This is a genomic window from Aeromonas sp. S11(2024), from assembly GCF_041402345.1.
Lineage (GTDB): Bacteria > Pseudomonadota > Gammaproteobacteria > Enterobacterales > Aeromonadaceae > Aeromonas > Aeromonas veronii.
Genome location: NZ_JBGLRC010000009.1, coordinates 56,029 through 111,911 on the forward strand (window position 1 = coordinate 56,029; position 55,883 = coordinate 111,911).

Annotated in this window: 55 protein-coding genes (2 of these 55 only partly in view); 25 read left to right on the plus strand and 30 right to left on the minus strand. The window is 59.5% G+C overall.

Features of this window, described 5'->3' with window-relative positions; all coding sequences use genetic code 11:
* The 6 genes from gluQRS to ACB040_RS09870 form a co-directional block, all read left to right on the plus strand.
* A protein-coding gene (gene gluQRS, locus ACB040_RS09845; RefSeq protein ID WP_338772491.1) for a tRNA glutamyl-Q(34) synthetase GluQRS crosses the window boundary here: on the plus strand, positions 1-868 show its 3' portion. It extends 41 nt beyond the left edge of the window; 868 of the gene's 909 nt are visible here — the last part of the coding sequence; its start codon lies beyond the left edge, outside the window; its stop codon occupies positions 866-868.
* 433 nt (positions 869-1,301) lie between these two features.
* A complete protein-coding gene (pcnB, locus tag ACB040_RS09850; RefSeq protein ID WP_179902528.1) occupies positions 1,302-2,768 on the plus strand; it encodes a polynucleotide adenylyltransferase PcnB in 1,467 nt (488 codons plus the stop codon).
* A gap of 11 nt (positions 2,769-2,779) precedes the next feature.
* Positions 2,780-3,289, plus strand: coding sequence for a 2-amino-4-hydroxy-6-hydroxymethyldihydropteridine diphosphokinase (gene folK / locus ACB040_RS09855; protein ID WP_005354659.1), 510 nt, complete (start codon positions 2,780-2,782; stop codon positions 3,287-3,289).
* Positions 3,286-4,080: a 3-methyl-2-oxobutanoate hydroxymethyltransferase gene (gene panB, locus ACB040_RS09860; protein ID WP_042063124.1), complete on the plus strand. Its 795-nt coding sequence runs from the start codon at positions 3,286-3,288 to the stop codon at positions 4,078-4,080. Before folK ends, panB begins: the two co-directional genes overlap by 4 nt.
* Before the next feature lie 188 nt (positions 4,081-4,268).
* Positions 4,269-5,123 (plus strand): pantoate--beta-alanine ligase, encoded by an 855-nt coding sequence (gene panC, locus ACB040_RS09865; protein WP_019445357.1) that lies wholly within the window; start codon positions 4,269-4,271, stop codon positions 5,121-5,123.
* Positions 5,124-5,267: 144 nt separating this feature from the next.
* The gene (locus ACB040_RS09870) at positions 5,268-6,635 is read left to right on the plus strand and encodes a cation:dicarboxylate symporter family transporter (protein WP_338772490.1); all 1,368 of its coding nucleotides are present in this window, start codon (positions 5,268-5,270) and stop codon (positions 6,633-6,635) included.
* 64 nt (positions 6,636-6,699) lie between these two features.
* Here ACB040_RS09870 and ACB040_RS09875 read toward each other — a convergent pair whose 3' ends face one another.
* The 8 genes from ACB040_RS09875 to hpt all read right to left on the minus strand — a co-directional run bounded on the left by ACB040_RS09875 (position 6,700) and on the right by hpt (position 12,470).
* Positions 6,700-7,227, minus strand: coding sequence for a rhodanese-like domain-containing protein (locus ACB040_RS09875; RefSeq protein ID WP_338772488.1), 528 nt, complete (start codon positions 7,225-7,227; stop codon positions 6,700-6,702).
* Positions 7,228-7,231: 4 nt separating this feature from the next.
* A complete protein-coding gene (locus tag ACB040_RS09880) occupies positions 7,232-7,669 on the minus strand; it encodes a MauE/DoxX family redox-associated membrane protein (RefSeq protein WP_338772486.1) in 438 nt (145 codons plus the stop codon).
* Complete coding sequence (locus ACB040_RS09885) at positions 7,666-7,974, minus strand: DUF3343 domain-containing protein (RefSeq protein ID WP_270819098.1); 309 nt, start codon at positions 7,972-7,974, stop codon at positions 7,666-7,668. Before ACB040_RS09885 ends, ACB040_RS09880 begins: the two co-directional genes overlap by 4 nt.
* Entirely contained in the window at positions 7,971-8,753 is a 783-nt protein-coding gene (locus tag ACB040_RS09890) for an acyl-CoA dehydratase activase (RefSeq protein WP_159164277.1), read from the minus strand. The genes ACB040_RS09885 and ACB040_RS09890 overlap by 4 nt, the downstream gene beginning before the upstream one ends.
* Before the next feature lie 9 nt (positions 8,754-8,762).
* A complete protein-coding gene (locus tag ACB040_RS09895) occupies positions 8,763-9,914 on the minus strand; it encodes a double-cubane-cluster-containing anaerobic reductase (protein ID WP_338772481.1) in 1,152 nt (383 codons plus the stop codon).
* A gap of 226 nt (positions 9,915-10,140) precedes the next feature.
* Positions 10,141-10,914: an ABC transporter permease gene (locus tag ACB040_RS09900; RefSeq protein ID WP_019445351.1), complete on the minus strand. Its 774-nt coding sequence runs from the start codon at positions 10,912-10,914 to the stop codon at positions 10,141-10,143.
* Positions 10,911-11,828 carry an ABC transporter ATP-binding protein gene (locus tag ACB040_RS09905; RefSeq protein WP_202005818.1) on the minus strand — a complete coding sequence of 306 codons (918 nt, stop codon included), beginning with the start codon at positions 11,826-11,828 and terminating at the stop codon, positions 10,911-10,913. Before ACB040_RS09905 ends, ACB040_RS09900 begins: the two co-directional genes overlap by 4 nt.
* A 111-nt stretch (positions 11,829-11,939) precedes the next feature.
* Positions 11,940-12,470: a hypoxanthine phosphoribosyltransferase gene (hpt, locus tag ACB040_RS09910; protein ID WP_338772479.1), complete on the minus strand. Its 531-nt coding sequence runs from the start codon at positions 12,468-12,470 to the stop codon at positions 11,940-11,942.
* Between the two features lie 201 nt (positions 12,471-12,671).
* Here hpt and ACB040_RS09915 point away from each other — a divergent pair, with 201 nt between their 5' ends.
* Entirely contained in the window at positions 12,672-13,286 is a 615-nt protein-coding gene (locus ACB040_RS09915) for a TetR/AcrR family transcriptional regulator (RefSeq protein WP_338772477.1), read from the plus strand.
* A gap of 72 nt (positions 13,287-13,358) precedes the next feature.
* Here the strand turns inward: ACB040_RS09915 and ACB040_RS09920 are convergent, their stop codons facing one another.
* Both ACB040_RS09920 and mpl read right to left on the minus strand, forming a co-directional pair.
* Entirely contained in the window at positions 13,359-13,970 is a 612-nt protein-coding gene (locus tag ACB040_RS09920; protein ID WP_069529846.1) for a flavin prenyltransferase UbiX, read from the minus strand.
* Positions 13,967-15,337 carry a UDP-N-acetylmuramate:L-alanyl-gamma-D-glutamyl-meso-diaminopimelate ligase gene (mpl, locus tag ACB040_RS09925; RefSeq protein WP_005362853.1) on the minus strand — a complete coding sequence of 457 codons (1,371 nt, stop codon included), beginning with the start codon at positions 15,335-15,337 and terminating at the stop codon, positions 13,967-13,969. Before mpl ends, ACB040_RS09920 begins: the two co-directional genes overlap by 4 nt.
* 258 nt (positions 15,338-15,595) lie before the next feature.
* Here mpl and ACB040_RS09930 point away from each other — a divergent pair, with 258 nt between their 5' ends.
* On the plus strand, positions 15,596-16,297 hold the full coding sequence (locus ACB040_RS09930) for a phosphatase PAP2 family protein (protein WP_201939127.1): 702 nt from the start codon (positions 15,596-15,598) through the stop codon (positions 16,295-16,297).
* A gap of 69 nt (positions 16,298-16,366) precedes the next feature.
* On the opposite strand, the gene galE is transcribed toward ACB040_RS09930, so the two are convergent.
* The 7 genes from galE to barA form a co-directional block, all read right to left on the minus strand.
* The gene (gene galE, locus ACB040_RS09935; RefSeq protein WP_005335608.1) at positions 16,367-17,380 is read right to left on the minus strand and encodes a UDP-glucose 4-epimerase GalE; all 1,014 of its coding nucleotides are present in this window, start codon (positions 17,378-17,380) and stop codon (positions 16,367-16,369) included.
* A gap of 116 nt (positions 17,381-17,496) precedes the next feature.
* Entirely contained in the window at positions 17,497-18,486 is a 990-nt protein-coding gene (locus tag ACB040_RS09940) for a hybrid-cluster NAD(P)-dependent oxidoreductase (RefSeq protein ID WP_338772474.1), read from the minus strand.
* Positions 18,487-18,597: 111 nt separating this feature from the next.
* A complete protein-coding gene (gene hcp / locus ACB040_RS09945; protein ID WP_338775018.1) occupies positions 18,598-20,247 on the minus strand; it encodes a hydroxylamine reductase in 1,650 nt (549 codons plus the stop codon).
* 289 nt (positions 20,248-20,536) lie between these two features.
* Positions 20,537-21,004, minus strand: a complete 468-nt coding sequence (locus ACB040_RS09950) for a Dps family protein (protein ID WP_236320208.1) — start codon at positions 21,002-21,004, stop codon at positions 20,537-20,539.
* A gap of 155 nt (positions 21,005-21,159) precedes the next feature.
* Complete coding sequence (locus tag ACB040_RS09955) at positions 21,160-22,047, minus strand: N-acetylmuramoyl-L-alanine amidase (RefSeq protein WP_338772473.1); 888 nt, start codon at positions 22,045-22,047, stop codon at positions 21,160-21,162.
* Between the two features lie 34 nt (positions 22,048-22,081).
* A complete protein-coding gene (locus ACB040_RS09960; protein ID WP_005335594.1) occupies positions 22,082-22,561 on the minus strand; it encodes a DUF1456 family protein in 480 nt (159 codons plus the stop codon).
* A gap of 89 nt (positions 22,562-22,650) precedes the next feature.
* Positions 22,651-25,368 carry a two-component sensor histidine kinase BarA gene (gene barA / locus ACB040_RS09965; protein ID WP_371154592.1) on the minus strand — a complete coding sequence of 906 codons (2,718 nt, stop codon included), beginning with the start codon at positions 25,366-25,368 and terminating at the stop codon, positions 22,651-22,653.
* A gap of 153 nt (positions 25,369-25,521) precedes the next feature.
* On the opposite strand from barA, the gene rlmD reads away from it, so the two are divergent.
* The 5 genes from rlmD (at position 25,522) to eno (ending at position 33,435) form a co-directional block, all read left to right on the plus strand.
* Positions 25,522-26,844: a 23S rRNA (uracil(1939)-C(5))-methyltransferase RlmD gene (gene rlmD / locus ACB040_RS09970; RefSeq protein WP_139432289.1), complete on the plus strand. Its 1,323-nt coding sequence runs from the start codon at positions 25,522-25,524 to the stop codon at positions 26,842-26,844.
* 231 nt (positions 26,845-27,075) lie between these two features.
* A complete protein-coding gene (relA, locus tag ACB040_RS09975; protein WP_005335588.1) occupies positions 27,076-29,289 on the plus strand; it encodes a GTP diphosphokinase in 2,214 nt (737 codons plus the stop codon).
* Between the two features lie 178 nt (positions 29,290-29,467).
* Positions 29,468-30,265 (plus strand): nucleoside triphosphate pyrophosphohydrolase, encoded by a 798-nt coding sequence (gene mazG, locus ACB040_RS09980; protein WP_043821669.1) that lies wholly within the window; start codon positions 29,468-29,470, stop codon positions 30,263-30,265.
* 141 nt (positions 30,266-30,406) lie between these two features.
* Positions 30,407-32,044: a glutamine hydrolyzing CTP synthase gene (gene pyrG / locus ACB040_RS09985; RefSeq protein WP_005335584.1), complete on the plus strand. Its 1,638-nt coding sequence runs from the start codon at positions 30,407-30,409 to the stop codon at positions 32,042-32,044.
* Positions 32,045-32,133: 89 nt separating this feature from the next.
* Positions 32,134-33,435, plus strand: coding sequence for a phosphopyruvate hydratase (eno, locus tag ACB040_RS09990; RefSeq protein ID WP_005335583.1), 1,302 nt, complete (start codon positions 32,134-32,136; stop codon positions 33,433-33,435).
* Here the strand turns inward: eno and ACB040_RS09995 are convergent.
* From ACB040_RS09995 to ACB040_RS10005, 3 genes are all read right to left on the minus strand, one after another.
* Positions 33,419-34,309, minus strand: coding sequence for an alpha/beta fold hydrolase (locus ACB040_RS09995; protein WP_371154596.1), 891 nt, complete (start codon positions 34,307-34,309; stop codon positions 33,419-33,421). The genes eno and ACB040_RS09995 overlap by 17 nt on opposite strands.
* A gap of 320 nt (positions 34,310-34,629) precedes the next feature.
* Positions 34,630-34,920, minus strand: coding sequence for a hypothetical protein (locus tag ACB040_RS10000; protein ID WP_371154598.1), 291 nt, complete (start codon positions 34,918-34,920; stop codon positions 34,630-34,632).
* On the minus strand, positions 34,913-35,236 hold the full coding sequence (locus ACB040_RS10005; RefSeq protein WP_371154600.1) for a hypothetical protein: 324 nt from the start codon (positions 35,234-35,236) through the stop codon (positions 34,913-34,915). The genes ACB040_RS10000 and ACB040_RS10005 overlap by 8 nt, the downstream gene beginning before the upstream one ends.
* Positions 35,237-35,784: 548 nt before the next feature.
* Here ACB040_RS10005 and ACB040_RS10010 point away from each other — a divergent pair.
* Positions 35,785-36,960, plus strand: a complete 1,176-nt coding sequence (locus ACB040_RS10010) for an aspartyl protease family protein (protein ID WP_371154602.1) — start codon at positions 35,785-35,787, stop codon at positions 36,958-36,960.
* A 40-nt stretch (positions 36,961-37,000) separates the two neighbouring features.
* On the opposite strand, the gene ACB040_RS10015 is transcribed toward ACB040_RS10010, so the two are convergent.
* On the minus strand, positions 37,001-37,597 hold the full coding sequence (locus tag ACB040_RS10015; RefSeq protein ID WP_368151401.1) for an MliC family protein: 597 nt from the start codon (positions 37,595-37,597) through the stop codon (positions 37,001-37,003).
* Between the two features lie 148 nt (positions 37,598-37,745).
* On the opposite strand from ACB040_RS10015, the gene ACB040_RS10020 reads away from it, so the two are divergent.
* On the plus strand, positions 37,746-38,126 hold the full coding sequence (locus tag ACB040_RS10020; protein WP_005335561.1) for a hypothetical protein: 381 nt from the start codon (positions 37,746-37,748) through the stop codon (positions 38,124-38,126).
* A 131-nt stretch (positions 38,127-38,257) separates the two neighbouring features.
* Here ACB040_RS10020 and ACB040_RS10025 read toward each other — a convergent pair whose 3' ends face one another.
* A complete protein-coding gene (locus tag ACB040_RS10025) occupies positions 38,258-38,623 on the minus strand; it encodes a DUF2061 domain-containing protein (RefSeq protein WP_371154604.1) in 366 nt (121 codons plus the stop codon).
* 192 nt (positions 38,624-38,815) lie between these two features.
* Between ACB040_RS10025 and ACB040_RS10030 the strand changes: the two genes are divergently transcribed.
* On the plus strand, positions 38,816-39,022 hold the full coding sequence (locus ACB040_RS10030) for a hypothetical protein (RefSeq protein ID WP_139443350.1): 207 nt from the start codon (positions 38,816-38,818) through the stop codon (positions 39,020-39,022).
* 334 nt (positions 39,023-39,356) lie between these two features.
* Here the strand turns inward: ACB040_RS10030 and ACB040_RS10035 are convergent, their stop codons facing one another.
* Entirely contained in the window at positions 39,357-39,785 is a 429-nt protein-coding gene (locus ACB040_RS10035) for a DMT family transporter (protein ID WP_371154606.1), read from the minus strand.
* Positions 39,786-39,794: 9 nt separating this feature from the next.
* The gene (locus tag ACB040_RS10040) at positions 39,795-40,262 is read right to left on the minus strand and encodes a DMT family transporter (RefSeq protein WP_005335549.1); all 468 of its coding nucleotides are present in this window, start codon (positions 40,260-40,262) and stop codon (positions 39,795-39,797) included.
* 100 nt (positions 40,263-40,362) lie between these two features.
* Between ACB040_RS10040 and ACB040_RS10045 the strand changes: the two genes are divergently transcribed.
* Positions 40,363-41,256 carry a LysR family transcriptional regulator gene (locus tag ACB040_RS10045; protein ID WP_371154609.1) on the plus strand — a complete coding sequence of 298 codons (894 nt, stop codon included), beginning with the start codon at positions 40,363-40,365 and terminating at the stop codon, positions 41,254-41,256.
* Positions 41,257-41,545: 289 nt separating this feature from the next.
* Here ACB040_RS10045 and ACB040_RS10050 read toward each other — a convergent pair whose 3' ends face one another.
* The 3 genes from ACB040_RS10050 to ACB040_RS10060 are packed head-to-tail and all read right to left on the minus strand — an operon-like array spanning position 41,546 to position 44,758.
* On the minus strand, positions 41,546-42,400 hold the full coding sequence (locus ACB040_RS10050; protein WP_371154611.1) for a 23S rRNA (adenine(2030)-N(6))-methyltransferase RlmJ: 855 nt from the start codon (positions 42,398-42,400) through the stop codon (positions 41,546-41,548).
* The gene (locus ACB040_RS10055) at positions 42,394-42,855 is read right to left on the minus strand and encodes a DUF2390 domain-containing protein (protein WP_005343337.1); all 462 of its coding nucleotides are present in this window, start codon (positions 42,853-42,855) and stop codon (positions 42,394-42,396) included. The genes ACB040_RS10050 and ACB040_RS10055 overlap by 7 nt, the downstream gene beginning before the upstream one ends.
* On the minus strand, positions 42,848-44,758 hold the full coding sequence (locus tag ACB040_RS10060) for an ABC transporter ATP-binding protein (RefSeq protein WP_371154613.1): 1,911 nt from the start codon (positions 44,756-44,758) through the stop codon (positions 42,848-42,850). Before ACB040_RS10060 ends, ACB040_RS10055 begins: the two co-directional genes overlap by 8 nt.
* Positions 44,759-44,966: 208 nt before the next feature.
* Between ACB040_RS10060 and ACB040_RS10065 the strand changes: the two genes are divergently transcribed.
* The 4 genes from ACB040_RS10065 (at position 44,967) to ACB040_RS10080 (ending at position 48,608) form a co-directional block, all read left to right on the plus strand.
* On the plus strand, positions 44,967-46,367 hold the full coding sequence (locus ACB040_RS10065) for a tyrosine-type recombinase/integrase (RefSeq protein ID WP_371154615.1): 1,401 nt from the start codon (positions 44,967-44,969) through the stop codon (positions 46,365-46,367).
* Between the two features lie 451 nt (positions 46,368-46,818).
* On the plus strand, positions 46,819-47,142 hold the full coding sequence (locus ACB040_RS10070; protein WP_371154617.1) for a hypothetical protein: 324 nt from the start codon (positions 46,819-46,821) through the stop codon (positions 47,140-47,142).
* Positions 47,143-47,489: 347 nt separating this feature from the next.
* Positions 47,490-47,879: a hypothetical protein gene (locus ACB040_RS10075; protein ID WP_371154619.1), complete on the plus strand. Its 390-nt coding sequence runs from the start codon at positions 47,490-47,492 to the stop codon at positions 47,877-47,879.
* 315 nt (positions 47,880-48,194) lie between these two features.
* Positions 48,195-48,608: a CBS domain-containing protein gene (locus ACB040_RS10080; RefSeq protein ID WP_021229522.1), complete on the plus strand. Its 414-nt coding sequence runs from the start codon at positions 48,195-48,197 to the stop codon at positions 48,606-48,608.
* A gap of 116 nt (positions 48,609-48,724) precedes the next feature.
* Here ACB040_RS10080 and ACB040_RS10085 read toward each other — a convergent pair whose 3' ends face one another.
* The 3 genes from ACB040_RS10085 to ACB040_RS10095 all read right to left on the minus strand — a co-directional run bounded on the left by ACB040_RS10085 (position 48,725) and on the right by ACB040_RS10095 (position 52,453).
* Positions 48,725-50,386 (minus strand): hypothetical protein, encoded by a 1,662-nt coding sequence (locus ACB040_RS10085; RefSeq protein WP_338772469.1) that lies wholly within the window; start codon positions 50,384-50,386, stop codon positions 48,725-48,727.
* 168 nt (positions 50,387-50,554) lie between these two features.
* Positions 50,555-51,022, minus strand: coding sequence for a hypothetical protein (locus tag ACB040_RS10090; protein ID WP_167574128.1), 468 nt, complete (start codon positions 51,020-51,022; stop codon positions 50,555-50,557).
* A 54-nt stretch (positions 51,023-51,076) separates the two neighbouring features.
* Positions 51,077-52,453, minus strand: coding sequence for a PLP-dependent aminotransferase family protein (locus tag ACB040_RS10095; RefSeq protein ID WP_139739831.1), 1,377 nt, complete (start codon positions 52,451-52,453; stop codon positions 51,077-51,079).
* 116 nt (positions 52,454-52,569) lie between these two features.
* On the opposite strand from ACB040_RS10095, the gene ACB040_RS10100 reads away from it, so the two are divergent.
* The 4 genes from ACB040_RS10100 to ACB040_RS10115 all read left to right on the plus strand — a co-directional run.
* The gene (locus ACB040_RS10100) at positions 52,570-53,166 is read left to right on the plus strand and encodes a LysE family translocator (RefSeq protein WP_005335536.1); all 597 of its coding nucleotides are present in this window, start codon (positions 52,570-52,572) and stop codon (positions 53,164-53,166) included.
* Positions 53,167-53,291: 125 nt separating this feature from the next.
* Entirely contained in the window at positions 53,292-53,882 is a 591-nt protein-coding gene (locus ACB040_RS10105) for a LysE family translocator (RefSeq protein WP_005335534.1), read from the plus strand.
* Between the two features lie 126 nt (positions 53,883-54,008).
* A complete protein-coding gene (locus ACB040_RS10110; RefSeq protein WP_371154624.1) occupies positions 54,009-54,707 on the plus strand; it encodes an aspartate/glutamate racemase family protein in 699 nt (232 codons plus the stop codon).
* 130 nt (positions 54,708-54,837) lie between these two features.
* Positions 54,838-55,883 carry the 5' portion of a 1-acyl-sn-glycerol-3-phosphate acyltransferase gene (locus ACB040_RS10115; protein WP_005362790.1) on the plus strand. 61 nt of this gene lie beyond the right edge of the window, so 1,046 of the gene's 1,107 nt are visible here — the first part of the coding sequence; its start codon is at positions 54,838-54,840; its stop codon lies off the right edge, out of view.

A 55,883-nucleotide genomic window follows, 5' to 3' on the forward strand; every position in this document is an offset into this window, starting at 1 on the left:
TGTCGGCCGCTTTGCCCCCTCACCCTCAGGCCCGCTTCATTTCGGTTCGCTGATCGCCGCCCTCGGCAGCTTTTTGCAGGCCAGAGCGCAGCAGGGACGCTGGTTGGTTCGCATCGAAGATATCGATCCGCCGCGGGAAATGGCGGGGGCTGCGACCCTGATCCTCAAGACCCTTGAGGCATACGGTCTTGAGTGGGATGGGGAGGTGATGTTCCAGAGCGCGCGCCACCGCCGTTATGACGAGATCATCGACCAGCTCTATCGGGCGGGGGCTCTCTACTGGTGCCGCTGCACCCGGCGCGAAATCATGGCCGCGGGCGGTCTTTACAGCGGCCACTGCCGCACCCTCGGGCTTGCGGCCGAAGGTTGCGCCGCCCGGCTGCGCCAGCACCATCCGGTCTACCACTTCGACGATCGCTTGCAGGGCCATATCGCGGTCCCGGCGGCGCTCGCCGAGGAGGATTTCATTATCCGCCGCCGCGACGGGCTCTATGCCTACAACCTGGCGGTGGTGGTGGATGATATGGACAGCGGCATCACCGAGATAGTGCGCGGTGCCGATCTGCTGGAGCCCACGGTGCGCCAGATTGCCCTCTACCAGACCCTGGGGGCGCCGGTGCCCGACTGGGTGCATTTGCCGCTGGCAGTGCTGGCAGATGGCAACAAGCTCTCCAAGCAGAACCATGCGCCGGCCCTGGCGCTCGATGAGGTGCGACCGGCCCTGTGGCAGGCGCTGCACTTCCTCGGCCAGTGCCCGCCGCCCGAGCTGATGGCAAGCCGGATCGACGAGATCATCCGGTGGGGCATCGCCAACTGGCAGCTAGAACGGGTGCCCGCCAGCGAGAAAATCCCGCTGGACCTTGAGTAAAAAGAGCCGATTTTCGTGTAACAGTACGTGAGCTATGTGCAGATAGACCGCTATTTTTTGGCTCGGTTTGATTCAAATGAGCTGAAGTAGCCACATGGTTTTTCATTTGTGCAGGCCTGAGCTATGCGCAGATTGACCGCTATTTTCGCTGGCAGACGGTTTCATGCGGGATCAATTGTCAGCACGGTTTTTCATTTGGTCAGGTGTGAGCTATGCGCAGGTAGACCGCTATTTTTTGGCCCGGTTTGATTCAAATGAGCTGAAGTAGCCACATGGTTTTTCATTTGTGCAGGCGTGAGCTATGTGCAGATAGACCGCTATTTTCGCTGGCAGACGGTTTCATGCGGGATCAATTGTCAGCACGGTTTTTCATTTGGTTAGGCGTGAGCTATGATAGGCCGCTATTTTTTGGCCTCCCGTCAATTTAGAAGTCATGAAGAGGTGTACCATTTTTTCCCAGATCGCAAACTTTTGCCGCAAGGTGCTCGGCAAGGAAGACGGCGAGCAGTCGGTGGAATCCCCCATTCCAGCCCGTGTCGCCGGTCAACGTCGTACCTTAAGCCGTGATCAGCACCCTATTTCGCGCAAAGAGATCAGCGAGAATGCACTCAAGGTGCTCTATCGCCTGAACAAAGGGGGCTATGAGGCCTACCTGGTCGGCGGCGGAGTCCGGGATCTGCTGCTCGGGAAGACGCCCAAGGATTTCGACATCGCAACCGATGCGACGCCGGAGCAGATCAAGGCGCTGTTCAGCAACTGCCGCCTGATTGGCCGTCGTTTCCGCCTGGCCCACATTGTCTTTGGTCGTGACGTGATCGAAGTGGCCACCTTCCGGGGTCACCACCATCAGGTCAATACCAGCAAACATGTGTCGGCCCAGTCTGATGAAGGAATGCTGCTGCGCGACAACGTCTACGGCACTATCGAAGAGGATGCTGAGCGCCGCGACTTTACCGTCAACGCCCTCTACTACAGCGCCAAAGATTTCACCCTGCACGATTTCGAAGGGGGTCTGGAAGATCTGGCCGAGCGCAAGCTTGAGCTGATCGGTGATCCCGAGACCCGTTATCGTGAAGATCCGGTGCGGATGCTGCGCGCCGTGCGCTTCGCCGCCAAGCTGGATATGACCATCAGTCCGCGTACCGCTGCCCCCATCAAGGAGCTGGCGCCACTGCTGCAAGACATCCCGGCTGCCCGCCTGTTTGAGGAGACCCTCAAGCTGTTCCTGGCTGGCGACGGTCTGGCGACCTACAAACTGCTGCGCGAGTATGGCCTGTTCCAACAGCTGTTCCCGCAAGTGGCTGCGCTGTTTAGCCCGCACGGCAACTCGCCTTACGAACAGTTTATCGAGCAGGCGCTGATCGATACCGACACCCGCGTTCGTGAAGATAAACGCGTCACTCCCGCCTTCCTCTACGCCACCCTGCTGTGGGGTTGCGTCGAGGCCCGTGGTCGGGTGCTGGAGAACGAGAGCGGCCTGCCCTGGTATGACGCCTTCATGCTGGCGATCAACGAGGTGCTGGACAACCAGGTGCGGATCATCGCCGTTCCCCGCCGTTTCACCACCGATGTCCGCGACATCTGGGCACTGCAACAGCGGCTGACCCGTCGTCAGGGCAAGCACCCCGAGCGCGCCATGGAGCACCCCAAGTTCCGCGCGGCGTTCGACTTCCTGTTGCTGCGCAACCGGGTCGAGCGCGGTCTCGGCGAGCTGGCCAGCTGGTGGGAGCGCTATGTCGCCTCCAATCCGGATGTGCGCCCGCAACTGCAACGGGAAGCGACCCGTCGCCCGGCCAGCGGTGAGCGCGGCGAGGCCCGCAGCCACGATGGCGAGAAGCGCAGCAGCAACAGCCGCAACCGTCGTCGTCCCCGTCGCCGCAAACCGAAAGTGGCCGAGTGACCACAGACGTGATGACCGAGGTCTTCATCGCCATTGGTTCCAACCTGTCTGATCCGCTGGGTCAGGCTCGTCGCGCCGTTGCCGCCTTGGCAAGGTTGCCGGAATCTGTGCTGGTGGAGGCCTCGTCGTTTTACAGCAGCCGCCCCATGGGGCCTGCTGACCAGCCGGACTACGTCAATGCCGTGGCCCGGCTCAATACCCGGCTCGCGCCCCTTGCGCTGCTGGATCAATTACAAAAAATCGAGCTGGAACAGGGACGTGTGCGCAAAGATGAGCGGTGGGGGCCGAGAACTCTGGATCTCGATCTGCTGCTCTATGGGGATCAGGTGATCAACCATGAGCGCCTGATCGTACCCCACTACGGCATGAAGGAGCGGGAGTTCGTGCTGCTGCCCCTTGCCGAAATTGCGCCTGCTCTGGTGCTGCCCTGCGGCACCCCGCTCGCCCGACTGGTTGCCCGCTGCCCGCACAATGATTTGGCCATCATTGCTCCGCGTGCAGACGTACAGGAGCCTCTATGAGCAAGATCACCACCGCCAGCCTGCTGAAGATGAAGCAGGACGGTCAAAAGTTCACCGCCATCACCGCCTATGATGCCACCTTTGCCAAGCTGTTCGACGACGAGGGGGCCCACGTGCTGCTCATCGGTGATTCGCTGGGCATGGTGCTGCAAGGGGGTCAGGATACCCTGGCGGTCAACATGGATGAGATGGTCTATCACACCCGCTGTGTGGCACGCGGTGCCAGCAAGGCACTGGTGGTCGCCGACATGCCGTTCATGAGCTACGCCACCCCCGAGCAGACTTACCAGAACGCTGCCCGCCTGATGGCGGCCGGTGCCCGCATGGTGAAGATGGAAGGGGGCGACTGGCTCTGTGACTCCATCCGCCACCTCACCCGCAACGGGGTGCCGGTGTGTGGTCACCTCGGCCTCACCCCGCAATCCGTTCATGTCTTTGGCGGCTTCAAGGTGCAGGGGCGCGATGAGTTTCAGGCACAGGAGATCTACCGTCAGGCCCTCGAACTGCAAGCGGCCGGTATCCAGCTGCTGGTGCTCGAGTGTGTGCCCACTGCGCTGGCCGAGCGCATCACCAAGGCGCTTCGCATCCCGGTGATCGGCATTGGTGCCGGCCCCGCGACCGACGGTCAGATTTTGGTGATGCACGATGCCTTTGGCGTCACTTCCGGCTATGTGCCCAAGTTCACCAAGAACTTCCTGGCCGAGACCGGCGATGTGCGTGCCGCCATCCGCCTCTATGTCCAGCAGGTGAGCGAGGGGAGCTTCCCCGGCCCGGAGCACTGCTTCAACTGATCCTGGCAGTTGCATGATGGGGGCTGCGGCCCCCGTCTCTGCTTGTCAGCCTTGCACAGTTAATCCGTATCTTATTGATTCATCTAAAGGTGAACTGCTGATAGCCATGTTCGTGCCCCATCCCGCCCGAGTGCTACCGGTAGATGCAACCCGTCTCTCTTTTTGATTTATCGGAAGGTGAACTGCTGATGTTGGTCGTAAATAATCCCGTCGTTCTGCGTGAGCAGATCAGCCAATGGCGCCGTGAAGGGCGTGCCATCGCATTCGTGCCCACCATGGGTAACCTGCATCAGGGCCACCTGACGCTGGTGAAAGAGGCGCACAGCCACGCCGAGAAGGTGGTGGTCAGCATCTTCGTCAACCCGATGCAGTTCGATAAGGCCGAGGATCTTGCCAACTATCCGCGCACTCTGGAGCAGGATTGCGCTGCGCTGGAAGCTGCCGGTGTCGATATGGTGTTCACCCCGACCCCGGAGATCATGTATCCGCAGGGGCTGGCGAGCCAGACCTTCGTCGAGGTGCCGGGTCTCTCCAATCTGCTGGAGGGGGCGCTGCGCCCGGGTCACTTCCGTGGTGTCAGTACCGTCGTCACCAAGCTGTTCAATCTGGTACAGCCGGATGTGGCCTGCTTTGGCCAGAAGGATTACCAGCAGTTGGCGCTTATTCGAAAGATGGTGGCCGACATGGCGATGCCCATCGAGATCGTCGGCGTGCCCACCGTGCGGGCCGAAGACGGGCTGGCACTCTCTTCCCGCAACGGCTACCTGACTGCCGCCGAGCGGGCCATTGCCCCCGAGCTGGCGCGCACCATGAACTGGATCGCCGAGCAGATTGAAGCGGGTGACCACCACCTGCCCTCCTTGGTCGCGCAGGCCAGCCAACGCCTCGACAACGCCGGTTTTCGTACCGATGCCATCGACATCGTCGATGCCGCCACCCTCGAATCTGCCACTGACGAGAGCGCGCAGCTGGTGATCCTGATGGCTGCCTATCTTGGCAAGGCCCGCCTTATCGACAACCGCGTCGTCACCGTAAAGAAGTAATTCCTCCGATTGTCAGCGGACGCCTTCCCGGGCGTCCGCTGCTTTTTCACGCCTGCCATTTGGCGTTTTCCCTCGCGACTCTGCTCGCACCCGCTGTTTTCTCTCTCCACAATCGGCCCTGATGGCCGTTACAGGTGTTTATTTATGTTTACCTTGTTTGCTTCGTTGCTCTTCTGTCTGCTCTGTTTTGCCCTGACCCGGCTACCCGCTTCGGTGCCGCTCTCGCGAAAGGTGCTTGCGGGTCTGTTGCTTGGTGCCCTGTTCGGACTGGCGCTGCAACTGGGCTGGGGCGCCGATGATGCCGGCGTCCAGCAGACCCTGGCGTGGGTCAATATCATCGGCGGTGGCTATGTCAGCCTGCTCAAGGTGGTGATGATGCCGCTGGTGTTCACCTCCATCCTCTCCGCCATCAACAAGCTGGAGCAGGCCCAGTCCCTCGGCAAGATCAGCGCCGTGCTGATCGGTTCCATGCTGACATTGGTGATGATCGCCGGTGTGGTGGGGATGACCATCACCCACCTGAGCGGTCTCACGGCAGCCGGGTTGTTGAGTCATGGCAGCGACACGGCAGCCCTGCAACAGAGCATGAGTACCATCGACAGTGCCCAGACCCTGCCTGCCTTGCTGCTCTCGCTGGTGCCCACCAACTTTGCCGCCGATATGGCGGGTAGTCGCGGTCTCTCGGTGATCGGCGTGGTGATCTTCACCGTGTTGGCCGGGGTTGCCCTGCTGCAGTTGAAGGCGGAGCATCCAGAGGCTGGTGCTCGCGCCGCCGTGGCCATCGACACCCTGCAACTGTGGGTGATGAAGATGGTGCGGGTGGTGATTGCACTCACCCCCTATGGCGTGATGGCGCTGATCGCCCGGGTGGTGGCCCACTATCCGCTGAGCGAGATCCTCAGCCTGCTCGGCTTTATCCTGGTCTGCTACGTCGCCATTCTGGCGATGTTTGCGGTGCACATGGTGATCCTGCTGCTGATCGGCCAGAACCCGTTGCACTACCTGCGGGAAGTGTGGGGCGTGCTTACCTTCGCTTTTGTCTCCCGCAGCAGCGCCGCCTCCATTCCGCTCAGCATCGAGACCCAGCAGCGTCTTGGGGTGCCCGCCAGCATCGCCAACTTTGCCGCCTCGTTCGGTGCCAACCTCGGCCAGAACGGCTGCGCCGGCATCTATCCGGCCATGATGGTGGCAATGATTGCTCCCATGCTCGGTATCAACCCGTTTGATCCCCTGTTCCTGCTGACTCTGCTGCCGGTGATTGCGCTGGGCTCCATCGGGGTGGCCGGCGTCGGCGGTGGCGGCACCTTCGCCGCGCTGATCGTGCTCTCCACCCTCAACTTCCCCATCGCGCTGGTGGGGGTGATGATCGCCATCGAGCCGCTGGTGGATATGGGTCGCACCGCCCTCAACGTCAACGGCTCCATCATGGCGGCGATGATCACCAAGCGGTTGCTGGGTGAACAGGCGCAGAGCGATGTCGCGCAAGGCGAAGCGTCCCGAGTCGCCAGCTGACAGCCAGCACCAAAATGAGAGAAGCCCGCAGTTGCGGGCTTCTTTTTTGGGGAGAAAGGTCGGGTTACTCGGCCGTGACGGGGTAGCCGGCTCCTTTCCAGGCGAAGATGCCGCCCGGCACCCGATAGACCTGCTGATAGCCCTGAGTCACCGCCCAAGCGGCGGCATTGTGGCTGCGACCGCACTTGACGAAGCCGCAGTAGATCACCACCGGGCGGGACTTGTCTTCACCCAACAGTGCCTGGAACTGTTCCGCCGTGCCGCTCCCCTCGACGATTTCGCTCCAGTTGTCGCCGGCCTTGGCCTCTTTCACGAAGACAAAGTTCTTGGCGCCCGGGATGTGCTCTTTCTTGTAGGAGTCCTCATAGGGCATGGTGTCGATGATCACCAACTCCTCGCCCTTGTCCATCCGGGTCTTCAGCTCGGCCACGGTCAGCAGCTGATAGCCCCCTTGCTGTGTCTCTTGCGCCAGCTGCACCGCCGACTGCTCCAGCTTCACCTCCTGCTCGAACTGGTTGTCGCCACAGCCCGTGAGGGCAAAGCTGGCGGCGATCAGCGAGGCCAGCAGGGTGCGGGATCGCAATGTCATCATGTCACTACTCCTTTAGAACGGGAAAAACGGGGCGGGAAGTTCGCAGCAGAGCGCCCGCAAGCGTCAGTAGCAGCAGATCCCGCACAATGGCCTCCGGCAACGAGCCGAGATCAGCCCTGCCCAGACAGCCGCAAGAGATGTCGAGCCCGATGGCAACGCCATAGCCCAACACCGGAATAAACAGGGCGAGCAGCCCGATCACCAGCCACAGTCCCCAGCGCCGGTTGGCGATGACCGCAAGCCCTGCGCAGAGCTCCAGCGCGATCAGCCCCCAGGCCACCGGCGGGATCAGTGACGGCCAGATCAGCCCGAAGGCCGCGATCTGTTCGACAAACAGGGCGGGGGATATCAGCTTGAACCCGGCGGAGGCGAGGAAAAATCCCCCGAGTGCCAGATTGGCCAGCATGCGCAGATAAACAGCCACGGGATAGCTCTTTATCATCCATGACTCCGACTGCCAACCACTGGAGTTTGCTTCGCCATGTCCGGGCTATCGGCCGGATAGCGGGCCAGCTCGTGATAGTCGCCGTCCGCTTCGCAGCGAAAGACGGCGGCGGTTTCACCGTTCTGACACCACTGTTGCCACTCGTCTGGCGGGCAGTGGAGGCGAATGGCGAGGCCACAGCCGTCGCTGAGCAGGCGCGGCACATCGCAGACCCGAAACGACTGACCGTGCTGCTCCAGCCGCTTGCGCATCCTGACCGTGCCGAGGGTAGAGTGGAACAGGTAGAGAAACTCCTGATTCATGATTTGCCTCCTGTGCTGGCGCGCGCGCCGAACAGGGCAGCCCCCAGCGCACCGGCAAACTGGGCATCCGGGTGGGTGGCCACTTCGCAGCCCAACCCTTCGGCCAGATAGTGGCGGAAGGTGGCGCAGTGGCTGACGCCGCCGGTAAAGAGTACGCTCGGTCGGGCGCCGAGGCGGCCGATAAAGTTGGCACTGCGCCGGGCCATGGAGCGGACGATACCGGCCAGGATTGACTCGGCCGGAATGCCCGCCGAGCGCAGGCTGATCGCCTCCGATTCGGCAAACACGGTACACATGCTGCTGATGTCGTGGGGCTCGGCCCCTTGCAGCAGTTCGTCAAGCTGCTCGACCCGAGCTCCCAGAGTGCGGGTGATCACCTCGAGAAAGCGACCGGTGCCGGCGGCGCACTTGTCGTTCATCAGAAAATCGGTGAGGTTGCCGTCGCTATCGAGCTGGATCACCTTGCTGTCCTGCCCGCCGATATCGATGACGGTGTGTACCGACGGGCAGAGCAGGCGAGCCCCCAGTCCATGGCAGGAGATCTCGGTAACCCGGCGATCGGCGAACGACGCCAGATCGCGGCCATAGCCGGTCAGGGTCAGGTGGGGGCGCTCTGGCAAATCGGCCGAGAGCTCCTCCCAGCCTTGCTCGATGGCAGCCAGCGGACGAAAGGGGGTCGGCACCAGAAAACGGCGGACGATACGCCCGCCATCCCGGCTGTCGAACAGGATCCCCTTGGTCGCGGTGGAGCCCGAGTCAATCCCGATGGAGAGTGACACTGCGCCTCCTTACAGCATCTCGATAAAGGCGGCCAGCCGGGTGGCCAGTTGTCCCTTGTCGGCGCTGGAGTAGTCGGTCTCGACTGCCATGAAGGGGATACCGTGGCGTTCGCGCACATGGCGCTTGATGGCGAGCGACTCCACCGCATAGGTGTGGCAAGCCTGCAGGATCACATCGATCACTCCGTCCGCCTGATACTCCTCCACCATCTGGCTCAGCAGATTCATGCGTTGGTGGTTGGGGGAGATGCAGGAGCAGCCGATGGCCAGATACTTGTCGGTCAGCGCATCGAACGGGTCGCCCTCTTCGCTGACGCACTGCTCGGTTGCCTTGGCGCCGGTGCAGTTCTCGTAACCCACCACCCAGCCGCCGTGCTCCTCGATAAGGCGCACTACCTTGTCGGCCGCGCCGCCGATGGGGCAGCCGGTGATGAGGATGCGCGGGCGGGCATCGAGTCGCTTGCCCTCGGCATACTCTACCTTGATGCGGCGGGTCATCTCCTGCAGCTCGCTGATGAGCTGCTCCTTGTCGAAGCGGAAGGTGGCACCATAGACCACCTTGAGCAGGTCGGTACCGCTGAGTGCCGGCGGATTGAGCTGGCCCAGCCGGTAGAAATCGGCCAGCGCGCGGCGCTCGCGGTTTTTCAGCACGATGGCGTCTCGCAATGCCTGCTCGCTGATGGGCTTGCCGAACTGCTGCTCCAGCAACTCCTTGAAGCGGACGATTTCGCTGCGCCACAGGTTGCGGGAGGCTTCGTCATCGGCGCGGTTGGGCAACTGCATCACATGCACCGGTTTGAACTCTGCCATGTACTCGTACATCTTCTTCTTGCCGTCGCAGGTGGTTTCCCCCACCACCAGATCGGAGAAGTAGAAGTAGGGGCACTTGTCGGTCTTGCCAAAACCGTAGCTGCTCTTGATCAGCGGGCAGAGGTTGCGGGGCAGATCTTTCTCGGCCTCCTCGATGGTCTCGTCGCTGGTGGAGCAGAGCGATACCACCACGGCGCCGGCGGCTATGGCCACCTCCTGCGGCATAAAGGTACAGTAGGTACCGACCAGGGGGATCTGTCGCTCCTTGAGTGCCATTACAGCCAGAAAGCCCTGACGACGGGCATCTGAAAAGCTATCGAATATGGCTGGCAACTCGGTGATAAGTGACATAGGCGATCCTGCCCTGATGAGAGAAATGAAGAGACGGACGAGCCATCCGTGACGGCACATCCAACCGCGAGAATTATACCTTTGGGGGTAATTCGAAAATTGCGGTGGATCACAAGGTGTCAGGTAAATCCTTAATGACAGGCAGGTTATTGAGAAGGGGGCTGGCAGGTTGAAGGGGCTACAGGGGGAATAAACAACGGGCACCGCGAGGTGCCCGTTTTGGTCATCAGTGGCGCAGGCCAGTGCCGCGGGAGATAAGCCACCAGGCGATACCGTAGAGGGCCACGATAAAGCCGATGATGATGAGGTAGGCGGTGCCGAGTGGCACGTCGGAGATACCGAGGAAGCCGTAACGGAACGCGTTCACCATGTAGATGATGGGATTCACCTGGGAGACCCCCTGCCAGAAGGGAGGCAGCAGGCTGATGGAGTAGAACACTCCGCCCAGATAGGTGAGGGGTGTCAGCACGAAGGTGGGGATGATGCTGATGTCGTCGAAGGTCTTGGCAAACACCGCGTTGATAAGGCCACCCAACGAGAAGAGGATAGCGGTGAGCAGCACGGTGAAGCAGACGCTGAACAGGTGGTGGATCTGCAGCGGCACGAAGAACAGCGACACCAGGGTGACGATAAGGCCGACGCAGAGGCCGCGTGCCACGCCTCCGCCCACATAACCGGCGATGATGACGTAGTTGGGCACCGGCGCGACCAGCATCTCCTCGATATTGCGCTGGAACTTGGCGCTGAAGAAGGAGGAGGCAACGTTGGAGTAGGAGTTGGTGATCACCGACATCATGATGAGGCCGGGCACGATGAACTCCATGTAGGTGAAACCGCCCATGTCACCGATGCGCGAACCGATCAGGTTGCCGAAGATGACGAAGTAGAGGCTCATGGTGATGGCCGGTGGCACCAGGGTCTGGATCCAGATCCGGGTGAAGCGGCTCACCTCCTTGGCCAGAATGCTCTTGAAGGCGATGTAGTAGATGGCCAGATTCATGCTTTTCTCCCCTCTTCGACCAGATTGACGAACAGCTCTTCCAGCCGGTTGGCCTTGTTGCGCATGCTCACGACCTGCACTTGCTGCTTCGACAGTTGCTCGAACAGGCTGTTGAGTGACTGGCTCTTGTCGAGATCCACCTCAAGGGTGCGTTCATCCGGCATACGGCCGTTGAACTCTGGCACCTCGGGTACGGCAGAACCTGGCGCAAGGTCGAGCAGGAAGGTCTCGCGACCCAGCTTGCCCAGCAGATTCTTCATGCTGGTGTTCTCGATCAGACGACCCTTGTCGATGATGCCGATGTTGCGGCAGAGCATCTCCGCCTCTTCCAGATAGTGGGTGGTGAGAATAATAGTGACGCCCTGCTCGTTGAGATCCTTGAGGAAGGTCCACATGGAGCGGCGGATCTCGATATCGACCCCGGCGGTCGGTTCATCGAGGATCAGCAGTTTGGGTTCGTGCATCAGGGCGCGGGCGATCATCAGACGGCGCTTCATGCCGCCTGAGAGGGTGCGGGCAGGCATGTCGCGCTTCTCCCACAGATCGAGCTGGCGCAGGTACTTCTCGGCGCGGATCTTGGCTTCCGCCTTGGGCACGCCGTAGAAACCGGCCTGATGGGTGACAATCTGGATCACCTTCTCGAACTGGCTGAAGTTGAACTCCTGCGGCACCAGTCCGAGCTGGGCCTTGGCCAGTTCGAGATCGCTGTCGATGTCGTAGCCAAACACCTTCACCTTGCCGGCGCTCTTGTTCACCAGCGAGCTGATGACGCCGATAGTGGTGGATTTGCCCGCGCCGTTCGGGCCGAGCAGGGCGAAGAAATCCCCCTGCCTGACGGTAAGATCGATGCCTTTAAGGGCTTCGACGCCCCCCTGATAGGTCTTTTTCAGGCCGCTGATTTCCAGTGCGTTCATTGCAACCTCTGTGATGGTTGAATCCGGCTCGATACAGAAAAGGCGGCCAAGGCCGCCTGCACAGAGTAAAGGGCGCAAGGCCGCTTCACCCGTGATATTCCTGAACCTGGCTTACTCCTGGGGTACCACTTTGCCGATAAACGGCAGGTTGCGGTACTTCTGGGCGTAGTCGATGCCACAGCCGACCACGAATTCGTCCGGAATGGCGAAGCCAATCCAGTCGACCGGCACCTGCACTTCGCGGCGGGAGGGTTTGTCCAGCAGAGTGCAGATGGCCAGGGATTTTGGCTCGCGCAGGGAGAGGATCTCGCGCACCTTGTTGAGGGTGTAGCCGGTATCGATGATGTCTTCGACGATCACCACATCCTTGCCCTTGATGTCGTCATCCAGGTCTTTGAGGATACGCACGTCACGGGTGCTGTGCATGCCGGAGCCATAGCTGGAGGCGGTCATAAAATCCAGGGTGATGGGCAGCTGGCACTGACGGCAGAGGTCAGCCAGGAAGACGCAGGAGCCGCGCAGCAGACCGATCATTACGACTTCGTCGGAACCCTGGTAGCGGGCGGTGATCTCTTCACCCAATTTGGCGATCCGGGCGGCTACTTCAGCCTCGGAGATCATCACCTCGACAGTGTGTTTCATCACTTACTCCCATATGGCCAAAGGGAAACTGGCCGTTCATGAACATCAAAACCGATGATTCTACCACCCGTGTCGAGAGGCGCCATATATACGTGGTGCTTTTATCGGCTTATTTTAATTGATAGAGTTAGCAGGCACTCAGGCATGATTAGTTACAATACTATAAACACCATAATCAATAACTATTAGATGATAAAAACTATGGAACCACGCGCAGAAATAAGACGTCGTACCCGGCTGTCGCCGGAGGCTCGTCGCAATCAACTGATGGAATGTGCCATCGAAGTGTTCTCCCGCCGCGGTATCGGTCGTGCCGGTCACGCCGAAATTGCCGAGCAGGCCAAGGTCTCTGTTGCCACCGTCTTCAACTATTTCAACACCCGCGAGGAGTTGGTAGATGAGGTGCTGGCCGAGATCGAACGCTTTGTGAACCAGATGCTGTCGCAGGCATACGGTGACCAGGGCTCCATTTTCGACAAGATCCAGCGTCATGTACGCCTTTCTGTCGATGCCGCCTACGATCAACCGGATTATGCCGGTATCTGGCTGGAGTGGAGCTCATCGGTTCGGGAAGAGGTATGGCCCCGCTATACCCGGCTGCTCGATCACTGCCTTGAGCTGATCGCCAGCGAGCTGCAAACCGCCATGGATGCAGGGGAGATCACCAGCGTGCTGTCAGCACAGGATCTGGCCCGCTCTTTGACCGGTTTTGGCTATGTGATGATGCAGATGATCAATCAACCTCTGCGCCCGGCGCGCCAAGAGGTGACTGATTTCCTGTTCAAGTACGTGACGGCGCCAATTCAGGCTCGCTAACACGACTTAACGAAAAAACGGCGTCACTCATTGAGTGGCGCCGTTTTTTTATGGCCGAATGTGGCGGTCACCTCAATGGTGGCCATAGCCCCAGCGGTGGGTCAGCTCATGCTCGACACCCAGATGATCGAGGATGCGGGCGACCATAAAGTCCACCAGATCGGCGATGCTTTTCGGCTCATGATAGAAACCGGGCGCGGCAGGCATGATGGTCACCCCGAGCCGTGCCAGTTTCAGCATGTTCTCCAGATGGATCGCCGAGAAGGGGGTTTCGCGGGGCACCAAGATCAGCTGGCCGCGCTCCTTGATCACCACATCCGCCGCCCGCTCCAGCAGGTTGTCGGAGGTACCGTTGGCAATGGCCGAGACGGTGCCCATGGAGCAGGGGCAGACCACCATTTGTTTGGGGGCTGCCGAACCGGAGGCGACTGGCGAGAACCACTCCTCCTTGCCGCAGGCGACAATCTGCCCCTCCTTGGCGCCATATTGGCGACAAAGATAGGCAGAGAGCTCTTTCGGCGAGCCGGGCCAATCCTGTTGCTGCTCGGTCTTGAGTACCACTCGTGCCGCCGAGGAGGCGAGCAGGTAGACCCGATAGTCCGCTTGCACCAGACACTGGAGCAGGCGCAGGGCGTAGGGGGCGCCGGAGGCACCGGTCAGCGCCAGGGTGATCGCTTTGTTCATAGTTCGCCGTGGTAATCCTTGAGGCGGGCGATCAGCTTGTCATGAATGCCACCGAAGCCGCCGTTGCTCATGATCAGAATATGGTCGCCATCGCGGCTCTCGGCCACCAGCCGGTTGATCAGGGTCTCCAGATCGTTGAATACCTTGGCCGGACGGGTCATATGGGCCGTCACCTCGCCGAGATCCCAGCCGATGTTGGGCGGCTGGAAGAAGAACACCTCGTCGGCGCCATCGAAGCAGCCAGCCAGCTCCTCCTTGTGAACCCCCAGCTTCATGGTGTTGGAGCGCGGCTCCAGCACCGCCAGAATACGTGAGCTGCCTACCTTGGCGCGCAGGCCGCCGAGGGTGGTCTCGATGGCGGTGGGGTGGTGGGCGAAGTCGTCATAGACGCTGATGCCCGCCACTTCGCCCTTGAGCTCCATCCGCCGTTTGGGGGATTTGAACTGGCAGAGGGCGGCGATGCCATGCTCCACCATGACTCCGGCATGGCGAGCGGCGGCGATGGCCATCAGACCATTGTTGACGTTGTGCTCGCCGATGCACTCCCAGTGCACCTCACCCTGCTTTTCGCCATCCAGCCACACCTCGAAGGCGGAGCCGTCATCGGCCAGCTTGACCGCCTTCCACTTGGCGTCGTCCTGACCTACCAGCTCCACTTCGCTCCAGCAGCCCATCTTGCGCACGGCGGTGAGGTTGTCATCGGCTTGCGGGAACAGCACCCGGCCGTTGCTCGGCACGGTGCGCATCAGGTGGTGGAACTGGCGCTGGATCGCGGCGAGATCCGGGAAGATGTCCGCGTGGTCGAACTCCAGATTGTTCATCACCAGGGTGCGCGGGTGGTAGTGGACGAACTTGGAGCGTTTGTCGAAGAAGGCGCAGTCATACTCGTCCGCTTCGATGACGAAGAAGGGGGCGGAGCCGAGACGGGCCGAGACCGGGAAGTTGCCCGGCACGCCGCCAATAAGGAAACCGGGCTCCAGTTTGGCGTACTCCAGCACCCAGGCCAGCATGCTGGCGGTGGTGGTCTTGCCGTGGGTGCCGGCGACGGCCAGCACCCAGCGATCTTGCAGCACGTGCTCCAGCAGCCACTGGGGGCCGGAGATGTAGGGCAGATTGCGGTCCAGCACATATTCAACACAGGGGTTGCCGCGGCTCATGGCGTTGCCGATCACCACCAGATCCGGCGCCGGATCGAGTTGGGAGGGGTCATAGCCTTCGGTCAGTTCGATGCCCTGTTGCTCGAGCTGGGTACTCATGGGGGGATAGACATTGGCATCCGAACCGGTCACCCGGTAACCAAGCTGTTTTGCCAACACCGCCAGACCACCCATAAAGGTGCCGCAGATCCCGAGAATGTGAATATGCATACCGCTTCCTTTCGCAGTAAAGGGAAGTGCGCATTCTAGGGGGTGTTGCGGTGGTGGCACAAGCCGCACTCATGGTGAGAGGCCCACAGATGCAGCACTGGAGGCAGAAATCTTGGCGCTGTTGGGATATGCGAGATTGGAATGGGCTGGAAGGCTTTATTTGAGACTTGATATTGTGTCGCACTTTCTTACAATTCTTCGGTTTTGTGACGCACGCTGCAGTTTTACGATATCGCCCTTTTCCAAAGGAGAGTCCCCATGGGCAAGTTCCTGCTTTGCTATCTGGTCGGTGGTCTGGTGGCCATCAGTTGGGCTGCGCTGCCCGCTCACGGTCCCTGGGATCAGTGGGACCTCGCGATTTTTCATACCGTCAACGGCTGGCTCGGACAGTCGGCTCTGTGGGCCGATCTGGTGGCCATCACCAATAACCGGCTGTTCGATCTGGCTGTGTTGGCCTGTATGGGGCTGATCCTGGCCCGTTGCTTCTTCGCCCGGGATTTGGCGGGTCGTCGCCAACTTGTGGCGATGGGTATTGTGATGTTGCTGAGCGCACTGGTGATCAACCAGCTTGGTCACAGGTTGCCGGTGGAGCGACCCAGCCCGACCCTGATGGTGGCCGATGCGCTTCGGCTGACCCAGATCAGCGGTATTCCGACCAAGGACTCTTCCGGTGACAGCTTCCCCGGCGATCACGCTCTATTCCTGATGATCTTCGCCGGTTTTGCCCTGCGCTATCTGCCGCGCTGGGCGGGAGTCACCGCATTGCTGATGGTGCCGATCTTTTCCGCGCCGCGCATTCTGGCTGGCGCCCATTGGTTTACCGATGTCTATGTCGGCGCGCTGGGGCTGGCGACCCTCTGCCTGCCCTGGTTGCTGCTGACCCCGCTGGCGGATCGGCTGATAGACCGCATCGCCCCCCGATTGGCCCGTGTGCCGCTGCTGCGCAGTCAGACCCACTGATTGAACGTCGCAAAATAAAACGCCCCGACATGAAAATGCCGGGGCGTTCTGTTATCCACCCGCGAGAGATCAGCCTTGATAGCCGTTCGGGTTGTTGCTTTGCCAGCGCCAGGTATCGACCATCATCTGCTCCAGACCGCGCTCTGCCTGCCAGCCCAGCTCGGCACGGGCCAGCGTCGGCTCTGCCCAGCACTCGGCGATGTCGCCCGGGCGACGGGGTTTGATCTGGTAGGGAATGGGTCGGCCGCTGGCCGCTTCAAACGCCTTGACCATCTCCAGTACCGAGTAGCCTTGGCCTGTGCCCAGGTTGTAGGTGAAGACGCCGGTGTCGCTCTTGATGCGTGCCAGTGCTTTCAGGTGACCGATGGCGAGATCCACCACATGGATGTAGTCGCGCACGCCGGTGCCATCCGGGGTCGGGTAGTCGTTGCCAAATACCCCCAGCTCCTTGAGCTTGCCGACACCCACCTGGCTGATATAGGGCAGCAGGTTGTTGGGGATGCCGTTGGGATCTTCACCAATCAGGCCGCTCTCGTGGGCGCCGACCGGGTTGAAGTAACGCAGCAGTACGATGGCCCAGCGGGGATCGGATTTGGCGAGATCGCGCAGGATCTCCTCCACCATCAGCTTGGAGCGGCCGTAGGGGTTGGTGGCGCTGGTGGGGAAATCTTCCCGCAGCGGTACCGAGGCGGGATCGCCATAGACGGTGGCCGAGGAGCTGAATACCAGCCGGAAAACGCCAGCTTTGGCCATCTCTTCGCACAGCACCAGAGTGCCGCTGATGTTGTTCTGGTAGTAGGTGAGCGGGATCTGGCTCGACTCCCCGACCGCCTTGAGGCCGGCGAAGTGGATGACCGATTCGATCTGGTGGTTGGCGAACAGCTGCTGCAGGCAGGCTCTGTCCAGCACATCCCCTTCGACGAAGGTGACCGGTTTGCCGGTGATCTGCTCGACCCGCTTGAGTGACTCCGGTGAGGAGTTGGAGAGGTTGTCGAGTACCACGACCTGCTGCCCCGCGCCGAGCAGCTCAACCAGGGTGTGGGAGCCGATATAGCCGGCGCCCCCTGTGACCAGTATTGTCATTTTTTATCCCGTGTTCTGGTGAAACTGGGGCAGAGTCTAGCGCCCCAGTCTACTTGGGAAAAGGTTGGGATACCGATGACGCCTTCACCGCACCTCACAAAAGCCTTCACCACGCCTCAATAATCGAGACTGATATCCCCTTTCGTGGTGCAGGAGCAGGCCAGAGCAACGCCGCTCTCCAGATCCTGAGCACTCAAGGTCATCACGCTCTGGCGCTCGATGTCACCTGTGGTGGTGCAACGACAGCTGCCACATACCCCGGCGCGGCAAGCAGCCATTATGGTTTCGCCCGCTGCTTCCAGCGCCGCCAGCAGGGTCTGACCCGGCAGGATTTTCACTTTCTTGCCGCTCTTTTTCAGGGTCAGCCAGAAGTGGTCGCTGGTGGTCTTGATGGGCTCTGCGGGAGGAAGACCAAAGGACTCCTGATGCAGCTGCTCCGGCGGCAATCCCAGCTCCGTCAGCATGGTCCTGACCGCCGCCATATAGGGGGCCGGGCCACAGAGATAGACATGGCGTCCGCGCAGATCTGGGGCCAGTTCGGCCAGCATGGCGTGGGTGAGTCGGCCCACCCAGGGATGAGCCGTTGGCGCCTCTTCCAATATCAGGGCATCGCGCACGCCTGAATGAGCCGCAGCCAGCGTAGCCAAGTCATCTGCGAAGATCACATCTGCTGGCGAGCGGGCGCTATGGATAAAGCGGATATCGGCATCCGGTCGTTTGGCGAGCTCGTCTCGCAACATGGCCCACATGGGGGTGATGCCGGAGCCGGCACTGAGCAGCAGTGGCCGTTCGCAAGGCAGGGCGGTCAGGTTGAAATCGCCGGACGGACCATCCACCCGGATCTTGTCTCCCACTTGCAGGGTCTGGTGCAGATGGCGGGAGACCCGTCCCACATCCTTGATGGTGACCTGCCAGCATGAATCCTGCGGGCTGGAGGAGAGGGTATAGGCGCGGCAGTGGGGCTGGCCGTCGATCTCGGTATGCAGGGTGATGCACTGGCCAGCCAGTACGGGAGGGAGGCTGCCGGAAAGCGGCTCCAGCTGCCAGCTCACGACGTCGTGGGTGTTCTGTTGGCGGCCAATGCAGGTGAGCGTGAGAGAGGTCATCACAAGGCTCCTTAGGTTTGAAACGGGTTGAAAAACGTCTGGTGAAAAAGCCGGATCCAGAAAAAAGGCGAGCCGGGCGGCTCGCCAAATGCTTACAACATGAGGTGCCGATCAGGCCGCTAGGATCTCGGCCAAGTCAGCCTCGGCCGTGGTGGTCCCTTTCAGGCCAAACTGCTCTTCCAGCACCTTGAGCAGGGCCGGGGTGAGGAAGGCGGGGGCGGTCGGGCCGGTACGAATGTCCTTCACCCCGAGGGAGAGCAGGGTGAGCAGAATGACGATGGCTTTTTGCTCGAACCAGGAGAGCACCAGGGTCAGCGGCAGATCGTTGACCCCGCACTCGAACGCCTCGGAGAGTGCCAGCGCCAGCTGGATGGCGGAGTAGGCATCGTTGCACTGACCCACGTCCAGCAGACGGGGAATGCCGCCGATGTCGCCAAAGTCGAGCTTGTTGAACTTGTATTTGCCGCAGCCCAGGGTGAGCAGCAGGCTGTCGCGCGGCGCCGCCTTGGCAAACTCGGTGAAGTAGGCGCGCTCGGCCTTGTCGCCATCACAGCCACCCACCAGGAAGAAGTGGCTGATCTCTCCGGCTTTGACCTTCTCGATCACCGCGGGTGCGGCCTGCATCAGGGCGTTGCGGGCAAAGCCGATGGTGATGAAGTGCTCGAGCTCGGTGTGCTTGAAGCCTTCCAGCGCTTGGGCCTTGGCGATCACGGCGGAGAAATCATCCCCCTCCAGATGAGTGACGCCCGGCCAGCCGACGATGGAGCGGGTGAAGATGCGATCCGAGTAGTTGCCCACATTCGGGTCGATGATGCAGTTGGAGGTCATCACCACGGCGCCCGGGAAGTTGGCAAACTCCTTCTGCTGGTTTTGCCAGGCGGAGCCGTAGTTACCCACCAGATGGGTGTACTGCTTGAAGAAGGGGTAGGCCAGCGCGGGCAGCATCTCGCCGTGGGTGTAGACATGAATGCCGGTCCCCTTGGTCTGCTCCAGAATGAGTTTGAGATCCATCATGTCGTGGCCGGAGACCAGAATGCACTTGCCGGGGATGGGGGTGACTCTGACCCGGGTCGGTTCCGGATGGCCGAAGGCGCTGGTTTCACCGAGATCCAGCATCTCCATGATTTTGAAGTTGAGCTGACCGATCTCCATGGCACAGCTGAACAGCCGACCCATTTCGCTCGGATCTGTGCTGAGCCAGCTCATGATGCGGTGGAATTCGGCGGCCACCTCGTCACTCTGCTGATCCAGCACCCGGGCGTGCTCCATATAGGCGGCGGCGCCCTTGAGGCCGTAGAGGCAGAGCAGACGCAGCCCCATGATGTCTTCGTTCACTTCGTGCTTGCCCCGATTGGGGGCGGCTAGTGCGGCATGGGCAAGTTGTTCCAGCAGCTCGGCACCGGGTTCGAAGTAAGCGGACTGTGGCAAGTCGTTGACCTGCACTGTCATCCCGGCCAGCTGCTCGGCCAACTGCTGGCGATAAGTGATGGCCTGATTGACGTAGGCCACGATGCGATTCGAGTCGAAGTTGACGTTGGTGAGGGTGGCGAAGAAGGCCTTGGGCACGAAGGCATCGATCTCGCGGTCGATGATGCCCTGCTCGCGGGCGGCCAGCGCCCAGGCGCTGAGCCCCTGCAGGGTATAGATCAGCACATCCTGCAGATCCGAGGTTTCAGCCGTCTTGCCGCACATACCTTGTGCGTAGGCACAGCCGTTGCCAGCCGGGGTACGAATTGTCTGTTCACATTGCACACAAAACATCATGCCTCTCCTAATTGGACATTTCAGTTGTCTGTTTTGTAGCGATTCTATTCCTCTCGCGAAAAACTTAATAGGCATTCAATTTGCCAATTAAGATTCCCTTGATGCAGATCAAAAACAAAAAAAGCCGCCCAAACAGGGCGGCAAGCGGGTGGATAAAAGGAGAGACAACTCAGGTTTGCAACAGAACATAACAATCAGACGGATTGGGCCGTGGTCTGGTCAGGAGCTTTCGGCCCGGTACTTACTCAAGCCCGCATACGTACGCTGTAGCTGGCTTGGTTCACTATCAGGCCAGATAAGCGCGCAGCATCCAGACCAGTTTTTCCTGCTGCTGCACATAGTCGGAGAGGATGGAGGCAGTGCCTTCATCACCGGCTTCGGCGGCCTGACCCAGAATACGACGCTGGGCGACCAGCAGTTCGCGGAAGCTATCCAGCAGGGATTCGACACAGGCGCGGCCATCGTGCAGCCCTTTTTGCTCCGGGATGGTAGAGACTTTCAGGTATTCACTGAAGCTGTGCATTGGCACGCCATCCAGGGTCAGGATCCGCTCGGCCAGTGCATCGACTTTCAGCAGCAGGTCGTTGTAAATCTCTTCAAATTTCAGGTGCAGCTCGAAGAACTGGTTGCCACGGATATTCCAGTGGAAGCCGCGCACGTTCATGTAGAGGATCTGGTAGCTGGCCAGCAATTTGTTCAACTCGGCTGCCAGGGCTTGTGATTGAGCAGTATCAAGACCAATCGGGCTTTTCATCATTCACCTCCAGATTTGGAAATCGGTTTTAAATTCTCTTTCGGAACGCAGTCAGAGTAACGCCTTGCAAAATGCAGGGACAATTGCTTGTGCCTAACTGTTTGATAGCTAACGGCTATCAAACAGTACGCAGCAACGGGGGCAATGGATGAGGATTAGGGGAAGTATTTTTCGAGCAGTGCCATCAGGATGGCCTGACACTCGCGGTCCGGTTTGCTATCGACCCTGCTGGCACGAAAGTGGAGCTGAAAAGCGCCCATGACGGCGCGGCTCTGCTCATCCCACTGGCCGCTCCGGGACAGGCCATAGCCATAGCGGGCCAGCTGCTGCTGCCACATGGCCGCATCCCAATCGGGCAAGGGGCTGGCCAGTAGCTCGGCCACCCGACCTTCATCGGGCCAGGCGCCGACTCCGTACGTCAGATAGAGCTGGCGCCAGGGGAAGTGGGGGCCGGGATCCTGCTTGCGCTCGGGGGCGACATCGCTGTGGCCCAGCACCTGGGTCGGTGGAATCTGGTAGCGGGCGACCAGCTCCCGGCTGAGGGCGCCGACGGCGGCAATCTGCTGCGGGGTATAGGGTTGCCAGCGGCGGGCATGGGGGGCCAGCGGCTCATCTTCTGCTGGATAGCCTAGGTTGACGATCTCGATGCCAAGGGAGCTTGCATTGAGCCCGGCATATTGGTGCCAACGGCTGCGTCCGGCATGCCAGGCGCGCGCGCTGTCCGGCACCAGCTGATAGACCGGTAGCGGGGTCTCGCGGCTGTCACGAGGGATCAGGTAGTGGGCGCTCACCTTGTGCTCCGGCTCGGTCAGCAGGCGCAAGGAGTTGGCATCATCTTCATCGGTGTAGTGGAGGATCAGAAAGGCGATCCGCTCGTTCTGATTGGCGCTCTGATAGCGGGTCGAGAGCTGATATTCGGACGGAGTACAACCACCCAGCAGCAGAACCAGTGGCAGAAAAAAGAGGGGAAGAAGACAGCGCCAGCGCCATCCCCCTGCCACAACCAGTCTGCTGAGCGTGGGAGGAGTGAGTCGCTGGCACATGTCGAAGGCCCTGTCTGGTCAGTCGCGCGGCTGGTTAGCCGCGGTATTTGGCCGTGAGACCGATCAGGAAGTTGCGCAGGATCTGATCCCCGCAATCCTGATAGTGCTTGTGATCCTTGGAGCGGAACAGGGCACTGAGCTCGGACTTGGATAGGTTGAAGTCGGCGAGCTTGAGGGTACCGAGCATATCCTCTTCCTTGAAGTTGAGACCGATGCGCAGCTTGCGCAGGATCATGTTGTTGTTGATCCGGTTCGGGATCACCTGGGCCGGTGCATCTTCCCGCACGCCGCGGCGGGCGATGATGAAACCGTCGAGGAACTGGCTCAGAGCCGAGTCGGGACAGGCGACATAGCCTGCTTCTTGCTCTTCACCTTCCGCCGCCTCTTTCATCAACCAGCTGTGCAGCTGGGCGTGAGTGACCGTCAGGTTGCCCTTGGCAAACATCTCGACCATCTGGTCGTTGCTGATGGTGAGGGCGTAGCGCAGACGGCGCAGAATATCGTTGTTGGTCATGCTGACTCCTGTGTAAACGGCGCAACTTTACCATCTGGCGGCCCTCGCGTCAGAAAAAGCGGGGGCCGATACAGTTCAGGTCAAGCTCATCAAGCTTTGCCGAGATAGCGGGGCGCCTCTTGGCGCACCAGTTCCAGCGCATCTTGCAGCTCCAGCAGCTCGGGTTCCAGCTCGCTCACCGGCACGCCGTCACGCAGCTGTTGCTCCAGCTGGGAGAGCAGCCGTTGCAGCCCCGGTACCCCGGAATAGGCACAGCCACCGTTGAGGCGATGGAGCTGGGCCAGCACTTCGCTATCTGCAATTTCGCCCGCCAGCGCGCTATCCAGCACAGGTTCCACTTCGTCGAAACTGGCCAGCAGCATGGTCAGCATCTCTCTGGCGAGATGCTCTTTCCCCGCCGCTTGCCGCACCGCCAGTGCCCAGTCGATCTGTTGGGCACCATTATTCTGGTGGCGGCGATGGGCAAAGTCGGTGATGAGCTGGGCCAGCATGCTCTCGTCGATGGGCTTGGCCAGATAGTCGTCCATCCCCTGCCGGATCAGCCGCTCCCGTTCGCCGGGGATGGCGTGGGCGGTCACCGCCACGATCGGAGTGGTGGTGTTGAGGGACTGGTTGCGGATCGCCTGGGTGGCACTGATGCCATCCATGATCGGCATCTGGATATCCATGAAGATGATGTCGAACGGCTGGCTCTGGGCCTGCTTGACCGCCTCCTTGCCGTTTTTGCACACCACCACCTGACTCACCATCTCCTTGAGCATGGCGGCGATCAACTTGAGGTTGGCGGCGTTGTCATCCACCGCCAGCACCTTGATCGGCTGCAACTGGCGCGGTGCAGGCTGGGCGGGCAGCTTCTGGCGGCTCGATTCCGGCGAGAGCAGGGCGTGCAGCAGCTTGCGGTGGTTGACCGGTTTGGAGAGACAGTGCTGGGCGCCATGGGCCAGCATCGCTTCATAGAGCGCCGGCTCGTGGCTGCTGAGTAGCACTATGGTGTTCTGCTGCTGGCCATTCAGTCTGTCGAGACGGCCGAGCACTTGCTGCGGCGTATGCAGGGTGCTGCTGCCGATGATCACCATCTCCTGCTCGCTCATCTCTGGCCAGGGATCATCGCTGGTCAGTGGGTGCACGTCGAGGTGCCATTCCGCCAGCAGGGCGAGCAGAGAGGCTTGCGCGAAGGGATCCGGTTCCAGCAGCCAGAGCCGTTTGCCACGGATCCGATCCAGCGGCAGTTGATCGGTCTGGGGCAGGGGTGAGACCTCCACATCCAGACTGAACGAGAAGATGGAGCCCTTGCCGAGCTCCGATTCAAAGCGGATCTGGCCGCCCATCTGCTGCACCAGCTTCTGGGTGATAACGAGGCCCAGGCCTGTGCCGCCATAACGGCGGGAGATGGAGGAGTCGGCCTGATTGAAGGCCTGGAACAGCTGATGTTGCTGCTCTTGGGAGATGCCGATGCCGGTATCGCGGATCTGGACGTTGAGCCTCACCTTGTGGTTGCCACTGCCGGTCTGCTCGATATGGACATCCACGTTGCCTTGCTCGGTGAACTTGATGGCGTTGCCGGTGAGGTTGGTCAGCACCTGTTGCAGACGCATGGGGTCGCCGGTGAGGTAGTCCGGCACATTGGCATCCACCCGCAGGGAGAGCTCCAGCTGCTTGTCGTGGGCGCTGGGGCCGAGCAGGTGCATGGTCTCGTTGAGGGTGTCGCGCAGGCTGAACGGGATATGCTCCAGCTGCAGCTTGCCCGCTTCCAGCTTCGAGAAGTCGAGGATGTCGTTGATGATGCCAAGCAGGTTGCGCGCCGACTTCTCGATAGTCTGCATGTAGTCGGTCTGGCTCGGGGTCAGGCTGGTTTTCAGCAGCTGGCGGGTAAAACCGATGACCCCGTTGAGCGGAGTGCGCAGCTCGTGGGACATGTTGGCCAGAAACTCCGACTTGACCCGCGCCGCCTCCTGCGCCCGTTTCTTGGCCATGTCTAGTTCGACGTTCTGGATCTCGATCTGCTCCAGGGTTTCACGCAAGTCAGAGGTGGCCTGATCGATATTCTGCTGCATCTCTTCGTGATATTCGGAGAGCGCCTTGGCCATGGCGTTGATGCCATTTTTCAGCATATCCAGCTCGCCGGTGAGCTGGCCGCTGACCCGGGTATCGAGCCGCCCCTCCCGGATCTTGTGCACCGCCTGCACCATGTTGGTGATGGGCTGGGTCACGCTCTTGACCAGCCGGAAGCCAAACAGGGTACTGAAGGCCACCCCGATGAGCACCATGATCACCGCAAAGAAGGTGTCGCGGTACTGCAGCAACATGGCCCTGTCGGTCGCCATCTGCATCGAGATGTAGCCGATCATCGGCGGCTCTACATCGCTGGGTAGCGGGAAGCCATCCAGACTGGTTTCAGCCTGGATCGGGGTGCGCAAAATGATGTCATCCCCCTGAAACGTCACGCTGGTCAGATCCGGAATTGGCTCGCCATCGGGCAGCCTGAGCCGGGTGAAATCCCGGTGGTAGTTCGAGGTGACGAACAGCTGGTTGTCCTGGGTGAAAACCGCGATGGACTTGATAAAGGGGGAGTTCTTGCGATGGGTCAGGCCAATGAGCCGCTTGAGGGATTCTCGGCTGTGCTGGGTCATCCCGTATTCACTGGCGATCGCCAGCGGTTCGATAATGTTGATCCCCTGATCAATGAGGTTGTTTTCCAGCTGCTGGTAGCGGTGGAAGGTGAAGTAACCGGCCATCAGGCCACCGATGATCAGGGTTGGCAGGATGGTGAAGGCGAGAACGCGTGCTCTCAGGCCATATTTGGTCATACGAACAGGCCACCAGTGAACAGGGTTGGCGATAGGGTTGATGGCAATACACGGGCTCTGTGGCCGTATTTGGTCATACTATTATTCTTGTGGGACAATACCCGGCAGCAGATTCCACAATCATGACATAGCCACCTATAGGCACCAAGTTTTATGGCCCAGTTTTTCAAGCCCCAAAAGAAGTCCACCCAGCTCCAACGCATTGAATTTACGATAGACACCCTCGATCACCACTGCGTCGGTATCGGTCGCCATCAGGGCAAGGCGATCTTCGTCGAAGGGGCGCTGCCCGGTGAGACCGTCAAGGCACGCATCACCGAAGAGAAAAAGCAGTATGGTCACGCCGCCTTGCAGCAGGTGGTGACCCCGGCGGCCAATCGTATCGCCCCCTTCTGCAGCCACTATCGCGAGTGCGGCGGTTGCAGTGCCCAGCACATGTCGGTTGCCGATCAGCAAGCCGCCAAGGCGGCGGGACTGGTCAGCCTGTTCGAGCGGTTGGGCAACATCAAGGCGCCGGCGCTGGAGCCGGTACTGACCGGTGAAGATCGTGCCTACCGCCGGGTCTGTCGTCTGGCCATCAAATTTGACAAGAACGGTCGCTGCACCCGGGTCGGTTTCCGCCGCCGCAACAGCAACGATCTGGTGGAGATCGACAGTTGCCCTGTGCTGGCCGAACCGCTCTCGGCGCTGATTGCCCCGCTGCGTGAGTGCCTCAATCGCTTGAAGAGCCAGCGCGAGCTGGGCCATGCCGAGCTTATCCAGGCCGAGCAGGGGATCATGATGCTGCTGCGTCACACCGGCCGCCCTAATGAGGCGGATCGCGCCCTGCTGGTGGAGTTTGCAAAAGCGCAGGGGATCGACCTCTATCTGCAGGCGGCCGATGATCGCATCGAAGCGCTGCAGCAACAATTTTCCCCATCCTATTCGCTGGATGGCCTGTCTCTTGCATTTGCTCCCGGTGATTTCATTCAGGTCAACGGCCCCATCAACCAGAGCATGGTTGAGCAGGCGCTGACATGGCTCGGGGCGAGCAAGGATGACAAGGTGCTCGATCTCTTCTGCGGCATCGGCAACTTCACCCTGCCGCTGGCCCGTCAGGCTCGCGAAGTGGTGGGTGTCGAAGGTGAACTGGCCATGGTGCAGCGGGCCGAAGAGAACGCCCGTCGCAACGGCATCAGCAATGCCCGTTTCTACAAGGCCGACCTGAGCGATGACATAGTCGGCATGTCCTGGGCGCGGGAAGGGTTTGATCTGGTGCTGCTGGATCCGGCTCGTCCCGGCGCGCTGGAAGTGATGGGACACGTCGTGAAACTTTCACCCAAGCGGGTGGTCTACGTCTCCTGTAACCCGGTCACCCTGGCGCGGGACAGTCAGGTGCTGGTGAAAGGGGGTTACCGTCTGGTGCGCCTCGGCATGCTCGACATGTTCCCTCACACCGGTCATCTGGAGTCCATGGCGCTGTTTGAACGGGAGTAAATGACTCATCAGTTCGGCGATGCGGATATGTAATCTGGCATGTCTGCGTCTGTTTGAGCTGATGTGATTGGGGTAATCTAGACCCTCGTCGTTCGGCAGGGCCTGTTGGCGCGCTCTATTGTCTTTCTGGACAATATGCCTTGAAAAGTGCGCTGGATATCCCCATTTGAGGCAATCTCATGAGGGGAGAAAGTGACAGCTTTCGGCCCGATAATTTAAAGGATTGATACCATGGTTGCGGTTCGCGATATTCATTTGAAAGACAACTTCACCCTGGAAGAGTGGGTCAGCTCGCTCTCCTTGAGTGACAGTGAAAAGGATCAGCTGCGAACCGTCTATCAGTATTGTCTGACGCTCGGTGACGAGGCGCTGACCAGCAAGCTGCTGGTGCGCGGCATCGAAATGGTGGGCATCCTGCAGATGCTCAGCATGGATATCGGCACTCTCAAAGCGGCCATCATCTACCCCTTCGTCGAAGCCGGTCTCATCAGCCAGGAGCGGATGGACGAGGACTTTGGCTCCAAGATCGCCAAGCTGGTGGAAGGGGTGCTGGAGATGGAGGCCATCCGCTCCCTGCAAACCCTCCATCGCAGCGAAACCTCGCCGGAGCAGGTCGACAACGTGCGTCGCATGTTGCTTGCCATGGTCGAGGATGTGCGCGCCGTGGTGATCAAACTGGCGGAGCGGATCGCTTGCCTGCGGGAAGCGAAGACGGCAGATGAAGAGACCCGGGTGCTGATGGCCCAGGAGATCACCAATATCTATGCGCCGCTCGCCAACCGTCTGGGCATCGGCCAGCTCAAGTGGGAGCTGGAAGATCTCGCCTTCCGTTACCTGCACCCGGATACCTACAAGCAGATCGCCAAGCAGCTCGACGAGAAGCGGCTCGACCGCGAGCGCTATATCCGCGAGTTTGTGCAATCCCTGCGTAATGGGCTGAAAGAGGCGGGAGTTGACGCCGAGGTGTACGGCCGCCCGAAACACATCTACAGCATCTGGCGCAAGATGCAGAAGAAGCACCTCGAATTCAACGAGTTGTTCGACGTGCGCGCGGTGCGGGTAGTGACCAAGCGGCTGCAGGATTGCTATGCGGCGCTCGGTATCGTGCATACCCAGTTCCACCACATTCCTCGCGAGTTTGACGACTATGTCGCCAACCCCAAACCCAACGGCTATCAGTCGATCCACACCGTAGTGGTGGGGCCTGAGGGCAAGACCGTCGAGATCCAGATCCGTACCGATCAGATGCATCAGGATGCCGAGCTCGGCGTCGCGGCGCACTGGCGTTACAAGGAAGGGGCACAGGCAGGCGGCAAGGCCAACACCTTCGAAGACAAGATCGAGTGGCTGCGCAAGCTGCTCGCCTGGCAGGAAGATCTCTCCGAGAGCGGCTCCCTGCTCGAAGACCTGCGCAGTCAGGTGTTCGAGGACAGAGTCTACGTCTTCACCCCGAAAGGGGATGTCATCGACCTGCCGGCGGGCGCCACCCCGCTCGATTTTGCCTATCACGTCCACAGCATGATCGGCCACCGCTGCATCGGCGCCAAGATTGACGGCCGCATCGTGCCGTTTACCTATGCGCTGCAGACCGGCGATCAGGTGGAGGTGATCACCCAGAAAGAGCCGAACCCGAGCCGCGACTGGATGAACCCCAACGCCGGCTTCCTGCGTTCCAGCCGGGCGCGGGCTAAGGTGGCTACCTGGTTCAGAAAACTGGATCGGGACAAAAATATCGTGGCCGGTCGCGAGCTGTTCGAGAAGGAGCTGGATCGCCATAACCTCAGCATGTCCAAGATCGACAAGGGCAACATGCTGCGCCGCTTCAATCTGGAGAGCACCGACGATCTGCTGGCCGGTATCGGCAGCGGCGATATCCGCATCAACCAGGTGCTCAACTATCTCGACACCTGTTACAACAAGCCGACAGCGGAAGAGGAAGATCGCCGCTTGCTGGAGAAGCTGGAGCAGAAGGCCAATGCGCCGATGCGCCACAAGCCCAAAGACCATATCGTGGTGGAAGGGGTTGGCAACCTGATGACCCATATCGCCCGCTGCTGCCAGCCCATTCCGGGGGACTCCATTCAGGGCTTTATTACCATGGGGCGCGGCGTATCCATTCACCGGGAAGATTGCGAGCAGCTCAAGGAGCTGTCACGTCGCAACCCGGAGCGGCTGATCGATGCGGTGTGGGGGGAGAACTACTCCGGCGGCTATGGCCTCACCATCCGGATCATCTCCAACGATCGCTCCGGCCTGCTGCGCGATATCACTACCGTGCTGGCCAACGAGAAGATCAATGTGATGGGGGTACGCTCACGCTCCAATGTGCGCGAGCAGACCGCCGAGATCGACATGGAGCTGGAGATTTACAACATCAACGCCTTCAACCGGGCGTTGGCCAAGCTCAGTCAGCTTAACGACGTGATCAGCGCCAAGCGGCTTTGATATCGAACCGACCGGCCCCAGTGGCCGGTCTGCATTTCCGACCCTTTTTGAACGAATTGAAAGCGAATATCCCATGTCTCAACGTTACGATCTGCCCCAACTGCTTGACATGAGATTGCTCGGCTGCGCGGCCTGATGTCGCTTCATCCCCATTTAACGAATCGAAAGTGAGTAGCCCATGTCTCAACGTTACGATCTGCCTCAACTGCTCGACATCATGGCTCGTCTGCGCGATCCGCAAAACGGCTGTCCCTGGGATCTGAAACAGGACTTCCAGACCATAGTGCCGCACACCCTGGAAGAGGCCTACGAGGTGGCCGATGCCATCGAGACCGAAGATTGGCAGGGGCTGAAAGGGGAGTTGGGCGACCTGCTGTTTCAGGTGGTGTTTTACGCCCAGCTGGGTAAAGAGCGGGGCTTGTTCGACTTTGCCGATATCGTCGATACGGTGAGTGAAAAGCTCATTCGCCGTCATCCCCACGTTTTTTCCGATGCAGATCTCTCCAACGAGCAGGCGGTAAAAGCGAACTGGGAGGCGGAAAAGGCCAAAGAGCGGGCGGCCCTCGACAAAGAGAGCGTGCTGGACGATATCCCACAGGCGTTGCCTGCCTTGACCCGCGCCGCCAAAATTCAGAAACGCTGCGCCACCGTCGGCTTTGACTGGAAGACGCTGGGGCCTGTAGTGGACAAGATCCACGAAGAGATCGACGAGGTGATGGAAGAGGCATTGATGGCCGATGTGGACGAGGCGCGGGTGAGCGACGAGCTCGGCGACCTGTTGTTTGCCACCGTCAATCTGGTGCGTCATCTGGGCAAGGATCCGGAGCAGGTGCTGCGCGGTGCCAACGCCAAGTTCGAACGTCGCTTTCGTCAGGTTGAGCAGATAATCGCCGCAGAAGGCTTGAAAATGACCGATTGCACCCTCGAAAAGCTCGATGCCGCCTGGGATAAGGCTAAGGAAACCGAGCAAAGTTGATTTGGCGCAAGATGGGGGGGCGGTGAGCCTGATAGATTTTTGCTCATTGTTTGGGAGAGGGGTTTTTGGTATACTGTTTCCCCGTCCTGCTTCATCCCCGAAGCACCCCTTAAAATTCCCTAAACTTCTTTCAGGTTCAGCATGACGACCAAATATATTTTTGTTACTGGTGGCGTTGTTTCATCCCTCGGCAAAGGCATTGCCGCAGCTTCTCTGGCAGCCATTCTGGAAGCCCGTGGTCTGGATGTGACCATCATGAAACTGGACCCGTACATCAACGTGGATCCGGGCACCATGAGCCCGACCCAGCATGGTGAAGTGTTCGTAACCGAGGACGGGGCCGAAACCGATCTGGATTTGGGCCACTACGAGCGTTTCATCCGCACCAAGATGACCCGTCGCAACAACTTTACCACCGGCCGTATCTACGCCGACGTACTGCGTAAAGAGCGTCGTGGTGACTATCTGGGCGCCACCATTCAGGTTATCCCGCACATCACCAACGCCATCAAAGAGCGGGTGATTGCCGGTGCCGAAGGCCATCAGGTTGCCATCGTCGAAGTGGGCGGTACCGTAGGTGACATCGAATCCCTGCCGTTCCTCGAAGCCATTCGTCAGCTGGCTGCCGAAGTAGGCCGCAACAACGCCATGTTCATGCACCTGACGCTGGTTCCTTACCTGGCTGCTGCCGGTGAAGTGAAGACCAAGCCGACCCAGCACTCCGTCAAAGAGCTGCTCTCCATCGGTATCCAGCCGGATGTGCTGATCTGCCGCTCCGACCGTGCCATTCCGGCCAACGAGCGCGCCAAGATCGCTCTGTTCTGCAACGTGCCCGAGCGCGCCGTCATCTCCATGAAAGACGTCGACTCCATCTACAAGATCCCGGCACTGCTGAAATCCCAGAACCTGGACTCCTACTTCACCGAGCGTTTCGGTCTGGAGTGCAAGGAAGCCGATCTCTCCGAGTGGGAACAGGTTATTTACGAAGAGGCCAACCCGACTGGTGAAGTAACCATCGGTATGGTCGGCAAGTACGTCTCCCTGCCGGACGCTTACAAGTCCGTCAACGAGGCGCTCAAGCACGGTGGTCTCAAGACCCGTCACTCCGTCAACATCAAGTACATCGACTCTCAGGATATCGAGACCCGTGGCGCCGAGCTGCTGGAAGGTCTGGACGCGATCCTGGTGCCGGGTGGCTTCGGTGAGCGCGGTGTGGAAGGCAAAATTCTGGCTGCCCAGTATGCCCGCGAGAACAAGATCCCCTACCTGGGTATCTGCCTCGGCATGCAGGTTGCCATGATCGAATTCGCTCGCAACGTGGCGGGCATGGAAGGGGCTCACTCCTCCGAATTCAAGAAAGATTGCGCGTATCCGGTCGTCGGCCTCATCACCGAGTGGGTGGATGAAGAGGGCAACGTCGAGACCCGTACCGAGAAGTCTGATCTGGGCGGTACCATGCGTCTGGGTTCCCAGCTCTGCCACCTGGTCGAAGATTCCAAGGTGCGTCAGATGTACGGCAGCCCGACCATTTACGAGCGTCACCGTCACCGTTACGAAGTAAACAACAAGCTGCTGCCGCAGATTGAAGCGGCAGGTCTGAAAGTGACCGGTCTCTCCGCCGACAAGAAGTTGGTGGAAATCATCGAGATCCCGGATCACCCCTGGTTCGTGGCTGCGCAGTTCCACCCGGAGTTCACCTCTACTCCTCGTGATGGCCACGCTCTGTTCGCCGGTTTTGTGAAGGCGGCAGGCGAGTATCAGAAGCGTAATTTGAAGTAATTGAAAATAAATGCGGTTGGGGCACTGTGCCACAGCCGCTTTTTTTGGCATATTTTTGTTGTTTTTTTACGAAACCTGAGGAAATACACATGTCCAAGATCGTTAAAGTGATCGGTCGTGAAATCATCGACTCCCGTGGTAACCCGACCGTTGAGGCCGAAGTTCACCTGGAAGGTGGTTTTGTTGGTATGGCAGCCGCTCCGTCTGGCGCGTCCACCGGTTCCCGCGAAGCGCTGGAACTGCGTGACGGCGACAAGAGCCGTTTCCTGGGTAAAGGCGTGCTGAAAGCCATCGAAGCCGTAAACGGCCCGATCGCTCAAGCTCTGCTGGGTAAAGATGCCAAGGACCAGGCCACCGTTGACCAGATCATGATCGACCTCGACGGTACCGAGAACAAATCCAAGTTCGGCGCCAACGCCATCCTGGCTGTTTCCCTGGCTAACGCCAAAGCTGCCGCTGCTGCCAAAGGTATGCCGCTGTACGCCCACATCGCCGAGCTGAACGGCACCCCGGGTGTTTACTCCATGCCGCTGCCGATGATGAACATCATCAACGGTGGTGAGCACGCCGACAACAACGTCGACATCCAGGAGTTCATGATCCAGCCGGTTGGCGCCAAGACCCTGAAAGAAGCCGTTCGCATGGGCGCAGAAGTGTTCCACAACCTGGCCAAAGTGCTGAAGTCCAAGGGCTACAACACTGCAGTTGGTGACGAAGGTGGTTTCGCTCCGAACCTGAAATCCAACGCCGAAGCGCTGGAAGTTATCGCTGAAGCCGTTGCCGCTGCCGGTTACAAACTGGGCACCGACATCACCCTGGCTATGGACTGCGCTGCTTCCGAGTTCTACGACGCAGAGAAGAAAGAGTACAACCTGAAAGGCGAAGGTCGTGTCTTCACCTCCAACGGTTTCTCCGACTTCCTGGCTGACCTGACCACCAAGTTCCCGATCGTCTCCATCGAAGATGGCCTGGACGAATCTGACTGGGAAGGTTTCGCCTACCAGACTGCTGAACTGGGCAAGAAAATCCAGATCGTGGGTGACGACCTGTTCGTAACCAACACCAAGATCCTGAAGCGCGGTATCGACAACGGCATCGCCAACTCCATCCTGATCAAGTTCAACCAGATCGGTTCCCTGACCGAAACTCTGGCTGCTATCAAGATGGCCAAAGACGCTGGCTACACTGCCGTTATCTCCCACCGCTCCGGTGAGACCGAAGACGCGACCATCGCCGACCTGGCTGTTGGTACTGCTGCTGGCCAGATCAAGACCGGTTCCATGAGCCGTTCTGACCGTGTTGCCAAGTACAACCAGCTGATCCGTATCGAAGAAGCTCTGGGCGCCAAAGCTCCTTTCCGCGGTCTGAAAGAAGTTAAAAACCAGGCTTAATTTGCTGGTTTGCCAGCCTCGGCTGGAATGAAAAAAAACCGGAACCCTTGGGTTCCGGTTTTTTTATGCCTGCTGTTTGAGCCAGCGTTGCAGATGCTGCACAAACAGCGCGGGGGTAGAGGTGCCCGGCGTGCGGCACCTGCAAGCGCTCGCAGGCGGGAATGGCGTTGCCAATAGCCTCACAGACCAGCGCAAACAGCGCTCTGGTATCTGCGCCCTGCACGATGCAGGTGGGCATGTTGAGCATGGCAAGGCGCTCCGGTGACCAATCTGGCCGCTCGCTCTGGCTCAATTGTTTGGGCAGGCTATCGGCTTCTGCCAACTGCGCCTGCTGCCACTTGAGCGGTTGTGCAGCAAAATAGCCTGCATAACCACCCGAACCATCGATCAGGGTCGCTACGGCCTCTTGCAGCAAGCCTTCCCCAACCTGGCCAAACACGGGACCAAACATGGCACCTGCATCGGTCATAAAGGCAGCGATCCCCTGTTCATCGAGGGCACCCGGGCAGCCAGGCTCCACCAGATAGAGGCTTATGAATTGCTCCGGAGCTATCAGGGCAGCGGTCAGGGCAACATCCGCCCCGTATGACCAGCCCGCCAGATGCACTGGCCTGCACGGCAATTGTTCCAGCAGAGCAAGCAGATCACTGGCGTGAGTCTCCAGACCAAATGGCCCATTTTTGCCCGCCTCGCCAAAGTGGCGCAGGGTGGGAGCATAGACGGTGTAGTGACGTGAGAGCTGCTCGATATGTTCGAGCCAGAGGGTATGGTTGGCTAGTGCGCCATGGATCAGCAACAGCGGCTCGCCCGAACCGGCCTGCAGGCAGGGCAGCGTGATGTCATTGACGATATAGGTGTGAGTCTGTGATTGCATATCAACGCCTCCCCGGCGTGTCATAAGAGCACAAGAGTATATGACAAGCGTCCTGTGGCTCGTAATAGAGCTATTTCAGGCGCGAGTGGGCTGGCGATGGCCACTATAAGAAAAAGTTGGGTCATTGTCGGGAAACCCATAAATCCAGCTTATAGTGGCACCAGCGAGCCTTGTGTCGCCCCAAGGTGGCCGATATACACCCCGCAAGGGGATCTTCTGATCTTTGTTTATATCATGGCCGGGTGTTAATTTATCAGATGGCCTTGTGTGGGAATTCTATCAATAAAAATTAATGTAGGCTGTGCCAATTTCATTATGTTTTATTGATCTGAGTGTTTGGAATTCTCTTGCCTTATTTGATTGAAAGTGGCTTCGACCATTTGTTGCCCAAATTCGCCCATGCCATGATACATGGCTGACAAAAATTGCATTGTATTTTGTGCTGAACCAACCAATGTCCACTGGCAGTTATTAAAATCACAGGAGTCTAATGAGATTGGTCCTTGTCCCGCATATTCAATAATACAGCTTTTAAACACACAACCTTTATATTCGATGTTGTCTAAGCGAACTGTAGTATTGTCAAATGTGCAATTATTAAATTTAGTCATTGGTAAACCTAAAGCCTTGTTGTGCCAGCGTAGATTCAACGGTTACTTCTTTCACTTTACTTTTATTATTTGAGGCAAGGAAACCTTCATCATTAGTAAAGTCGCTAGGTGCATACAAAACTGAGTTGTTGAAATTCAATGTTAAGAAAAACATCACAACTAAGCATGATGGAAAACCTATTAAGAACCAAATATAAATTGCTTGAATATCTGCTCCAATAAATGGCAAAACCAACGTTGCACTTATTTCAACTATGCCAGCAAATATTGCAATTATTGTTAGAGGGTTCTTGATAGTTGTGATTTGTTGATTCACTTAAATCCTCCACGTGTTCTAGCAGCACATTATACGGAAAGTTGTCGTGTAGTAACGTTTTTTATTACGTACACACTGCAAAGATTTCGTATGAGTTTCTTAATAACAGCCGCAGTGAAAATGCTTGGTGACTCGTACGCTTCTGGCGATGAGTTTCGTGCATGAACAACAATGAAGCCTTCAACCTGCTGCCTTTAACCAACGGGATGGGGTTGGCATGGCTCATGGGAGACTCCGACGAGGCAAGTGTTGCCAAATGGCAATATTAACCATGGCGCTGTGGAGAGAAAGCTCAATATTGAGATTTTCTGTGCAAGATCAATAAATTAATCAAATGTCACCCACGATTGATGACGCGCCGACATAGCGTGAACAACCATTTTTGAACTATCTCCATAGAATATTCATGGTCATATCCGGCTTGAACCAGCATAAAACTCTTTGTTATTGTCCGTCTCCCCCGCTGAAATAGCTTATTTATCTATAAATCAACAAGATAGCATTATGCGGTGGCGTTGCGGGGGCATCTGCTATCGGGAAGGAGAGTTATGAAGTCGCAGTTCAAAGTGGCGCTGGCCATGTTGGCCCTGTTCGTCGTCCAAGGCTGCACAGCCCCGGATTCATCCACCAAGCGCAATGCACCCGGTCCGGTGCTGACAGTGCATTACGAAAGCGCCCCCCTGATCCCCGTCACCATCGCCGGTGAGCAGTACCAGTTTTTGCTCGATACCGGGGCCAGTATCACCTTTATCGATCGTCGTCTGGCCAGCCGCTTCAAGGCGCTGACCTTAAGCGAATTGCCCAGGGCCTATCAGGCTGATTTTGCCACTGTGAACAGCGTGTCGAGCCAACTGGGCAGCGAGCAGCTTGGCTTTGTTGAGCCGCAACCCTTCTCGCTGGGGTCGGTCACCATTGATGACAGCGATCTGTGGGCAACCGTTGATTTCGATCTCTTCTCCCAGTCTCTTGGCAGCCGTATCGATGGCATCCTCGGGATCGACACCATCCGCCGTTTCAACTGGGTGTTTGATCGCGACAGGCATCAGCTCACGGCTTCGCTGACGGCACCGTCGGCAGCCACGTTCGAGCGTTGCATCGGCTATGAAGATAGCTACAACCGCTCCCCGGCAGTGTATCTGGCCCACGGTGAGAGCAGCGTGCGCATGTATCTGGATACCGGGGCCGATCAGAGCTATGCCGACCATGCCTTTATCGACTTTATGGCCAGTCAGAAGGCGATCTCTGGCGAAGATGCGATGCCACGCAAAGGGGTGGACGCCAGCGGTATGGTGGAGGGGCGTGACCATATCCTCACCGGCCTGCACTTTGATGAGCGCCAGCTCGGTGAGCTGCGGGTGTCGGAAAACAGCAATGAGCAGTATGGTCTGGGGATGGATTTTGTTAACCGCTTCAATCGCTTTGCGATCATGCCCGGGCGGATGATGCTCTGCTACGACGCCGACAGCCTGGCGCGCAAAGTGCCGCCAGTCCTGCGCAATATCGGGGTGCGCTTTGATGGCGAGCATCTGCAGGTCTACTACAGCGACAAACGGGATCTTGCCCCCTATGGTCTGGCCAACGGCGACATTCTGGAGCAGATCAACGGGGTGGCTTATCGTCCCCTCGAGATCTACAAGGTGCGTGAGCTGCTCAGCACCAGCAAGCCGGGGTCGCTCAAGTTGCGGATTGTGCGGGAAGGAAAACCACTGGATATCGCCATCTAGTCAAGGTGGGGGGCGGCAAGACGAGCCGCCCCCATGAGCCTCAGCCCTTGGTCGGATTTTCCATGCAGGTGAGGGTTGGCTGGCCGTAACGCTCCAGCGTGGCATCGTCCCCTTTGGTGAAGAAGGTGAGGTTTTGCCCTTCATAACGGGCGCCGCTGGCGCTGGGGGCTTCATAGGCGAGCACTTGTTGCTGCTTGTCGCCCTCGCTCAGATTGATCACCGCGGCGGGCAGCTTGGCATCGTTATAGAAGTAGGTAGAGAGAGTGACGTTCTTGCCGCACTTGTAGTTGACTGGTGCCGGCACCATCAGCTGGCCGCCGCTGATCTGCAGTTCGGTGATCCGCAGCAGGTAGTTATCCTCCACACACTGGCGCAGATCCTGCCCCTTCCAGCAGTCGTTGCGACCTTTGATCCAGCCGCGCTGCATGGCGCGCTCTGTCTTGAGCTGTTCGGGAGAGAGTGCGGCAATCGCCTTGGGATAGAGGGCCGCCAGTTCGTTATCAAGGGCGGCCAGTCCGGCATCCTTGCAGATCAGGTTTTCGACCGACCCGGAGGCTTTGGTGCAGTCAAAGGAGGGGGTTGCGGCGCTGGCCAGCAGAGGGGCAAACAGCAGGGTGGCAAGCAAGGTCTTGTTCATCGATAGATTCCAGCAATGAAGAGGGCATATCTGCCTACTACAGCACACTCTACAGGGCAATGCAGCAGGGACGCCGAGCGCATTTTGCGCAGCTGTGTGTGCTGGCGACCGGTTTTGCCGCCTTTTCTTAATAACAAGAAGGTTAGCTATGTTCAGGTTGATGACGGGGGCCTTGCTGGCCATCATGCTGTCCGGTTGTGCGGCCATGTTTAACGGCACAAGTCAGCAGGTTTCCATTCGCAGTCAGGATCCCGATGCGGAGATCTACGTCAACGATATGCTGCTGGGCCACGGCAATGTGATCACCTCGTTCAAGAAGAAAGAGAATTACACCATCACGGTCAAGCGTGCGGATTGCTACTCGGTGACCGTGCCGGTCTCAAAGTCGTTCGATGCCACCACTCTGCTCGGGATCTTTGTCGATTTCGGCGTGGTCTCCATTCTGGTGGTCGATGGGGTCGGCACCGGCGCCTGGCAGAAGTTTGATCAGAATGCCTTTATCGTTGACCCCATCTGCAAGAAAGCCTGATCGTTATTGATGGGGCATCGGGTGATGCATCCAGATACAGATCTTTGCTGATGTGAAAAACCCGACACTCCTGGCCGGAATGTCGGGTTTTTTGTGGCCGCAATAAAGGGGGAGGCGGGTTGCCCGGTCGATCAGGCCAGCGCCAGTTGCTGACTGCGGGCGCGCCACAGCCGCTCGTGGAAGAAGAACACCACGGTATTGATGGCAGGTTCGATCATCGCCATCACGCCGCCGGTGAGCAGCTCGCCGCTCAGCAGGAAGGCAACCCAGAAGGCCACCGAGAAGTGGACCACCGCGAAGCTGCTGGTCTTGGCCTGCAGGCTGTGATTTGGCTTGAGCTTGTACCAGCCAAGGTCATGAAAGTAGAAAGCGACCGTGTTGACGGCGGGCTCGATCAGGGCGATCAGGCTGGCGGTCAGCAGCTCACCGGTCAGCAGGTAGGCCACGGTAAAGGCGACACCGAAGTGCAGGATGGCAAAGCTGATGGTCTTTTTCATGATGGCGGCTCCCTCTGTTGATGATGAGAGTATCCGCCAAAAATGAGATTAAATGAAAACTATTCTCATCTATTGCCCAGATAGGGAAAACCTATCAAAGGGCGAGTGGCCGGTGCGCTTCAGCGGTTGCCAATCGCAACCAAGGCGATAAAGTACAGGTTCTTCACACTTGCCCATGAAAAAGGATCTTTCATGAATATCAATGCCACCCTGCTTGGCCAGTTCATTGCGTTGCTGATGATCATCGTCGGCCTCATCGCCTGGCGGCTGGCGCGCCGCAAGAGCGAGCATCCGGCGCTGATCACCCTTATCTGCTCCCTGCTCTGCCTGTTTCCGCCCTTTGGCCTGCTGGCCTTGTTGCTGGTTGCGCTGAAACAGGATCTGCCCGCCCGCTCATAGGGTGGGCTGGTTCAGGCTGCCGCATACACCGGCTGCACCAATAGAAAAAGCCCCGTGATGGGGCTTTTGCTTTTGAACTCGGTGAGCAGAAGAGCTTGAACACCCATCTTTTGGGTTCGGGCTATGCTACGCCTTGCTCAAAAAGGTGGGTGTCCCAGATTTGCCATCCTCCCCCAAGGCCAAGAATCGCTATGGCAACCCCATGCTGATCACCGTCGAGGCCTTCTACGCCTAAGCTGCCTATGGCAACGATGCCCCGAGCAGGGGCGCGACCTTGCTATCCCAGAACACCGGCCTAGTGCCGGTGTTCTGCTTTTCAGGTGTCAGCGCCTATTCAGGGGGGCGGCTTGCCCGCCTGCCAGCGTTGCAGTCCGGCACCGGCCAGCACCAGCAGGGTGCCGAGCAGATCGCTCCCCTCCAGCCGTCCGGCCAAGGCATCGAGCAACACGCCTCCCGCCAACTGGCCCGCGACGATGAGCAAGGCGCAGACTAGGGCCCCAACCCGGCCTATGGCCCAGCTGCTGATGGCAACGAACAGCGCCCCCAGCACGCCGCCGAGCAGCAGCCAGGGATCGAGCCCGGCCAGATTCCCCCAGGGTGCCCCCTTGAGGATGAGCAGGGCGCCGAGTAGCACGAAGCCGAGCAGGTGGTTGGCGAGGGAGGCCGTCATGGCGCCCCGGGTGCTGGCGAGGCGGCCATTGAGGGTACGCGACAGACTAACCGCCACGCCGTTGAGCAGTCCCAGCAGGATCAAGAGGGTCATGGTTCTCTCCTAACGCAGCACGATCAGCAGGGCGCCGATCATCACCAGCAGGGCGGCGAGCATGTCCTTCCCTGATGGGCGGCGGCGAACCAGCCCGAACCAGCCTCTGGCGTCGCACAGGGCGCCAAACAGCAACTGGCCCAGCAACAGCAGGGCGAGGGTGCCCGCCATGCCCAGCTGCGAGTTGAGACACAGGGCCGCCAGCACCACAGTGAGCGCCCCCGGCAGGCCGCCAAGCCACGCCCAGGGCGGAGCAGACTGCGGCCCCTGGGGTCGTGGGGCCAGCCACCACAAGAGCGCGGCCACCAGGCTGCCGACCCCGTGGGCGAGCCAGCTCGCGAGCCAGGGATCGGTGGCGCGGGCCAAGGCACCGTTCTGGGCGATCATCAGCGCCAGCAGCAGGCCAGCGGCGAAGGCGGCCAGGGCGCCGATTGTCTGGAGGCGTCCGGGGCGGCGGTCAATAAGAGGGGGGATCATGGGGTAACTCCTTGGTTGAACAGAGGAGTAGGGTAAATTGTTTTTGATATGGGGATAATCTACCATTTATGAACAACATTGTTTCTATATTGAGAACAACATGAACCAGGATGCCTTCGCCCTGCTCCCCGCCTTCGTCGCTGTGGTGGAGGCAGGTACTTTCTCCGGCGCCGCCCGCCAGCTCGGCCTCAGCAAGTCGGTACTGAGCAAGAAGGTGAGCCAGCTTGAGCAGCAGCTCGGTTGCCAGCTCATCTACCGCACCACCCGCTCCCTCACCCTGACAGAGGCAGGGGAGCGCTACTTCGAGACGGTGCACCATGCGGTGCGTCTGGCCCGTGACGGGGAAGATGCCATCGGCGCCCTGCAGTCGGCGCCGCGCGGCCTGCTGCGAGTGACGGTGCCCATGGTCTATGGCCGGCGCCACATAGCCCCCCTTATCCCCGAATTTCTCGCCCTCTATCCCGGGCTGCAGTTGCAGCTGGAGATGAGCGACGCCCAGCAAGATCTGGTGGCCGAGGGGTTCGACGTGGCGGTGCGCATCGGCGAGCTGGAAGATTCAAGCCTGGTCGCCCGCCGCCTAGCCCCCTGTCACAGCACCCTGTGCGCCGCCCCCACATACCTAGCGCGGGCCGGCACGCCCCGTACCCCGGCCGATCTCGAGGCCCACAACTGCCTCTTCTACTCCCTGTTTCGCGGCGGCACCCAGTGGCGCCTACAAGGCCCGGAGGGAGAGGTTGCCATCACCCCGCGGGGCAACTTCGAGGTCAACAACAGCGACGCCATCCACACCGCGCTGCTGGCAGGGCTCGGCATTGGCAACATGCCGGACTTTATCGTGGAGCGGGAGCTCGCCACCGGCCGGCTGGTGCCCCTGCTGCCAGGCTATGCCCTGCCCGAGCACGGCATCTGGTGCCTCTACCCCCGCCGTCGCCACCTGCCCGCCAAGGTGGAGGCCTGGCTGGCGTTTCTTCACGAACGCTTGGCTCTGCGCTAGGGGGCACGGGGATAACCGAAGCGGTTCACGTTTTTTTCATCTGGAAAGGAGTAGAGTAGGCCATTACCAATCGTCTGTTTTAATTGAAAAAGGCTCCAGAGAGGCATGCCATGGCATCGCACCTCTCACCCTAGGGAAGGTGCGAACAAGTCCCTGATAAGCAGTAGCGGGTAAAAACAAGAAGCCCCTGAACGGGGCTTCTCTTTGCTGGCCATGCCGCCACTGTGAACGGCTTGGGTGAGCGACTTGCTGGCGCCTTGACCGGGCGCCGGAGCTAGCTGGTGCGGGTCTACTCTGCGGCCTTGTTGAGCCACTCCACCTTGTACTGGGCGCCGGCACCCTGCGCCAGCTTGGCACAGAGCGGTTTCAGGAACGCTTCAATCTGCTCGTCCAGCATCCAGGGCGGGCTGATGATCAGCATCCCCGAGCCATTCATGCCCCAATCCTTGGTCTGACCGGCCACTTCCAGCTCGGCGACTAGGACGTTGCCGAAGTTCTCGCGCTTGATGGCGCGCAGCATGTCGCGGGATTTGTCCGCCTCTTGCCCGAGGATCGGATACCAGAGGGCGTAGATGCCGGTCGCCCAGCGTTTCTGCGCCTTTTTCAGGGTGTCGACCACGGCGAAGTAATCTTCCTTGAGCTCATAGGGCGGATCGATCAGCACCAGCCCGCGGCGCGGGGTCGGCGGCAGCAGGGCGATCAGCCCCTCGAAGCCGTCACGGTGGTGTACGGCCACGCGGGGGTCATAGCCCATGTTGGCGCGCAGATCGTCCACTTCGTTGTTGTGCAGCTCCATCAGCGCCAGCTTGTCCTGCTCGCGGGTGAGGCGGCGGGAGAGCTCCGGCGAGCCGGGGTAGTAGTGCAGCTGGCCATCGCTGTTCATCTCCTCGATAACGCCGAGATAGGGGGCCATGGCAGACCACTGGGCCCGCTCGTCCCACAGGCGGCCGATGCCGTCGGCATACTCGGCCTTCTTCTGGGACCAGTCGCCGCGCAGGTCGTAGAGACCGCCACCGGCATGGGTGTCCAGCACGATGAAGGGTTTCTCCTTCTTCTTGAGGGACTCGATGATCAGGGCCTGAACGGCGTGTTTCAGCACGTCGGCATGGTTGCCGGCGTGAAAGGCGTGGCGGTAGCTCAGCATATTAGATCTCTGAGGGGGCCCTGCTGGGCACCCAGTAACGATAGATAGTTCAACAAATTGCGGCTGTTGCCGCGAAACAGGGAGAGGCTGCGCAGGGTCTGCAACAGGACGCCCTGTTGCAGCCGCTCCAGCTCCAGCTCGTGGGCCAGCATCGACTGATACTGCTGCTCGTCGAGTCGCGTCTTGGCGCTCTGGCGCAGGGCCCGCCACGGGGTCAGCACCGCCTCGGTCTGCACCAGCGCCGGTTGCAGGTCGGTCAGATCGACCACGATGCCGAGTTGATCGAGCCGGTGCAGCAGCAGTGCCAGATTGACGTTGCCCCCCTGCTCCTGCACGGTGAGCCAATCCTGGCTGCGCTCACCGTAGACCTTGCCGCTCCAGTGCCAGAAGCCGATCGGCGTCGGCAATTCGTGGACCGCGACCCGCTCGCTGGCCATCAGCTGCTCGTCACGCAAAGAAGGCTTGCTCCATGGTTTCCAGCTCTTCGGAGAGGCTCATCCACTCCAGCTCCACCTCTTCCAGTTGCTCCTTGAGGGGGCCCTGGGATTTGAGCAGCTCGGAGAGCTTGGTTTTAGCGCTCTCTTCGTAGATGGCCGGATCGGCCAGCTGGCTCTCGATGTCGGCCAGCTTGCCCTGCAGCTTCTCCATGCTCGCTTCGAGTTTTTCGAGCTTCTGGCGCAGGGGACGGGTCGCTTGCCGAAACTCCGCCTCGCGCCGCTTCTGATCCTTGCGCGCCACTGCCGAGTTGGCGGAGACGGGGCCATCCGCCGGTTTGGCGTTGGCCTCTTTCTCCTGTTCGCCGAGCCACTTGTGGTAGTCGTCCAGATCGCCATCGAACGGCTCGACCCGGCCACCGTGCACCAGATAGAAGTCATCAGTGGTGGTGCGCAGCAGGTGACGGTCGTGGGAGACCACTACCATGGCCCCTTCGAAGCCTTGCAGCGCCATGGTGAGGGCGTGGCGCATCTCCAGATCCAGGTGGTTGGTCGGTTCATCCAGCAGCAGGAGGTTCGGCTTTTGCCAGGTGATCAGCGCCAGCACCAGTCGCGCTTTTTCGCCGCCGGAGAAGGGGGCTACCTTGTCGAGCGCCTTGTCACCGTGAAAACCGAAGCTGCCCAGATAGTTGCGCAGCTCCTGCTCGGTCTTGTCCGGCGCGAGGCGGGCCAGATGATCGAGCGGGGAATCATCGAGACGCAGGGTCTCCAGCTGATGCTGGGCGAAGTAACCGATGCTCACCCCGGCGCTCACCTCGAGCTTGCCCGACAGCGGCGGGTTGGAGCCCGACAGCATCTTGATAAAGGTGGACTTGCCGGCGCCGTTGCGGCCGAGCAGACCGATGCGCGAACCCGGTACCAGATTGAGTTTGATCTTCTCCAGGATCACCTTGTCGCCGTAACCGGCACTGAGGTTCTCCATGGCGATCAGCGGGGTCGGCAGGGCCGACGGCTCGCGAAACTCGAAGCTGAATTCGGAGTCGGCGTGGGCGGGCAGGATCTTCTCCATCCGCTCCATCGCTTTCAGGCGGCTCTGGGCCTGACGGGCCTTGGAGGCCTTGTAGCGGAAGCGATCCACATACGCCTGCATGTGGGACATCTCCCGCTGCTGCTTCTCGTACATCGACTGCTGCTGGGCCAGCTGTTCGGCGCGCTGCAGTTCGAAGTCGGAGTAGCCGCCGGTGTATTCGTTGAGCTTGCCGTTCTCGATATGGATGATGCGGCTGATGACCGAATCAAGGAAATCGCGGTCGTGAGAGATGAGCACCAACGTGCCCTGATAGCCCTTGAGCCACTTCTCCAGCCAGATCACCGCATCGAGATCCAGGTGGTTGGTCGGTTCATCGAGCAGCAGCAGATCGGAGCGGCAGAGCAGCGCTTGGGCGAGGTTCAGGCGCATGCGCCAGCCACCGGAGAAGCTGCGCACCGGCGAGCTCAGCTGCTCGTCGCTGAAACCGAGGCCGTGCAGCAGTTCGGCGGCGCGGGCACGAATGCTGTAGGCGCCTATGGTATCGAGGCGACCGTGCAGCTCGGCCACCAGCAGACCATTGTCATCCTGCTCGGCCTGTACCAGCTGGGCCTCCAGCGAGCGGAACTCCTTGTCGCCATCGATCACATACTCGAGCGCGGAGCAGTCGAGCGCCGGGGTCTCCTGCGCGACGCCTGCGATCTGCCAGCCTGCGGGCAGGCTGAAGGTGCCGCTGTCGATGGCCAGCTCGCCCCGTACCAGTGCAAAAAAGGTGGACTTGCCACAGCCGTTTTTGCCCACCAGACCCACTTTGTGGCCGGGGTGAATGGTGGCGGAGGCGTTGTCCAGCAGCTTGCGGCCGCCGCGGATCAGTTCGATTTGACTGGCAACTATCATGGGTGGGATCTGCTTGCTCAAAATGGAGGAGAAAAACTGGCGCGGATCTTACGTGGATTCACTAATCATGACCAGTTTGACCGCAATAAACCCCGTTAAAAGCCGTCTTCAACGTGTTTCGAGGATAGCCGTTGATGTCACTACCCGATCCAGCACAGGCAAGTCATTCGTGAGGCTGAGATGTAGTCATGGATGTCTAGATGGCCAAATGTTGACTGGGGAAGCATGGTCAGTTAGTATCGCCATCCCTACAGATGAAGACATCAATAGCTTCCGCCAATTCGTTAAACAGAAGGTATCCCCAGTGATAAAAGCATTCGGTTCAACCATCACAACCAAAGGAGACGCTTATGTGTTCCTGAGTCGTCTTCTGCTACAGCGTGGTTATGGTGAAGCCCGAGCCCTTGCTGTTATCAATGAGTGTGAGCAGAGAAGCGCACAGCGCGGATACGTGACCCCAGAGACACCCGCCGATTTCCTGCATATGGTCAACGAGGCTGTTACCCCTTGGGGTGGCCCTATCGTAGAAGCCCCTCAAGTAGCCCAAGCCCATCAAGTATCTCAGGTGCCCAGCAACGCTAGTGCCTCCGAAGCAAGCAGCGAGAAGCAAGGCGAGCAAAGCAAGCAAGGCATGACGATTGATGAATGCTATTCCCGCTTTGTTGACCTCAAGCGCGATGACTGGGAGGCCAGCACAAGAGGGGCCTACGAGACATCACAGCGCAGACTGCAAGCTCTGGGCCTAGCGTCCGTACTCGTTGCTGACTTGAAGCGGTCACAGCTCGACACAGTGCGTCAGACGATGATTAGTGATGGTTTGAAAGCGGGATCGATAAATCTGCTATTCCGACATCTAAAGCAAGCTCTGGCTGACGTAGAGGCCGCATATGGTGAAGACGAAGGTTTTGATTGGACTCGACCACTAAAGAACCTGTCTAACTTCAAGGCCCTCAAAGATGATGCCGACAAGGTTGACCGAGCTTGGCCCGTTGAAGCTATTCAGGAGGTCGCCGCTAAGTTGGCCGAGAAGGCTACAGGGCCGAGGGTCAATGAGGCGAACAGGGCTAAACGCTGGGGCTCTTATTGGCAACTCTGGCTATCCCTCGCAACGGGTGGCCGGAAGGCAGAAATGGAAGCCATCAAAGTGTCCGACATTGTGAGAGACGATGATTCTGATAGATACGGAATCCACATCCGAGGCACCAAGACACAGAATGCAGACCGCCTTGTGCCTCTTGTTGATGGCCTGAACGGTTTCAACTTGTCGGCCTTCTTGGAGTACATCAAGACGCTTGACGGGCCGGACGCTCTGGTCTGTGGCGGTAGTAGTCTCGATAACCTGAGCAAGCGGGAGCGAGCAGGCTACAAGATGGGCAACGGGGAGGGCCTGACCATCCACGGTCTACGGCATACCGCAGCGACTACCCTTTGTGCCCTTGGCCTTGAGCCTGCCCTTCTGAGCCAGTTTATGGGCCACGCTGCCGCTAACCAAGGAGGCGCAGAGGTGACGCTGAGATACATCACTGGGGCTCTGGATGCTCGCCGCCATGAATGGTTGAAGCTGCACGAAGCGATAGAGCCATTGGTTAAAGCCTCTAGTTATCCCTGATTAGAAATTCACCACAAAAATCTGAGACCCCATGTAATGGTACACAGAAGCGGCAATACCCCGTATGCCCCCTCAGTTCATACACTCAGGCGCGTCCCTATGTAAAATCAGCAGGGTCTACACCTTGCCAACTTTAGAGACTTCACGTAGGAGCGCGAAGAGTTCTCATTTAGATGGCCTTAGCTAGACCAAAGGGAGTCATTCCTAGGTAGAACGTGAAGTGGTGACGCGGTAGTGACTGGATGGTGTCGGGTTGGTGGCAGACATGATATCCGCCTGTGTATTGCCCTAAATGATTGATTGCTTTGGTTGTTGGTGCTAGACATTGTTGTTGGTATGCCATTTAGTGTGACATTGGGTAGGCCAAAGCATTTGGTTTCAAGTGATGCGGCTGGCTGCCCTGTGTACCCTTATCTGTTGAAGGCCGCATTGCAGTATGTAAAGAGGAGTAATGACCAATATGATTAAGAACTTACTGATGGCCGCTTCAGTAGCCTGCGTAACCGGATGCGCTACTATCTACACTGAGGCAGATGGCACATTTAACAGGATGGACAACACACTCAATGGGCTGGTCGGTGAGCCAATCGAGGTGGCGATCAAGACTCTCGGAATCCCAACAGCAAAGGATACAGACCTCAACATCTATGAATGGGCCACAACATCAGGTGACTGGCACTGCAAGGTGACTATGTGGGTTGATGCTGAGGGGGCTATTAGTGAGTACGATTACAACGGTAATCTTGGTGGATGTAAGCGCCTCTACAGCTGGTGAGTAACGAAGATGATACTTAATGTCCTAATCGAGCGTCCTAGTAAGGATAGAGGGGTAAATATGATACTAATCCCCTTCACAAAGAGTACCTGAGCAAAGGGTCTCTATGAATATGAATAATGGTCAGCAATTAACGATAATCCTTGACAAAGGATAGAAACTTAATGTCCTAAACCTTCCGTCTTACTGCAATAGAATGGGAGAAATTTGGGGTCAGAAAACGTACAGGTAACCCTCGGCGGTGTCTGTGCTGCTAATGTTGTCTGAAAGTTAACATTCCGAATTACTGCTCACTAAAGGAGACACCGAGCAATCCCGCTCCGGCCCATACCGATAGGAGCAACCCAATGACCACACTGACCAGCACCAACGCACCGTTACCGCAGAAGTACTACAGCAAGCAATCCGGCCAGTCCATCCACAACGTCAACAACCGCAGCGTCAAAGAGTACCTGCTTGAATTAGGAGTCCTTACCGTAGCTGACTTGCCGCCTTACCTTGGCGATTGCATTAGCGGGTCATCCAGAGTTGCACAGAGAGGTACACAACCGCTCAATCGTGGTCAACTACTGCAAGCATTGTATGCGCTCGACGATATCAACACCGAGACGGTAGTAGTAACGTTAAATAGAAAGCGTATTGCACTCGGGGATAAGCCATTCAGTTCAGCCCATGTAGCAACCTTTACGTCAGCCTTAAAGAATGCGTCCCAAGCGATAAAGCATTACCTCCGTTAATTCCACTCTGATAAACCTTCCTGTGCTAGCCTCTGTACGCCCTGCTGGCTACCTTGCTGACCATGCTAGGGGTAACCCAAGGGGAGGCCATTGCAGGTCACCTACAGGCGCTCATGGTGTTGTTGATAGGGTCATAACTTAGAACCACGACACCACGAAAACACCATGATAAACTCACGGTTCTACCATCCGGTAACCATTACTGATTCTTACGTGAAATGACGCTGATTTGCACTGTAGCGAAGGGTTGGCCACTGGCTGGCGCTGCAAAAACATGCCATAACAGAGAAACCAGTTTGGTAACGGGAGGTTAGCATGCATATCAGGGATATTATGACGACCCGGGTCGCCACCGTTTCAATGGATGATCGACTCAGTGTCATCAAGGATATCTTCGAGCAGGCTCACTTTCGCCACCTGCTGGTACTGGAGGAGGGTGAGCTGGTGGGGGTCATCTCGGATCGGGATCTGTTCCGCGCCATCAGCCCCTATCTCGACTCCGAAGCCGAGATGAGCCGTGATACCGAAACCCTCACCAAGCGGGCCCATCAGATCATGAGCCGCCACCCCGTTACCATCGCTCCCCATCTCACCGTGCGCGACGGCGTCAAGCTGATGCTGGAGAAGGGGGTCTCCTGCCTGCCGGTGCTGGAGAATGGCGCCCTGGTCGGCATCATCAGCTGGAAGGATTTTCTCAAGGCTGCGTTGGAGAGTGACGCGCTGGTTTGAGCCGACGCTTATCGCCACTAGCTGATAGAGAACCAATATAGAGAGAGGGGAGCCAAGGCTCCCCTCTCTCTATATTGGCTTTGCCGACAATGCCGGTTTGCACGATGCCTGCATCATCATGGCTCGGGCTGCCCTGCGACAAGGCAGGAGGGGCCGCTGCCGGAGAGGTGCGGCTGAAGATGAGTGCGGATCTCCTGCAGGGTGCGCTGGTACTGCTGGGCATGTTGATCGAGAAACGCGGGACTGTGCTTGAGGCGCCGCTCCAGGGTGTCGACCAGCAGCGCCACCCTGGGAGCGGCCATACCCGCAGGCCAGCAGTGTTGCAGCAGCTCCAGCAGTTGCCAGGCATCGCCCGGCAGGGCGGGGAACTCCTCCAGCAGCTGCAAGCCCGCTTGCAGGGCTGTCTGATATTGGCTGGCCTGCATCGCCTTGTGGCGCAGCTGGCGCAGTTCGCTCAGCCGTTGTTCTCTCGCCGTCAGGCGCTGGCCCAGCTCGGCCACCAGATGGTGGAACAGTTGGCGGGTGAGCGGGTGGGGCGCCACCCTGACGCGGTATTGGGTCAGCTGGATCAGGTAGCGCTGGGCGTGGTGGGGCAAACCGCAGAACTGGCTGACCGCAAAGCCGAGCAGCAGGGTGAGGTGGTTGTCGCTCCCCTCATCCGGCTGGTGGTGGGCAATCAGGATCAGCGCCTCGTCGAAGCGGTAATCCAGCCCCAGCATCAACGCCTGCAGCAGCTCATATTCGTGGGGTTGCAGGTGGACGGTGCGTTTGAGGTGCTCCCACTCCTGTTGCAGGGAGCGGATCCGTTTGCTGGAGGGGGCGTGCCACAGTACAGCCAGACTGGCATTGAGCATGAAGCTGTCGATGGCGAGCCGGACGCGCTGTTCGCCGAAGTGGCGCAGGGTCAGGCTGTTGGCCTGCTCCATCACCTTCTCCTCATCTTGCAGCACCAGCCCGAGCAACATCGCCAGCTGATGCCAGCGCGGCTGATGGGGGCGGATCTGCAGCAGCTCTCCCATGGTCTCCCACGCCGCCAGCCAGTGATGCTGATGCAGCTGGCTGGCGAGTTGCAGCTCCAGCCGGGTGGCCATCGAGACGCTGGCTTGATGGCGCTGCAAGTCGGTCTGGGCGCTCTGCAATTTGCCGAGCCCCAGCATGGCGTAGAAGAGCCCGGCCCTTGGCCAGCTCGCCTGATACTCGTTGGCACAGAGGGCATAGTGCTGGGCGGCGGTGATCCGCTCGGTCGATTGCAGCAGCAGGTAGCCCTTGAGCCGATCCAGCCAGGGGGTCAGCGAGCGATTCTCCCGTTGAAACAGCAAGTCTTCACAGAGGGCGGTAGCCAGTTGCCACTCCCGCAGCAGAATGGGGGCGGCCAGCGTGCGGGCCAGGTTGCTTAACTTCACCAGCTGGCCGAGCACCGCGGTGAGCTGTTGGCTCATGAAGGGGAGGGGCAGATAGAGGGAGAAGTAGAGATCCGAGGGGAGAAACTCCTGCTCGCTCTGATCGGCATCGAGCAGCAGCAATACGCAACCGGGTTGCAGCAGGCCGAGATAGTGCGCTTCGTGCAGCAGCCGGGCTCCGTCAAGATCCTGCTGCTTGTCCTGCTGACAGATGATGGCGTCGAAGGCGTGCTGTTGCAGCAGGGCCAGCAGGCCGCTGCGCTCGTGGTTTGGATGGCTGTGGTAGTGGATCCGGTCGGCGGGTATCCCCTGTTCGGTCAGTTCCCGGGTGATGGCGCTACGGAGCAGGGGATCCTCTTCGAGCAGCAGTATCGTCATGCAGGTACTTCCTGTGAGCAAACCATTAGGTTGATTATGGTAGACCCAAGAGGAACATAGGCACAGCACTCGCTGAGTGAAAAGCTGACAGTAGCCAGCAGGGTGCTGGAGGGCGCACTATGGGCTGTTATTTCAATCGGTTATGCCACATCTCAGGGCGGCAACCTGTTATTGCTGAGGGCGGATCTGCGTCCCGAAGGGGCAGTCGCTCTGGCGGATCAGCCGCGACCCCGTGCCCTGTTCCCCCAGCCAGCTTAATTCCAGCTTGCCGAGGCGGCCCAGATGGCGCAGCTCGAACTCGTAGCGCTGGCAGAGGTTGTCCTGGGGCAGGCTCGCCATCCCCGCTGGCAGTCGGTATTGATAGCGCAGGAGTGGCCCATCTTCCAGCGTGCTGGTCACCGGCACCAGCCCCTCTGGGGTGGGCTGCGGCGCCCCGAGTGCACGGCGCAAACTGAGCGGTGCATCGATCGCCTTTTGATAGTGCAGGCCATTCATCGCCGCCAGCTCCTCTTCCAGTCGTTGCAACTCCCCTTCCAGTCCATTGAGCGCGGCCCCCAGCTGCTGGTGGGTCGTTGACGAGGCGCAGCCACCCAACAACAGGGTAGCAAGCAGCAGGGCGGCTCTGATGGGGGGCACGGCATCTCCTTGGCAATGACGATGAAGCGTGAAGGTCAGGTCGGCTGGCCCTGACTATAGCAGGGGATTGCTGGGGGGCGTCCCCTGCAGCAGTTGGGCCAGACGGGCCAGCCCTTCGCCGACCCGGGCGTCGGTGGCGGGTTGGCTCAGGCTCAGGCGCACCCCCTGCGGAGCGGCAAACTGACCGGCGGCGAAGTGTTCCCCGCTCGCCACCCCAACGTCAAGGGCGTCGGCAGCGGCAGCAAACTGCTGGCTGCGCCAGGGCTCCGGCAGCGGCAGCCAGGCGTGCATGCTGCCCGGCTGCCAGCGGGCGGCGGGCAGCAGGTGGCGCAGCAGTTCACCACGGCGTTTGAGGATCTCCCGCTGCTGCTCGACCAGCGGCATGATCTGGCGCTGACTGACCATTTTGCAGGCGAGCTCGATCAGCAGCGGGCTCACCATCCAGCTCGACAGCCGCATGGTCTGGGCGAAGGCGCTGCGCAGAGCGGGGGGGGTCAGCACGAAGCCCACCCGCAGGCCACCGCAGGCGATCTTGGCCAGACTACCCAGATAGATGACCCGCTCCGGCGCCAGATTGACCAGAGGGATCACCGGTTGCTGGGGCAGCAGGCCGTTGACGTCATCCTCGATGATCAGCAGATCGTGGCGACGGGCGATGGCGACGATGGCCTCCCGCCGCGCCAGACTCATGATGGCGGTGGTGGGGTTTTGCAGGGTCGGGGTGAGGTAGAGCAGCTTGGCCCGGCGGGTACGGCAGGCGGCGTCCAGTGCCTCGGGCAGCAGCCCCTCCTCGTCCATCGCCAGTCCCACCACCTGATTCTTCAGCTGGCGAGCGTTACCCAGCATGCCGGGGTAGCTCAGCCCCTCGCACAGGATGGTCTCCCCCACGCAGCCGGTCGCCAGCAGCGCCAGCATGATGCCGTGCTGGGCGCCGTGGCTGAACAGCAGGCGATCCTCACTGCAGGCCACTCCTTGCTCCGCCAGCCAGTTGACGAACTGCTGGCGCTGATCCGGTCGTCCCGCCTCCTTGTCGTAGCCGAGCAGGGCGTTGAGATCCCCGTCCGCCACTTCCCCCAGCATGGGGCGAATGATGGCCGCCCGATCCAGCTGTACCGGCAGGTTCTGCCACAGCTCGATGCGGTGCCCCTCCTCCTGGCGGATCACCCACTCATTGGCGGGATCCGTGTTCGCTCCCTTGACCCAGGTGCCGTGGCCCACCCGGGCGGCCAGCAGGCCGCGCCGCTCCGCCTCGCTGTAGGCGCGGGTGACGGTGCCGACGGTGACACCCAGACGATCCGCCAGGGATCTGTGGGTGGGCAATCGGGTCTGCGGTGGCAGCTCGCCATTCACGATCCCCTGTTCGATCGCTTTGACCAGCTTGAGGTAGAGGGGGCCATCGAAGGCCGCAAGGTCGGGTGTCCAGATTGTCATGGTGACAATAAATCCATTGATCAAAAATTGTTGTCAATATAGCGTGAATTTCAACCTGATAACAACCAAATAGCACGCATTGTATCGATACAATGTGGCGAGCAAGGAGTCACAATATGACGATGGAGTGGTATGTCACCCTGTTCGGTTTTGCCGTACTCACCTGCGGTACGCCGGGGCCCAACAACCTGATGCTGACGGCCTCCGGTGCCAACTTCGGGGTGCGTCGCACCCTGCCACATCTGCTTGGGGTCGGATTGGGGCAGCCGGTGCTGCAACTGGTGCTGGCGCTGGGGCTTTATCCGCTGTTCGAGCGCTGGCCCTTGTTGCGCCTCGGTTTGCAGATCTTCGGCAGCCTCTATCTGCTCTGGCTGGCGTGGCGTATCGCGGTGGCCGGGGCGCCGGGGGATCCGGCCCGGAGGGCCCGTCCGCTAACCATGCTGGAGGGGCTGGGCTTTCAGTTCCTCAACCCCAAGGCGTGGATGATGGGGATCTCCGCCATCAGTCTGTTCAGCCTGCCCGGCGCCAGTTACTGGTCGAGTCAGCTGGCGGTGATGGTCATGTTTGTGCTGGTGGCCCTGCCGGTCTGCTTTGTCTGGGTACTGTTCGGCCATCAGCTGAGCAACTGGATCAGCTCGGATCGGGGCTGGCGGCGGCTCAACGGCTCCCTCGGTCTGCTGACGGCGCTCTGCGTGGTGATGCTCTGGTATTGAGCCGTGTTGCGCTGGAGGGGGAGGTGGTCGAGAAAGAGGCATTTCTGACTTGTCGCCACGGGGTTGGCTCTGCATATTAGAAGGCTTTCCCCATAACGGGGGCGTTGCATCGACAAGAGGTTGAGATGGATCTGAACTGGTTACTGCCCCTGGCGGGGTTTGCCCTGGTTACCTGCGGCACGCCGGGGCCCAACAATATGTTGCTCACCAGCGCCGGGGCGGCGCAGGGTTTTCGCCGCACGATTCCCCTGCTGGTGGGGGTGGTGGGGGGGATCAATCTGATGATCCTCGCCACCGCGCTGGGGCTTGGCGTGGTGTTCGAGAAGGTGCCGCTGCTGCACGATGGCCTCAAGCTTATCGGTTCGGCGTATCTGCTCTGGCTGGCGTGGAAGGTGGCGACCGCCAGCGGCCCGGCCGAGGGCAACCGGCCGCTCATTCCCGCCCATCAGGGGGCCATGCTGCAACTGCTCAACCCTAAGGCGTGGATGATGGCGCTCTCCGCCATCAGCGGTTTCACTCTGGCGGGGGAGGCTTACTGGCCCTCCGCGCTCTGGGTGCTGGTGATCTTCTTTATTACCGGCCTCTACACCGGGGCGTTCTGGGTGTTGTTTGGTGCCCAGGTGCGGCAAATCATTCGCACCGCCCGGGGCTGGCGGCGTTTCAATCTCGGCATGGGGCTGGCGACGGCCGCCTGTGTCGGGATGATCTGGATTTAGCCCAGGGTTAACCCGGGCCTTTACCGGCTGTCTTGTTGGCCCTGCGGGGCCTTTTTTATCTCGTCCGCGTGGCCTTGCCTGCAAGGTGGCGTGGTTCTGCCCTCCCTTGGGATGAAAGGAGTTCCTATGAAATGTATCGGTCTGCTGGGTGGCATGAGCTGGGAGTCCACCGTCAGTTACTATCAGGCGCTCAACCGCGGGGTGCGCGCACAGCTCGGTGGTTTGCACTCGGCGCGGGTGCTGCTCAACAGTGTCGACTTTGCCGGTATCGAGCGGCTGCAGCATGCCGGTGACTGGCCCGCCACTGCCAGCCTGTTGGCGGCGGAGGCACGCAAGTTGCAGGATGGCGGTGCCGATTTCTTGCTGATCGGCACCAACACCATGCACAAAGTCGCCCCCGAGATTGAGGCGGCCATCGATATCCCGCTGCTCCATATTGCCGATGCCACCGCGGCCAAATTGCGGGCGGACGGGATAACCCGGGTCGGCCTGCTCGGCACCCGCTTCACCATGGAGCAGGATTTTTACAAGGGGCGCTTGCAGGAGCGCTTCGGGTTGGCGGTGCTGGTACCCGATGAGGCCGGGCGGGAGCGGGTACACAGGATCATTTATGACGAGCTCTGTCTGGGGGAGATCCGCGCATCGTCGCGGGCCGAGTATCTGGCCATTATCGAGGAACTGGCGGCCGCTGGTGCCGAGGCGGTGATCCTCGGCTGCACCGAGATTGCCCTGCTGGTGGGGGATGCCCGGGCGGCGGTGCCGCTCTACGACACCACTGCCATCCATGCCGAAGCGGCGGTCGCGCTGGCACTGGCAGCTGATTAATAAACTGGTCAGATCTCACTATTCATGCTTGTCTCATACCCCTTGCCATAAAAGCGTGTAAAATTGCGCCCTGAATTTTCCCCGGCCAACGCGGGTTGGCTGCGGTTTCCTAGCATGCAAGGCTGACATTGTGACTGAAGTAGATAGATTCGCGGATATTCGCCCCTACCGCGATGAAGAAGTGCCGGCAGCCATCGAACGGCTGATCCAGGATGATGAATTTATCGGCGCCATCGCCAAGTATCGTTTCGGTTCCCTGATGAGCTGGCTGGGTTGGGCCATTCGCCCGATGATCCGCCTGTTCCTGCGCCGCAAATGGTCAAAAGTGACCACTGTGCATCAGGTCCAGATGGGGGTCACCCGGTACATGTCCCGCATGATCGCTACATCCACCAAGGGGGTGACCTTCTCCGGGATCGAGCATCTGAAGAAAGAGCAGGGCTATCTGTTTGTCTCCAACCACAGAGACATCGCTATGGATCCGGCGTTTGTTAACTGGGGGCTGCACACCCACGGTTTTGATACCGTGCGCATCGCCATCGGTGACAACCTGCTGCGCAAACCCTGCGCCACCGAGCTGATGAAGCTCAACAAGAGCTTTATCGTCAAACGCTCCGCCAAGGGGCCGCGGGAGATGATGAAGGCGCTCGGCGAGCTGTCGGCCTATATTGGCAACTCGGTCCACGAAGGTCACTCCATCTGGATCGCCCAGAAGGAAGGGCGCGCCAAGAATGGCGATGACAAGACAGATCCCGCCATCCTCAAGATGTTCTACGTCGACGGCAAGAAGCAGAAGATCGACTTCGTCGACTACATGCGCAGCCTCAATATCGTGCCGGTCAGCATCAGCTACGAGCTGGACCCTACCGACAAGGCGAAGGCGCGCGAGCTCTACGAGAAGTCGGTCAACGGCAGCTACGAGAAGGGCGAGTTCGAGGATATCGAGAGTATCGTCGCCGGTATCGTCGGCATGAAGGGGCGGGTACACGTCTCCTTCGGTGCGCCGATCACCGAGGGATTCAGCGATCCGGACGAACTGGCCGCGCTGATCGACAAGGCGATCTGGAGCAGCTACCACCTCTTCCCCAGCAACTATCTGGCGGCAGATGTTTCCGGCAAGGCCAATACCATCGAACAGGCGGCCTTCCTGACCCGTCAGTCAGAGGTGCCGGAAGA

What these genes read in the sequence shown, in the direction of transcription:
- ACB040_RS09995 (WP_371154596.1), bottom strand. Translation starts at nt 34,309, where the DNA reads ATGCAATCACAGACTCACACCTATATCGTCAATGACATCACGCTGCCC.
- ACB040_RS09905 (WP_202005818.1), bottom strand. Translation starts at nt 11,828, where the DNA reads ATGAACGCACTGGAAATCAGCGGCCTGAAAAAGACCTATCAGGGGGGC.
- ACB040_RS10045 (WP_371154609.1), top strand. Translation starts at nt 40,363, where the DNA reads ATGAACCAGGATGCCTTCGCCCTGCTCCCCGCCTTCGTCGCTGTGGTG.
- eno (WP_005335583.1), top strand. Translation starts at nt 32,134, where the DNA reads ATGTCCAAGATCGTTAAAGTGATCGGTCGTGAAATCATCGACTCCCGT.
- ACB040_RS10050 (WP_371154611.1), bottom strand. Translation starts at nt 42,400, where the DNA reads ATGCTGAGCTACCGCCACGCCTTTCACGCCGGCAACCATGCCGACGTG.
- barA (WP_371154592.1), bottom strand. Translation starts at nt 25,368, where the DNA reads ATGACCAAATATGGCCTGAGAGCACGCGTTCTCGCCTTCACCATCCTG.
- ACB040_RS10075 (WP_371154619.1), top strand. Translation starts at nt 47,490, where the DNA reads ATGACCACACTGACCAGCACCAACGCACCGTTACCGCAGAAGTACTAC.
- ACB040_RS09900 (WP_019445351.1), bottom strand. Translation starts at nt 10,914, where the DNA reads ATGAATCTGGCCATCTACTACATCGCCTTCAAGAGCATTCTGGCCAAG.
- panC (WP_019445357.1), top strand. Translation starts at nt 4,269, where the DNA reads ATGTTGGTCGTAAATAATCCCGTCGTTCTGCGTGAGCAGATCAGCCAA.
- ACB040_RS10080 (WP_021229522.1), top strand. Translation starts at nt 48,195, where the DNA reads ATGCATATCAGGGATATTATGACGACCCGGGTCGCCACCGTTTCAATG.
- pyrG (WP_005335584.1), top strand. Translation starts at nt 30,407, where the DNA reads ATGACGACCAAATATATTTTTGTTACTGGTGGCGTTGTTTCATCCCTC.
- folK (WP_005354659.1), top strand. Translation starts at nt 2,780, where the DNA reads ATGACCGAGGTCTTCATCGCCATTGGTTCCAACCTGTCTGATCCGCTG.
- rlmD (WP_139432289.1), top strand. Translation starts at nt 25,522, where the DNA reads ATGGCCCAGTTTTTCAAGCCCCAAAAGAAGTCCACCCAGCTCCAACGC.
- ACB040_RS09950 (WP_236320208.1), bottom strand. Translation starts at nt 21,004, where the DNA reads ATGAAAAGCCCGATTGGTCTTGATACTGCTCAATCACAAGCCCTGGCA.
- ACB040_RS10010 (WP_371154602.1), top strand. Translation starts at nt 35,785, where the DNA reads ATGAAGTCGCAGTTCAAAGTGGCGCTGGCCATGTTGGCCCTGTTCGTC.
- pcnB (WP_179902528.1), top strand. Translation starts at nt 1,302, where the DNA reads ATGAAGAGGTGTACCATTTTTTCCCAGATCGCAAACTTTTGCCGCAAG.
- ACB040_RS10030 (WP_139443350.1), top strand. Translation starts at nt 38,816, where the DNA reads ATGAATATCAATGCCACCCTGCTTGGCCAGTTCATTGCGTTGCTGATG.
- ACB040_RS10100 (WP_005335536.1), top strand. Translation starts at nt 52,570, where the DNA reads ATGACGATGGAGTGGTATGTCACCCTGTTCGGTTTTGCCGTACTCACC.
- ACB040_RS09895 (WP_338772481.1), bottom strand. Translation starts at nt 9,914, where the DNA reads ATGTCACTTATCACCGAGTTGCCAGCCATATTCGATAGCTTTTCAGAT.
- galE (WP_005335608.1), bottom strand. Translation starts at nt 17,380, where the DNA reads ATGACAATACTGGTCACAGGGGGCGCCGGCTATATCGGCTCCCACACC.
- mazG (WP_043821669.1), top strand. Translation starts at nt 29,468, where the DNA reads ATGTCTCAACGTTACGATCTGCCTCAACTGCTCGACATCATGGCTCGT.
- ACB040_RS09920 (WP_069529846.1), bottom strand. Translation starts at nt 13,970, where the DNA reads ATGAACAAAGCGATCACCCTGGCGCTGACCGGTGCCTCCGGCGCCCCC.
- ACB040_RS10035 (WP_371154606.1), bottom strand. Translation starts at nt 39,785, where the DNA reads ATGACCCTCTTGATCCTGCTGGGACTGCTCAACGGCGTGGCGGTTAGT.
- hpt (WP_338772479.1), bottom strand. Translation starts at nt 12,470, where the DNA reads ATGAAACACACTGTCGAGGTGATGATCTCCGAGGCTGAAGTAGCCGCC.
- ACB040_RS09870 (WP_338772490.1), top strand. Translation starts at nt 5,268, where the DNA reads ATGTTTACCTTGTTTGCTTCGTTGCTCTTCTGTCTGCTCTGTTTTGCC.
- ACB040_RS09930 (WP_201939127.1), top strand. Translation starts at nt 15,596, where the DNA reads ATGGGCAAGTTCCTGCTTTGCTATCTGGTCGGTGGTCTGGTGGCCATC.
- ACB040_RS10020 (WP_005335561.1), top strand. Translation starts at nt 37,746, where the DNA reads ATGTTCAGGTTGATGACGGGGGCCTTGCTGGCCATCATGCTGTCCGGT.
- ACB040_RS10065 (WP_371154615.1), top strand. Translation starts at nt 44,967, where the DNA reads ATGTTGACTGGGGAAGCATGGTCAGTTAGTATCGCCATCCCTACAGAT.
- ACB040_RS09955 (WP_338772473.1), bottom strand. Translation starts at nt 22,047, where the DNA reads ATGTGCCAGCGACTCACTCCTCCCACGCTCAGCAGACTGGTTGTGGCA.
- ACB040_RS10085 (WP_338772469.1), bottom strand. Translation starts at nt 50,386, where the DNA reads ATGACGATACTGCTGCTCGAAGAGGATCCCCTGCTCCGTAGCGCCATC.
- ACB040_RS10070 (WP_371154617.1), top strand. Translation starts at nt 46,819, where the DNA reads ATGACCAATATGATTAAGAACTTACTGATGGCCGCTTCAGTAGCCTGC.
- ACB040_RS09880 (WP_338772486.1), bottom strand. Translation starts at nt 7,669, where the DNA reads ATGATAAAGAGCTATCCCGTGGCTGTTTATCTGCGCATGCTGGCCAAT.
- ACB040_RS10000 (WP_371154598.1), bottom strand. Translation starts at nt 34,920, where the DNA reads ATGACTAAATTTAATAATTGCACATTTGACAATACTACAGTTCGCTTA.
- ACB040_RS09915 (WP_338772477.1), top strand. Translation starts at nt 12,672, where the DNA reads ATGGAACCACGCGCAGAAATAAGACGTCGTACCCGGCTGTCGCCGGAG.
- ACB040_RS10110 (WP_371154624.1), top strand. Translation starts at nt 54,009, where the DNA reads ATGAAATGTATCGGTCTGCTGGGTGGCATGAGCTGGGAGTCCACCGTC.
- ACB040_RS09940 (WP_338772474.1), bottom strand. Translation starts at nt 18,486, where the DNA reads ATGACCTCTCTCACGCTCACCTGCATTGGCCGCCAACAGAACACCCAC.
- ACB040_RS09875 (WP_338772488.1), bottom strand. Translation starts at nt 7,227, where the DNA reads ATGATGACATTGCGATCCCGCACCCTGCTGGCCTCGCTGATCGCCGCC.
- ACB040_RS10040 (WP_005335549.1), bottom strand. Translation starts at nt 40,262, where the DNA reads ATGATCCCCCCTCTTATTGACCGCCGCCCCGGACGCCTCCAGACAATC.
- mpl (WP_005362853.1), bottom strand. Translation starts at nt 15,337, where the DNA reads ATGCATATTCACATTCTCGGGATCTGCGGCACCTTTATGGGTGGTCTG.
- ACB040_RS10015 (WP_368151401.1), bottom strand. Translation starts at nt 37,597, where the DNA reads ATGAACAAGACCTTGCTTGCCACCCTGCTGTTTGCCCCTCTGCTGGCC.
- relA (WP_005335588.1), top strand. Translation starts at nt 27,076, where the DNA reads ATGGTTGCGGTTCGCGATATTCATTTGAAAGACAACTTCACCCTGGAA.
- ACB040_RS10060 (WP_371154613.1), bottom strand. Translation starts at nt 44,758, where the DNA reads ATGATAGTTGCCAGTCAAATCGAACTGATCCGCGGCGGCCGCAAGCTG.
- panB (WP_042063124.1), top strand. Translation starts at nt 3,286, where the DNA reads ATGAGCAAGATCACCACCGCCAGCCTGCTGAAGATGAAGCAGGACGGT.
- ACB040_RS09885 (WP_270819098.1), bottom strand. Translation starts at nt 7,974, where the DNA reads ATGAATCAGGAGTTTCTCTACCTGTTCCACTCTACCCTCGGCACGGTC.
- ACB040_RS10105 (WP_005335534.1), top strand. Translation starts at nt 53,292, where the DNA reads ATGGATCTGAACTGGTTACTGCCCCTGGCGGGGTTTGCCCTGGTTACC.
- ACB040_RS09960 (WP_005335594.1), bottom strand. Translation starts at nt 22,561, where the DNA reads ATGACCAACAACGATATTCTGCGCCGTCTGCGCTACGCCCTCACCATC.
- ACB040_RS10025 (WP_371154604.1), bottom strand. Translation starts at nt 38,623, where the DNA reads ATGAAAAAGACCATCAGCTTTGCCATCCTGCACTTCGGTGTCGCCTTT.
- ACB040_RS10095 (WP_139739831.1), bottom strand. Translation starts at nt 52,453, where the DNA reads ATGACAATCTGGACACCCGACCTTGCGGCCTTCGATGGCCCCCTCTAC.
- hcp (WP_338775018.1), bottom strand. Translation starts at nt 20,247, where the DNA reads ATGTTTTGTGTGCAATGTGAACAGACAATTCGTACCCCGGCTGGCAAC.